The sequence below is a fragment of the Clostridium sp. B9 genome, from assembly GCF_050509515.1.
Taxonomy (GTDB): Bacteria; Bacillota; Clostridia; order Clostridiales; family Clostridiaceae; genus Sarcina.
Genome location: NZ_JBNWKA010000003.1, coordinates 3,337,101 through 3,394,771, shown reverse-complemented (window position 1 = coordinate 3,394,771; position 57,671 = coordinate 3,337,101). Strand labels below are relative to the sequence as shown.

Genomic DNA, 57,671 nt, shown 5'->3' with positions numbered 1-57,671 from the left:
AAATATATCTAGAAATCAACACTGGTTAAAATATAGCCTTTAAATTAAATTGGTAGTTTTAGATATTTCAATAACTTTTTTATATACATCTAAAGTGTTTTCAGCTGTTTTTCTCCAAGTAAATTCTTTACTTCTTTCATAGCAAAGGCTTTCTATTCTATTTCTTAAGTTTTCATCATTAAGTAAATTTTCTATTCTTAAGGCTAATTCACTCTTATTATTAGGATCTACTAAAACTTCTTTAAAAGGAACTACCTCGGGTATAGAAGTGATATTAGATGTTACTACGGCAGTTTTACAGCTAATGGCTTCTAATGGAGGAAGTCCAAAACCTTCATATAGTGAAGGATAAACAAATAAGTCTGTAGCATTATAGAGAGTTGGAAGATATTCATCCTCTATAAATCCAGTAAAGATAACTTTATCGGCAATAGGAAGACTTTCAGTATAAGCTTTTAGTCTAAGACCTTCATCTCTTAGCCCTCCAACTATGAGAAGTTTATAGTAAGGATTAATATTTTTATGGATTTCATTAAAAGCATCAACTAGTCCTTTAACATTTTTTCTTAAGCTAAAACCACCAATATACATAATAAAGTGACCACTAAAGTTAAATCTATTATTTACATCAAATAGGCACTTTTCTTTATCAAGTGGTTTAAAGCTTTCATTAGCAGCTAGTGGAGTTACAAAGATATTTTCGGCAGGAAAATGTGGGAAAAATCTTAAAATATCTTTTTTTGAGTATTCAGATACTGTTACTATGCCTGTTGAATTATCTATTATTTCTGGCATACTCTGTAGAAATTTTTTTAAGTAACCTTTACCAACTGTTTCAGGAAGTATATAAGGAATTAAATCATGAATAGTAACAAGTTTACCATATTTCCCATCAGAATTTAATCCAATTCCGTTTTGAGGAAGATGGAGTAAATCAATATTTTCGTTTATTCCATAAGAGGGAATATAATAATCCTCAAAAAATCTCTGATGTTTTCTAGAAGACATGATAAGTTTTGTATTAGGCAAATCAAACTCTTCTATTTTTTCACCAGAGCAAATTAAATCAAAAAATGAATTTTTATCTATTTCTAATATGTTTTTTAATAAATTATAAGTATAAGTTCCAATTCCAGTTCCTCTGTACCAAGTTGCTCCTCTCGCATCTATTAATGTACGCATAATAAGTCTCCACTCCTTAGAAAATAATCACTATAATTAATAATATTAATAAATAATATAAAATGTGCATGTAACAAGAATAATTTAAGAAACATATACTAATTAAAAAGACAAAATAGGAGGACGTATGAAGCAAGATTATATAGAAAATAATATTTTTCTTAATTATGGTCTGAAATGCAAAGAGGTAATTAAAATAAAAAACACATATAAGATAATAACTGATGATGAGGAATATTGTTTAAAAGTAATTAAATATCAATATCCTCATTTTTATTTTATAGTTTCTGCACAAAAACATTTAATTAACAGAGGATTTAAAGGCATTCCTAAAATAATAAGTACATTACAAGGAAAGGACTATATATCTTTAGAAGATAAGTTTGCTTATTTAACACCCTGGGTTAAGTGTAGGGAATGTGATTATAAAAAAATAGAGGATTTAAAATTAGCTGCTGAAAAGCTTAGTGAACTACATAATTGTAGTGAGGGGTTTGCTATAAGTAAGGAATTAAGACCAAGGATAGGATGGGGAACTTGGTATAGGACATTTGAAACAAGAGGGGAAGAAATATTAGATTTTAAGAAGCGTATTAGTCAAAAGGCGTATAAATCAGAATTCGATAATTTGTATCTTTCCGTAATGGATGAAGAGTTGAATAGAGTATATAAATCTTTAGAAAATATAAAAGAGAGTAAATATTTTTCGTACATGAGAAATGAAGTTAGAAAGCTTGGATTTTGTCATCATGATTTTGCAGATCATAATGTTTTGGTTTTAGAAAATGGAGATCTAAATATAATAGATTTTGATTATTGTATATTGGACTCTCATTTACATGATTTAAGTAGTATTTGTGTAAGGTCTATGAAGGAAGGAATGTGGAGCTTAGAAATATTCCAAAAAATTATTGATAGTTATACAAAAAATAAAGAGGTAATAAATGATGAATTACCGATTATGTCTGCATTTATTGAATTCCCTCAAGCTTATTGGCAATTAGGATTGCAGTATTATTGGGAGCAACAACCTTGGGAGGAGGAACGTTTTTTATCAAAATTAACTAAATATATAAAGGATAGAGAATTGAGACAAGAGTTTGTTGATGAATTAAGCAATTTTACTTTGAGGTGAGTTAAGTTTGAATGAAGAGGTTAAATCCTTTCTAGAAAAAAATAGAATAGAGTTAATTAAAAATAAGCCTATAATAAATGAAAAGATAGATGCAAAATATTATATAGAAAATTTAAGTAGAGTACATGAAATTTTTATAGGTGATAACAATTCTATAAGATTTAAATTTCCAAACAATACATGGCGATTATTTCAGAATTTTAAGCTTTGGAGTAATAGAACTTCTAGAATTGAGTATAACAATGATATTTTTACTCTAATTAGTAGTGAGGCTAAGGAGAGTATAGGGATAATAGAAAATATGGATTACAAGAATTTAATAAGAAGAGCTATGGACAGAAATGAAGTGTGCATAAAAAGAATCTATTTTGGGTTAAAAGAATATGATTATAGAATTAAGATTTTAAAATCAGAAAAGATAGCATTTGGAATGGTTGAAGATGATTATTATGAGTATTTTAAAAGACTTAAGGGAAATAGCGATATAGATTTGAATGAATTAATATTATTTGCATTAGAATGTGAAGGGTTAGGAGAGGAGAGTTACGCTTATATAAAAGCACTACTTATTTATCCTCATAATTCGATGAAGTATTTGCAAAATGTTTATGTAAAAGGAACAGAAATAGACTTTGATAAATTGATAAGATTGGCAAAAAAGGATTTTTTAATATAAAGGGGAGAGGTATATGAGCAAAGTTAGATATAAGGATGAAAAATATTTGTGCAGATATGATTTAGACATAAAGCTTTTTGAGGAATTAGGAATTAATATTGAAGATTTAAGACCGAATAGGAATGTATTCATATTGGATACAAAACAAGGGAAAAAAATATTGAAAATAATAAATTATAATGATGAGAGATTGAGCTTTATTGTAAATGCTACAGAATATTTAAGAAAAAGTTATGATGGTATATTAAATATAAATAAACTTCCTAATGGAGGAAATAAGATTACTTGGAAAGAAAAAGATTATATACTATTAGACTATTTTGAGGGAACAGAATTTAATATCGCAAATCCTGTTGAATTAGATATTATAGCAGAATCAGTAGCTAAATTGCATAATGCTGGAGTTGGAATATGGGATACAGTTTCAGAAGAAGTTGTTGAAAAGAATAGTGAGTTACACAAGCTTAAAAATTATTTTTTTCAAAGTAAGTTGGATTTAGAAGAATTGAAAAGTAGGGTCTTAAGATATAAATATAGAAATGAATTTGACAAGATGTTTTTAAATGAAGTAGATTATCATATAAGCGATGTTGAAATTTGTATAGAAGAGCTTGAAAAGAGTAAATATCATGAGTTATGTAATGATAAAAGCAAAATCACCTTATGTCATAATGATTTAGCATATCATAATATTCTTTTTAATGATGGAAAGGTAAGTTTTATAGATTTTGATTACTGCAATATAAATTTAAGGGTAATAGATTTTTGTAACTTTATGATTAAAAGTATAAAAAGATTTGGTTTTAGCTTAGAAATGTGTGATTCAATAATTTCTAAATATGATTCATTAAATAAATTATCAGATAGTGAAAAGGAGTTTATGTATATTTATCTTAGATTTCCTCATGATTTCTATACTATATCAATGCAATATTATTATAAGTTAAAAGATTGGAAGTACGAATCTTTCTTAAATAAGTTTGAAAAGAAAATTGAGTACACCAAGGAAAAAGAATTACTACTGGAGCATTTAAAAAAATTATATGTGAATTAAATAAAAGGGATAGTTATTTTTTATAACTATCCCTTTTATTATGATGAAATATTTTTATAGGCTTCTAAGGTATTATAGGCTGTCTTTTTCCAGTTAAATTTACTAGAGTGAGTTAAACCTTTATAGCTTAAAAATGAATAATATTTTTCATCATTTAGAAGTAATAATATACTTTCTTTAATTTCATCTATATCCTTTGGATTAGTTAAAATTGCAGCATCTTCACAAACCTCTGGAATAGATGTGATATTAGAAGCTATTACAGGCGTTCCACAAGCCATGCATTCTATTGGAGGTAAACCAAATCCTTCGTAAAATGAAGGGTATACTAGAGCTTTAGAAGCATTATAAAATACAGGCATATCTTCAATTGGTATAAAACCTGTAAATATTACTGAAGAACATAGGTTAAGTTCTTCAACTCTTTTTTTATAAATTTCATAAGAAGGTCCTTTAGTTCCTATTATTACTAAATTTAAAGGCTTATTATATGAAGTTTTTACAAGACTAAATGCATCTATAAGTCCAAGTATATTTTTTCTAGGACTAAATCCGCCTACATATAAAAGAAAATCATTTTCTATATTATATTTAGTTTTTAAGTAAGAAAAACAATATGATTTATCAAGTGGTTTATATATTTCTTCAGCGGCCAAATGCGTCACAAATATTTTTTCTTTTGGATATGAAAAAGTTTTGCTTATATCTTCTTTTGAGTAATTAGAAACTGTTACTATACCATCTGAATTATCTAGAATAGATTTTATGTTTGAGTGGAATATTTTTAAAAAGGTATCACTTACTGTTTCAGGCATTTTCATAGGAATAATATCATGAAGAGTTATTACTGTCTTTATTCCATTAGGTTTAGATAAGCCTATACCATTTTGAGGAATATGATATATATCTCCTAAAATATTTTGGGATGGATTTGGAGTGTTTATAAATTTCCAAAAGTTTTTTTCATCATTTGTATTAGAGGGTAGGTATTTAAAATTATTTTTTTCTGAAAGATTAAGAGCAGAATTTTTAGGAGTAAGTATATTATATTCGTTAAGAAAATCTATTTGATATAAGTTGTTTATTATTTGATAAGTATAGTTTCCAATACCTGTGCCACGATAGAGTGTAGCGGCTCTTCCATCAATACAAATTTTCATAGCTAAATCCTTTCAGTATAAAGATATATTATTATTATATTTCTATGTAGAATAAAGTGTTAATAAAACAAGAGATTACGACATATAAATATGGTAGGGGGTGAATAGATATGATGAGAGAATTTGAAGTTGAAAGGCAATTTAATATAAAAATTGAAAAAATAAAGCCAAACAAAGGCGTATATTATTTGAAGACCAATAAAGGTGAGAGATGTCTAAAAAAAATAAATTATGGAACACAAAAATTGCTTTTTGTTAATGGTGCAAAAGAACACTTAGCTCAAAATGGATTTGAAAATATAGATAGATATTTTTTAAATATAGAAGATGAACCATATGCTTTGGTTAATGAGGATCTATATACTTTATCAAACTGGATAAAAGGAAGAGAGTGTGATTTTACAAATATTGAAGAGGTCAAGCTAGCAGCAAAAAAATTAGCTGAATTACATGAAGCTAGCAAAGGTTATGATCCACCAGAAAACTCAAAACTTAAAACAGATATAGGAAGATGGCCACATTTGATGGAAAAGAGAGGAAAAGCTCTAGAAAAAATGAGAGGAATGGCTAGAAAGAAAAATATAAAAAAGGAATTTGACTTAATTTATATAACAAATGTTGATTTCTACAAAGAATTAGCTATAAGGGCGACAAATGTGCTAAATGATTCTAAATATATGGAGCTTTGTGATGTAGCTGAAGATCAAAAGGTATTTTGTCACCATGATTATACTTATCACAATATAATTATTGGAGAGAATGAAGAAATATATATAATAGATTTTGACTATTGTAAAAGGGAAATAAGAACATATGATATAGCTAATTTCATAAAAAAAGTTTTAAAGAAAGTAGATTGGAATATAGAATTTGCAGAAGCAATAATTGATGCATATAATTCAATATCTCCATTAAAGGATGAAGAGTATAAAGTTTTATTTGCATACCTTTTATTCCCTCAAAGATTTTGGAGATTAGCGAATAGATATTACTATAATGAAGTAATATGGGGACAGAATATTTTTACTAATAAGATAAACAACATAATTAATGAGAAAGAAAGTTATATGAAGTTTATTGAAGATTTTAAAAGTAAATATAATCAAATAGGATAAAAGATTGCTTAGGTGTCTAGAAATAGGCACCATTTTTTATTGTAAGATACTTCTAATCTCACAATTGGCACTAAAAAATCATATGATGATACTACAATTATATAAATTAGGAGAAAACATATGAAAGTTGGAGATTTAGTAGTAAGAAAATCTTATAGTAAAGACATAACCTTTAAAATTATAGATATAAAAGAATATGATGGTAAATTAGTATATATTTTAAAAGGACTTCATATAAGAATTATTGCAGATTCTAAAGAAGAAGATTTAGAAAAAGTTGATGATAGTTTTGCTGGTGATAAGGACAAAACATTTGATTCAAAGGTAAATGAGGTTATACAAAAAGTTCTATTAAATAGAGATAAACAGGGAAATGTTGATATGTTTAGGCATGAAAGCTTTGAACGAAAGGATTCAAGTGATAAAGAATTGATTTTTGGTAGACCTGGAAGGATACTTCATGTAGATGGAGATTCTGTTTATATGGAGACTTGCTTAAAGGTTTATAAGCAGCTACATTTGAATGCAATAGGAGTAGCTATACCAGAAAAAGAGCAGCCACAAAAAATATTAGCTTTAGTAAAGGAATATAATCCAGATATAGTTGTTTTAACTGGTCATGATGGGGTTGTTAAGGATTCAAAAGGTATGCTAGATTTAAATAATTATAGAAATTCAAAATATTTTATAGAGTCAGTAAAAACTTTGAGAAGCTATAATTCTAGTTATGATGAGTTAGTAATATTTGCAGGAGCTTGTCAGTCTTGTTATGAAAATATTTTAGAGGCAGGAGCTAATTTTGCAAGTTCACCTAATAGAGTATTGATACATTGTTTAGATCCTGTTTTAGTATGTGAAAGAATAGCATATACAAGGATTGACGCAATTGTATCTATCAAAGATGTTATAGAAAATACTATAACTGGGATAAAAGGAATAGGAGGCCTTCAAACTAGAGGAAAATATAGAGAAGGATATCCTAAATCACCATATATAAATGAACAAGAATAAATTTTAAGTTTTTTGTTAATAATATATTTGGATGTTTTATTTTTGGTATATTTTTATTGACAAGAACAGGTTTTATATAGTAAAATATTTTGTTTATTGAAAAAACATCCTTTTTAGTGTATAATATATAATAAGAAAGAGGGTGTTAAAATGAGTACCAGACTTACATTGAATTCCATCAGAAAAAACATTGAAGACCACGTAGGTGAAAAAGTTAAGCTAAGAGCTAATGGTGGAAGAAAAAAGATTTTGGAAAATGAAGGAATACTAGAAAGTGTTCACCCAAGTATTTTTGTAGTTAGATTACAAAAAGACACCCAGAGGAAAGTGACATACAGTTATTCAGATGTACTTACAAAAACGGTTCAGCTAGATTTTGTTGGTTAAATAGAAAAGCTAACTAATTAATTTTTTTATTAATTAGTTAGCTTTTTTATTTAAATTATTTTATTGTAAAAAAAAGAAAGATGGTGGGTTTCCATCTTTCAACTATGGTATAAAAGGGTATTGAGAATTTATGAGAGGTTATATGGTCAATAACCATCTTTATAATACGACATATTTTTCATGGTGTCAACACTTTTTATAAAAAAATGTCGAAAAAAATAAGATTTTTTTTAATTTCACTTGAAAATATTATGTAAACGTTTATAAAATAGGTAAAATATTAAATATTTAAATAAATTTAATTAAAGTAATTTATAGAAGAATTATCATAATCATAACGACATACATATATATTATAGTAGTAGATTATCTAGGAGGGATAAAATGGTCAATTTAGATATTATAAAAGAAAGTCTTGGGTTTGAGAAAATATTAAATGAAAACTCATCAGATATACCATTTAAAGAAGAATACTTAATACCAGACACTCAGCCAGATGTTTATGATATTCTTTCAGTAGACTCTAATGTTTATGTTTATAATAGGGAAGTTCAAAATGAAAGAATACTATTAGAATACTTAGTTGAGTGTAATGTTATGTACTTAGCAAGGGAAGAAGAAGGATTAGGTATAAATAGCGTTGTTTATAAAGAAAAAAACTCTAGCTTTATTGATATAGCTGGTGCTGAACATAGTATGATGTGCGATATGGAATGCAATTTAGAACATATCAATGCGAACATAATCAACGAAAGAAAGATAAAAATAGAAGGAAAACTTAAAACTAAATATAAAGTCTATAAAGAAGAAAAGATAGAATTTATAAAAGATTTAGATGGTTTAGGTGATCTTCAAATTAAAAAGAAACCTGAAAATATAGAAAAGACTATAACTAATATGGTTTGCCCTATGAATGGACAGGCAGCTATAAATATAGGTATGGATAAACCTCAAATAGGTAAAATAATAAAATGTGGATATATGATACACAAGCAGGAGATTAAACTTGGTGAAGATAAAATACAAGCATCTTGTTTAGTTAAAATAAATGCTATGTATAGAGCTTATGATTCAAGAGAAGTAATTTGTTTAGAAGAAGATTTATATCTAACATCTGAAGAAGAAGCTATAGGTATAAATTCAGATATGAACTGTAGTGGTTATTTTGAAATAAAGGATCATAGTGCAAGAATTTCACAAAATGATTTAGGCGAAAGTAGAGTAATAGATGTAGAACTTTCAATAAATGCAAATGTTAAAGTATCTAAGGTTGAGGTAATAGAAACTATAGAGGATTTTTATTCTCCAACATTAAACATTAATCCTTTAAGAGGAAATTGTAAAATTAACATGGGTGTTGATGAGAATTCAAATGAGTTTATAGTTAAAGGAAATATAGGATTAGCTAATGATTCAAATGATGCTATACAAGTTGTTGATTGTGCTGGACATTTAGCAGATATGGAAAGTTACTTTGAAAACTCTAAAGTAACGATTAAAGGTAATGTAGAAGTAGAATCAATCTATAAAACTACTGATGAAGAAAAATCATTAGGTAAAACAAATGGAGTAATTCCTTTTGAAGTAACTTTAGACATGCCAGAGGGACAAAATGGTATGGTGTTTGATATTAAAGCTAATATAGAAGAATTAACAGGAAATATAGAAGCAAATACTATAGCAATTAAAGCTATACTTTATTGCCATGCTAAATGCTCAGATATGTTTGACAAAGAGTATGTTGAAGATATAGAGCAAACAGAAGGTGCGGTTGATAAGAAAGCTTCAGTTACTATATATACAGTTCAAGATGGAGATACTCTTTGGAGTTTAGCTAAAAAATATAAAACAACTGTTGATGATTTAGTTAAGTTAAATGATATTGAAGATGGAGAAAATATATATGCAGGAGACAAACTTATGATTCCTGGACGTGCAGTAATATAGTCAAAAAGAGTTTTATAACTTTAGAGTTATAAAACTCTTTTTTTATAATTAATATGAATAAATAAAATATTTGTGGCAAAAATAAGAAATGCATGATTTGAGGTGAGGATTTTTGAAAGATTTTAGTAAAAAGAACTTAATAATAATAGGTGGAGCAGAAGATAAAGAAGGAGATAAGGTAATATTAAATTTTGTTGCGGATAAATTAAAGGAGTTAGATGGAAAATTACTTATAGCTACAATAGCTACGGAATGTCCTAATGTAGTTAGAGAGCAATATAAAAATATATTTTCAAGTTTAGGCATAAGAGATATGGAAGAACTTCATGTTACAGAAAGAGAAGAAGCTTTTAACACTAAAAATTTAAAGTTAGTTGAGGAAGCGTCAGCTATTTTCTTCACTGGAGGGGATCAATTAAGAATTACTAGCTTAATTGGTGGAACGGATTTATATTATAAGTTGCAACAAAGAAGTTGTGAAGGGTGCTATTTTATTGGCACATCAGCTGGAGCATCAGTTATGAGTGATATTATGATAGTCGGTGGAGAAGAAGAAGAATCACCAAAAAAGAGTACTTTAAATATGTCTACAGGACTAGGTATTTTGAAAAATACACTAATAGATCAACATTTTGCTCAAAGGGGTAGAATAGGAAGATTATTAGCAGGAGTATCTCAAAATCCGGAGGTCTTAGGAATAGGTATAGATGAAGATACTGCAATAGTTATAAATGATGATGAATTAACTGTAATAGGTAGTGGAGCAGTTTATTTTGTTGATGGTAGAGAAATAAGCTACACAAATGTTTCAGAAAAACAGCAGGATGAAGTTTTTAGCATATTTAATGTTAAATTACATGTATTAACATCAGGCAAAAAAATGAATTTATTAACAAGGGTGCCTTTTGAGGAGGAAAGAAGTAGAGATGAAGATAAATAATCAGCGTATCTTTGAAGGAAGAAATATCTATTCTCATAAAAGTTGTATAAGACTAGATGTTGATTTAGAAGGATATTGTGAAACACCTACAAAAGATATTGACGGATTTAATAAAAGATTATTAGAGTATGTTCCAGAGCTCTACACACATAGATGTGGTATAGATGAAGATGGAGGATTTGTAATTAGGTTGAATGAGGGAACATATTTAGCTCATGTTTGTGAACATACAATAATAGGATTACATAATAAGCTTGGTATAGATATTAAATATGGTAAAGCAAGAGAGATAGATGGCGATTTTTATTATATAATTTTTGAGTATATTTTAAAGAAAACAGCCCTTTTAATTGCTGAATTAGCTATAGATTTAATGAATACAATAATAAATAAAAAAGAAATTAATTTCGAAGAAAGATTAGAAATTATAAGAAGAGTTATAAGAGAAGAAAGTATAGGACCTTCTACTAAAGCTATTTATGATGCGGCTAAAGAAGAGGGGTTGCCTGTTATGTCTATAGGGAATGGTAGTTTATATCAAATAGGATATGGTAAAGCAGGAAAAAGATTTAGTGCTACTATTGGTAACAAAACTAATGGAATTGCAATAGATATTGCATGCGATAAGATGCTTACAAAGGAACTTTTAGAAATACAAAGTTTACCTGTAGCTAGAGGAGAAAAGGTTCTAAGTACACTACAGCTCTTAGATGTTGTTGGAAGGGTTGGATATCCAGTAGTCTTGAAGCCACAATGGGGAAGTAAGGGAAATGGTGTATATTTAAATATAAACAATGAAAAAGAGCTTTTAAGAGCATATTCTGAACTTATAAAAGAATGTAAGGAAGTAATGATAGAGGAATTTAAGGTTGGAAATGATTATAGAGTGATGCTTGTAGATTATAAAGTAGTGGCTGTATCTTTAAGAAAACCTCCTTTTATAGTTGGAGATGGAGTAAGGACTATAAGAGATTTAATTGAAGCATTAAATGCAGATCCTTTAAGAGGTGAAGGACACGAAAAACCTTTAACTAAAGTTAAAATTGATGAAGAGTTAATGACGAGATTAGAGAAAAATGGGTATGATTTAGATTATGTACTTCAACTAGGGGTGAAATTTGTTTTAAGAGGAAATGCTAATTTATCTACAGGTGGGAGTGCTGAAGACTACACAGATGTGATCTGCAAAGAAAATATAGAAATTTGTGAGAGAGCAGCTAGGACTATAGGGTTAGATATTTGTGGCATAGATATTTGTGCAAAATCAATTTCTGAACCATTAGATAAAACTGGCGGAATAATTTTAGAGATAAATGCTGCTCCTGGAATAAGAATGCATCATTATCCTACTATAGGAAAGAGTAGGAATATTGGTAAAAGAATATTAGACAATATGTTTAATGGCGAGTATAAAAATATACCTATTATATCCGTTACAGGGACTAATGGTAAAACTACCACTGTAAGATTAATATCATATGTATTAAGTATGATGGGGTTGACAGTTGGAAATACAACTACTTCTGGAGTTACAGTTGGAGGAAAGTATATACATATAGGTGATGATACTGGGTATGAGAGTGCTAAGTCAATATTGCTTAATCCAGAGGTGGATGTAGCTGTTCTAGAGAGTGCTAGAGGTGGAATGGTTAAAAAGGGATTAGCATATGATTTGGCCGATGTAGGAGTTATAACTAATATTAGAGAAGATCATTTGGGGATAGATGGAATAGAAGACTTAGAAGACCTGGCTTTTGTAAAATCACTTGTTGGTGAAGCTGTTAAGGATAATGGGTATTCAGTTTTAAATGCTGATGATGAATGGAGTTTAAAAATTTTAAATAGAATTAATAAGCCTAAGATATTATTTTCGATGAATGAGAATAATAAATATCTACAAGAAAATCTTAAAAAGGGAAATCCTATAGTGTTTTATAGAGAGGATTCAATATATGCGAAAAACAGAGGAAAAGAATATAAAATAGCATCCTCTAAAGAGATGAGTTTCACAATGAATGGAATGCTTGCTCATAATATTGAAAATGCTATGGCAGCATGCTCAGCTCTAATAGCTTTAGAAATAGATTATTGTATGATATCAAAAGGATTAAGAGAATTTAAATCTTCAGAAGAGGATAACAGAGGAAGATTTAATATGTTCGATGTCAATGGAATAAATGTAATACTTGATTATGGACACAATATAGATGGATATAGAGTTGTAATAGAGGCATTGAGAAAAATGAAGCTTAAAAATATTACAGGTATTATAGGAGTTCCTGGAGATAGAGATTTGAATACTATGATTAAAGTAGGCGAATTAAGTGGAGAGTTTTTTGATTCAATAATCATAAAAGAAGATAAAGATTTAAGAGGAAAAGCTTCAGGGGAAGTAGCACAAAGGATATTAGAAGGCGTTAATAACACTACAAAAAATTCAAATAGTATATCCATAGTTTTATCAGAAGAAGAGGCATTAAGGGTAGCTATAGAAAAATCTAAAAAAGGTGATACAATAATAATGTTCTTTGAGGAGTATGAACCTCTTTATAGGATAATAAATGATTTTAGAAATAACAATTCAAAAGGATTAAAAAGTGCTGGTTTATAGAATTTTAAAGTTAAAATGAGAAATCTTCTGTTAAAATTAGAAGATTTCTCTTTCTTTTAATTAACTCTTTATGTTTTACAAAGAAAATAATATAATTATATTTAGCTTTAATAATGTGAGAAGGGTGATTATATGAAAATGAAGGCTTATGCTAAGATAAACATAGCTTTAGATGCTATAGGAAAAAGAGAAGATAACTATCATTTATTAAGAATGATAATGCAGACAGTTGATTTATATGATGTTATAGATATAACTAAACGAAATGATAATAGTATAAGTATTTCTTGCAATAAACATTATGTCCCTACAGATGAAAGAAATTTAGCTTATAAAGCAGCAGTTTTATTTAAAGATAAATTTAACATAAAAGATGGTGTAGACATAAACATAAAAAAGAATATTCCAGTAGCGGCTGGAATGGCTGGTGGAAGTACAAATGCAGCAGCTGTATTAGTTATAATGAATAAACTTTTTAATGTTAATGCTAGTATGGATGAATTAAAAGAATTAGGATTAAAAATAGGAGCAGATGTACCTTACTGTATAGAAGGGGGAACAGCTTTATGTGAAGGGATTGGAGAAGTTATAACTCCTTTAAAACCTTTTGAAAATAAGATTTTAGTTATTTTAAAACCTAATTTTGGAGTTTCAACTAAGGAAGTATATACAAGCCTTGATATAAATAGAATCAGAAAACATGTTAATATAGAAGGCTTAATAGATGCTATGGAAAATGATGATTTAAATTATGTAGCAAAGAATATGAAGAATGTATTAGAAAATGTAACTTTAAAGAAGCATACTATTTTAAAAGCTATAAAAGAAGATATGAAAAGAAGTGGAGCTTTAGGAGCTATGATGAGTGGTAGTGGTCCTACTGTTTTTGCTTTTTTTGATAATATGTTAACTGCTCAAAAATCATTTGAGTTTTTAAAAAACAAATATAAATATTCAGATGTTTATATAACAAGAACTATAAATAATTTATAATTTAAAATAAAATTAGAAATAAATGTATATAAAAATGCTCCTTGGTAATAATTAAGGTATCAGGGGGTGTTTGATATGAAAAAAGTATTATCAATTTTATTTTGTGGGATTTTTCTACTAAGTTTCATAGGCGTAACAATAAAAGATAGACAAGCTTTGGGAGCTTCTGAAGAAAGTGTTTTAGAAGATATAAGTGAGAAATTAATAAGATTTCATGTTTTAGCAAATAGTGATACTGATATAGATCAAGAATTGAAAATGAAAGTTAAGGATGAAGTTTTAAAATATATTTCACCTATATTGGAAAAATCCGAAAGCTTAGAAGAATCAAGAGAGATTCTAAAAAAAGAAGATAGTAATATAATTAAGATTGCTGAAGGTTGTATAGAAAAAGAAGGTTTTGATTATAAAGTTGAAACTACATTAACAAGGGAGAACTTTCCAGTAAAAGAATATGGTAACATAGTTTTACCGCAAGGTGAATATGAGGCTTATAGAATTTTGATTGGAGATGGTGAAGGGCAAAATTGGTGGTGTGTGATGTTTCCGCCGTTATGCTTTATAGATGTAACAAAAGGTCAAATTGCTTATGATGAAACTGAAGAGCAAATGAAAGAAGTTTTATCAGAGGATGAGTTTAAAAGTGTAAACAAAAAAGAGAATGAAGTAAACTTTGAATTGAAGGTATTTGATTTATTTAAATAAAAGAATTAACATATGATAGTAAAGTGATTTTTAGGAGGAAAAAAATATGACTAGAGCATTAGCCATGGTTTCAGGTGGTTTAGATAGTATATTAGCTGCAAAGTTAATAAAAGAGCAAGGTATAGAAGTAATAGGAATCTGTTTTAAATCTTATTTCTTTAATGAAGAGAATGCAAAGAGAATGTGCAAACAAATAGATATGCCTTTAGAAGTTATAGACTTCTCAGAAGAGCATTTTGAAATGGTTAAAGATCCAAAGCATGGTAGAGGTAAAAACATGAATCCATGTATAGATTGTCATGCTATGATGATGAGATACTCAGGAGAATTATTAAAGAGATTTGATGCTGATTTTATAATAACAGGAGAGGTGTTAAACCAAAGACCAATGTCTCAGAATAGACAAGCTTTAAATACTGTAAAAAAAGAATCAGGATTTAGTGATAAAATATTAAGACCATTATGTGCTTTAAATTTAGAGCCAACAGAAATGGAGTTAAATGGTCTAGTAGACAGAGAAAGATTATTAAAAATTTCAGGAAGAAGTAGAAAAGCTCAAATGGAGCTTGCTGAAAAGTGGAATATAGTTGATTACCCATCACCAGCAGGTGGATGTAAATTAACAGAGCCTGGATATGCAGTAAGATTAGGTGACTTACTTGATAATCAAAAAGAAGTAAAGAAAGATGAAATAGAAATTCTTAAGTATGGTAGACACATGAGAATATCACCTAAGAATAAAGCTATAATAGCTAGAAATGGTGATGAATGGAATACTATCGTTGAGTTTAAAGTAGATAGCGATGTGCTTGTAACTCCTAAAAATTCAACAGGAGCTCCAGTTATATTAAGAGGAGAGTTCAATGAAGAGGATTTAGAAGTTGCAGCTAGAATTTGTGGAAGATACTGCAAAGAAAAAGATAATGATGCAGTTGAGATAAATTATGAAAAGAATGGAGAAATAAACACAATAACTATAACTCCATTCAAAGATGAAGATCTTAAAAAATATATGATAAACCAATAATTTGGCTGAGAAAGGATCATTGATATGAGAAAGAAAGCTATAATATCAATATGTAGTACTCAAGATATTGATGAACAAGAAAAAATAGAAGTTGTTACTGTTGGAGAATTTTTTGCTGATGGTGATGAGTTTATAGCCACTTATGATGAAACAGAAATCTCTGGCATGGAAGGTACTAAGACTACTTTAAGAATTAAAGGAGAAAAAGTTACTTTACATAGAGAAGGAACAACAAGTACTAAAATGGAGTTTGAAAAGGACAATACAGCAGTAAGTCTTTATAATACACCATATGGGATGCTAGAGCTTCAAACTACAACTAAGGAATTAAATCTAGATATAAATGAAAATGGCGGGGATATAGCTATTAAATATCATATGGTTGCTGGTGGACAAAGCCCTATTAAAACAAATCTAGAAATGAAAATAAAAGTAGAAGAATAGAATAAAGTGTTTAATGTCTTGTATAAAAATAACTTTTTATACAAGACATTTTTATATTAGGAAGTTATATATTAATCTATAAAATAGTAAATAAAAAAGCCAATGATTTAAAATCATCGACTTATAATTCAATATTATTAATTAATTCTGCAAAATATGAGCAAAATACAAATAGTAAACGTTCTACAAATAAAAAAATAAAAAAAACGTAAAAAACACTAGACTTACATAACATTATTTGATAGAATATCTACTATGTTATTAAATCAAGCAATAAAAAACCCATTCTAAATGAGGTAATTATCATTATAAATGAAAAAAAGAACGATGTCAAGCATAAATTTACATTAGGAGGAAGAGATATGAGCAAAAAGACTAAGTACGTATTCGTAACAGGTGGAGTTGTTTCTTCATTAGGAAAAGGAATAACAGCTGCTTCATTAGGAAGATTATTAAAAAACAGAGGTTTAAGCGTAAGCATTCAAAAATTTGACCCATACCTAAACATTGACCCAGGTACAATGAGTCCATACCAACACGGAGAAGTTTTCGTAACTGATGATGGTGCTGAGACAGATTTAGATTTAGGACACTATGAAAGATTTATAGACGAAAACCTAACTCAAAACTCAAACGTTACTTCAGGTAGAGTTTACTGGTCAGTAATATCAAAAGAGAGAAAAGGTGAGTACTTAGGAGGAACTGTACAGGTTATACCTCACATCACTAATGCCATAAAAGATAGAGTACATAGAGTAGGAAAAGAAAGAGATGTAGATGTAGTAATCACTGAGATCGGTGGAACAATTGGTGATATCGAGTCATTACCTTTCTTAGAAGCTATAAGACAAATCAAATATGATGTAGGTCATGAAAATGTTTGTTTCATACATGTTACATTAGTACCTTACTTAGGAAAAGCTGGTGAGTTAAAAACTAAACCAACTCAACACTCTGTTAAAGAGTTAAGAAGTATCGGTATTCAACCAGATATAATTGTTTGTAGATCAGAAAAAGAATTATCAGAAGATATCAAGAAGAAAATCGGATTATTCTGTAACATAAATGCAGATGAAGTTATTCAAAACTTAGATGCAGAACATTTATATGCTGTTCCTCTAATGTTACATAAAGAAGGATTAGATAGATTAGTTTGTGAAAAATTAGGTCTAGGATGCAGAGATATAGACAATGCTGAGTGGATAGATATGGTTCATAGATTAACTCATTTAACTCACACAACTAAGATTGCTTTAGTTGGTAAGTATGTTGAATTACACGATGCATATATATCAGTTGTTGAAGCTTTAAGTCACGGTGGATTAAGCAACGATACTAACGTTGATATAGAGTGGATAAACGCTGAAGACGTAACTAAAGAGAATGTTGATGAATTATTAAAAGGAGTAGATGGAGTTCTAGTTCCTGGTGGATTTGGAGACAGAGGAGTAGAAGGAAAAATAGAAGCTATAAGATGGGCTAGAGAAAACAAGAAACCTTTCTTAGGAATATGTTTAGGAATGCAGTGTGCTGTTATAGAGTATGCTAGAAACGTATTAGGATTAGAAGGAGCTCATTCATCAGAGTTAAATCCAGAAACTCCATTCCCAGTAATCGACTTAATGCCTGAGCAAAAAGACGTTGAAGATTTAGGTGGAACAATGAGATTAGGATTATATCCATGTAAGTTAGAAGATGATACTAACTGTAAAGATGTTTATGCTTCAGACTTAATCTACGAAAGACATAGACATAGATATGAGTTCAACAATGAGTACAGAGCTCAATTAATAGAAAATGGATTAACTATAGCTGGTACTTCACCAGATGGAAGATTAGTTGAATGTGTAGAAGTTAAGGATCACCCATGGTTCGTAGCTGTTCAATACCACCCAGAATTAAAATCAAGACCAAATAGACCACATCCATTATTCGCAGGATTCGTTGGTGCTGCTTTAAACAATAAATAATTATAGTTTAAATATTAGGATATCTAACATTCGTTAGATATCCTTTTTTATGTAAAAAAATAATAGCATTTAAATGATGTATTTGAATATATTATATAAAATTTATTATTTATAAAATTAAATAAAACCTTTTATAAATAATAGTTATTGAAATAAGGATTAAAAAAATATACTATATATATAGGATTAGATTTTATGTGATATGATAATAATATAAATATTTAACATAATTAATTTATATATTTTTAGGATAATATTCAAAGTTTCTATATATTTTAAATTTCTTAAGGCAATCTAAATTTACTTTTCTTTACCTTATTCCATTACTTAAAAAAGCAGGAGGTGCTTAAATTGAATATAGAACAATATGAAAGTATGACTTTAGTCCAATTAAAAGAAAAGGCTAAAGAAATTGGTATAAAAAATATAAGCAAGAAGAAAAAAAGCGAATTAATTGAAGAATTAAAAGCGATTGAAGATAAACAAACTAATAGCAATAAAATAATACATAAAGATGGTGTTGTTTTAAGAGAGAGAATTTCTCAAAAAGATCAAGGTGGAAGTAGAGAAAATAATAACGAGAGACAGGAAAGACCATATAGAAATAATTACAATAATTCTAATAACTATAACAATCATAACTCTAATAATGGAAATAATGATGAAGGTAAAAAAGAGCAATTAAGAGATATGATAAGTTCATCAGATTCAACTAGAGGTATATTAGAGATATTAGATAATAATAACTTTGGATTTTTAAGATGTAGAAATTACTTAACTAGTGAAGATGATATATACGTGTCACCATCACAAATAAGAAGATTCGGATTAAGAACTGGTGATGAGGTTCAAGGTAAAGTTAGAGCGGCAAAGGAAGGCGAAAAGTTTAAAGCGCTTCTTTATGTTGAAAAAGTAAATGGAGAAAGCCCAGAAAAGGCTATTGGAAGAAAGAAGTTTGAAGAGTTAACTCCGATATATCCAACAGAGAGACTAAGACTTGAAACTAACAACGGAAAAGATTTAAGTTCAAGACTTATGGATATAATCTGTCCAATAGGTAAGGGACAAAGAGGTATGATTGTTGCACCTCCTAAAGCTGGTAAGACAACTCTTTTAAAGAGAATAGCACAAAATATATCAAGAAATAATCCAGAGGTTAAACTTATAGTTCTTTTAATAGATGAAAGACCAGAAGAAGTAACTGATATGAAGAGAAGTATAGAAGGTGAAGTTATTTATTCAACTTTTGATGAAGAACCACAAAACCATGCAAAAGTTTCTAGTATAGTTCTAGAAAGAGCTAAAAGAATGGTTGAACAAGGTAGTGATGTTGTTATATTAATGGACTCGTTAACAAGATTATCAAGAGCGTATAACTTAACTGTTACTCCATCAGGAAGAACACTTTCAGGTGGATTAGATCCAGCTGCACTTACTATGCCTAAAAAATTCTTTGGAGCTGCTAGAAAGCTTGAAGAAGGGGGCAGTTTAACTATATTAGCTACTTCTTTAGTTGATACAGGAAGTAGAATGGATGATATGATCTTTGAAGAATTTAAAGGTACTGGTAATATGGAAGTACATTTAGATAGAAAACTTCAAGAAAGAAGAATATTCCCAGCCATAGATATTTATAAATCAGGTACAAGAAAAGAAGATTTATTATTTAACAATGAAGAAAGAGAAGCATCTTATAAAATTAGAAAAGTACTACAAAAAGAAAATAATATAGAAGATGTAGCAGAAAAGCTTATAAATTTATTATCAAAAACAAAAAATAATGAAGAGTTTTTACAAGTTGTATTAAAGAGTAATTTAGAAAATTAAAATTTTTTAATTTTATTCTAATTTTCCTTTCATGATGTTCGTGTGAATATATTATATTATTAACTCATGAAGAACGAGGGAGGAATTTAGAAATGAAAGAAATTTTAATAAAAGTAAGTGAGACATTAAAGAAGTATAAGAAAAAAATAATTATAGCATGTACAGTTATTGTTTTAGGTGGAGTAGGTTTATCACTAGCAGGTGGAGCTTTCCTTTATAATAAAACTAAGGCTAGCATTAAGTATACTGAAAAACAATGTGAAGAAGTTGCGTTAAAGCAAATTCCAGGTGAAGTTGTAAAAGTAGAAAAAGATGTTGATTTAGAAGATAGTACAGTTGAGTATGAGTTTAAAATAAAAGATAAAAATAATATGCTAAAGGAAATAACAGTTGATTCAACTTCAGGAGCTATAGTAGATATTGATTATGATGAATTTCATGAAAATGAGCATATGGATAACCATAAATTCAATGATAATATAAATAATAATGAAAATAAAAATACTAATAATGTAAATAATAAAGAAGTGCAACCAAAAGTTAATAATGCAATATAAATAAGATAATATTAGTACTTAAAAATTTATTGTTAATAAAGAAAATATAAGAAGTTTAAGAAATAGTGAGTTTTATGTACTCACTATTTTTTTTGAAGGGGTGTTAATTGATATGAAGAAAATTTTGATGGTTGAAGATGAAGATAATATATCAGATTTTGTGAAGATGGAACTTGAATATGAGGGGTACTCAGTTACTGTTGAGAGTGATGGTAGGGAAGGCCTTAATAGAGCTTTAGAAAATAACTATGATTTAATAATTTTAGATATAATGCTTCCTAATATGAATGGATTTGAGATATGCAGAAGATTAAAAAGGGAAAAAGATACTCCAGTTATAATGTTAAGTGCAAAAGATTCAGTTATGGATAAAGTAAATGGACTTCAAATAGGAGCTGAGGATTATTTGGCTAAGCCTTTTGCTATAGAAGAACTTCTAGCTAGAATAGAAGTTATATTTAGACGAGAAGAAAGAAAAGAATCTATGATTATAACATTTAAGGACCTTGTTATAAATAAGGAGTCTAGAACCGTAATAAAAGATGGAGAAAATATTGTACTTACTAATAAAGAATACGAGCTTTTGATGTTACTTATTTTAAATAAAGATAAGGTAGTTTCTAGAGATGAAATATTAAACGAGATATGGGGATATGATTATGAGCCAGAAACTAATGTAACGGATGTATATGTTAGATATTTAAGAACAAAATTAGATCCTAATGATAAAGAAAAATATATAAAGACAGTACGTTCAGTTGGGTATATTATTAAATCTTAGATAATTTAGATATAATTTTAGAAGGTGAATTTTATGAAAAAAAGACTACCTGTATTTCAGGAACTTACTTTAGGTTCTCTAGTAATAATAATGATAATTTTAGTTGTATATACTGGGGTTCAGTTGGTTAGTTTTACTTTTTTTAGTAGGGATTATGAAAAAGATTTATTAGAAAATGAATATAGAAAAATAGTAGCTTTAGCTGAAAATAGAAATATTGATATTTCTAAGGAAAATTTAACTACATATTTAGATACATATTACACGGATGATGATGAAGAATTAATAGAGATATATAACATAGAAGATACAGAGAAGTATATAGAATATTATGGTGAATATAAAAATCAAAAAGATTTAAATAAAAAAGATGATATTGAAATAGAAACTGAATTTAAAAGCTTAAAATTCTATGATGTTTTAGTTGCACCTATAAAAATTGAAGATAAAATATATATTATAAAAATGGTTAAGGATATAAATATATTTAAAGATTTTATAGAAAGCTATTTTTATAGTTTTGTTGGAATAGTTATTTTAGCTATAATTTTAAGTGTTTTTGGAGCTATTTATCTTTCAAAAATATTTTTGAAAAGGCTAAATAAGCTTACAGATGCTATGATAGATATACAGAAAAATGGAATAGGAGAGCGAGCAGAAATTTCAGATAAAAATGATGAGTTTGATAGAGTAAATAAAGTCTTCAATTCCATGATGGATGAGGTTGAGGAGAGTTTTGATGAACAAAGAAGGTTTGTCTCAGATGCATCTCATGAACTAAAAACACCATTAACAGCTCTTCAAGGACATTTAAATATGCTTAAGCGTTGGGGAAAGAATGATAAGGAAAGATTAGAAAAATCATTGGATGTTTGTATAAATGAAGTCAATAGATTAAAGAAAATTGTAAATGATATGCTTGTGCTTTCTAGAGTTGAAAAAGACAAAGTAGATTTGAATACGCTAAAATTATATAATCCAGAAAAGATTATAAGTGAGACTTTAGATAGCTACAAGATTTTAAATGATAAAGTTGATTATACTTTAAGTGTTGAAGATGGATTTAAAATTAATATGTTAGAAGAACATTTAAAACAGTTACTTATAATTTTCATTGATAACGCCATAAAATATAATGATAAGGATGCTATAAAAATAAAAATAAGTTTATTTTCAAAGGATAATAAATCGATTATTTCAGTACGAGATAATGGCATTGGAATACCAAAAGAGGATTTAGAGAATGTAACTAATAGATTTTATAAGGTTGATAAATCAAGAGTTAATAATAATTCTTTTGGATTAGGATTGTCTATAGCAAGTAGAATTATAAACTTATATAAAGGCAATATAATTGTAGATAGTCAACTAGATGTGTTTACCGAAATTAAAGTAGTTTTAAATAAATAAAAGAAGAGATTAAAGTTTTGCTTTAATCTCTTCTTTTATTATATGAATCGTTTAGCATAGTATTGCAAAGTTCCATTGTTCCGCTTGGAGAATAAGAACTTAAAACAGATATAATGCTATTTCTCATTTCTTCTAATTTTTTATTATCTTTACTGAATTCATCAATTACTGAGTTTAATTCATTTAAATTATATATAGGAACAGCACAATTACTTTTAGCTAAAAATTCTCTGTTTTCGCTTTCTTGTCCTGGAATTATAAATGGAATTATCATCGGTAAATGACTTAACAATGATTCTGTTGTAGTTAATCCACCAGGTTTAGTAATTATTAGGTCCGAAGCCTTCATTATCTTAGGTATCTCTGTTGTATATCCTAAAATATTTAAAACCTTATTTCCGTTAATATTACTGTATTCTTTAGTCAAATGATTTTTTAACTCTGTATTATTTCCACAAACAATAGTTAAGTTTAATGGATTAGCATTTCTCATTAGATTCTTTAAAACCTCAGATATATTATCTAATCCCATACCGCCTCCCATTAAAAGTATCTTTAATGGTGGTTCATCTATATGTTTTATAGGTTTCAGATAATCAACTTCCAAAAAGTCTTTTTTAGCAGGAATACCAAAAGGTGAAATTCTTTCACTAGGAATTCCTTTTGAAGTTAGATTTTCTTTCGTGAATTCACAGGCAACTATATAATGGTCAATTTGTTTAGAAACATATGTATAATGACATTTAAAATCAGTAACAACAGAAATAACTGGTACCGTAATCTTTCTCTTCTTTTTTAAATAAGAAAGTATACTTATGGATAAAGGGTGTGTTGTTATTATTAAATCAGGATTAAAGCTATCAATAAACTTTAATAATTTTTTAGAAACAGGTAAAAACATAATGCTAGTAAGAAAGTTTATAATTCTTACATTACTAATTTTATATAATAAGCCATAAAGTTTTCCTAGAGAGCTTGCGCATATATCATATCCACTTACTATAGATCTATCAAAGAAACGGTTCTCCTTAAGAAAATCGTATACAAGAATTTCGGTATCCTCATTCTTTATAAGTTCCTTTAAAGAGTCGGCTGCTTGATTATGACCATAACCAGTAGATGTGCTTAAAATAAGAATTTTTTTCATTATATCCACTCACTTTTATCAATAAATTTAAAATTTAATCCATATTTTCAAAATTATGCTTATAAAGAAAAATGGGAAAGATTTGAGTCTTTCCCATAAAGAAATTATTTATTAAGATTAAATCTCTTGTTGAATTTATCAACTCTTCCGCCAACATCAACGATTTTTTGTTTTCCTGTGAAGAATGGGTGGCACTTAGAGCATATTTCAACTTTAAGTTCTGGTTTAACTGAACCAGTTGTGAAAGTGTTTCCACATGCACACTTAACCACTGTATCGTGATGGTATTCTGGATGTATGCCTTGTCTCATGTAATTCACCTCTTTCAAAAATAAAAAAATGTTGCTAAACAACTATTAACAAGTATATCATGGGCGTATTTAATCGTCAATAGTTTAAAACCTTTCTTATTTAAGTTATAATCATATTTAGAATATTATAAGAGGATAAGGAGTTAAAGCTAATATGAGTAAATTATATTTTAGATACGGTGCAATGAATTCTGGTAAGTCTACACATCTTATGCAAGTAGCGCATAACTATGAGGAAAGAGGACTAGAAGTTATCATAGTTAAACCTTCTACTGATAAAAAAGGTGGAGATAAGGTTGTGTCAAGACTAGGGGTAGAAAGAGTTGTAGATATCTTAATAGATAATGAAGATAACATAATAGATTTAATTGAAGAAAGACTAGAAAAAGGAAGAAAAATTGACTGTATTATAGTTGATGAAGTTCAATTCCTAAAAGCACATCATATAGATGAATTATTTGAGATTTCAGTTGTTAAAGATATTCCTGTAATATGTTATGGATTAAGAACTGACTTCCAAATGAACGGATTTGAAGGTAGTGAAAGGCTATTGTTACTAGCACATAGTGTGGAAGAGATGAAAACTATATGTAAGTGTGGAAGAAAGGCTATATTAAATGGAAGAATGATAAATGGAAAATTTACATTTGAAGGAGAGCAAGTTGCTATAGACTTAGTTGATAATGTAGAATATCAATCTTTATGTGGACAATGTTACTTCGAATATAAATATGGCAAAAACACTGATAAGTAATTAGTGAAAGGATAGGGTTTAAATTATGAGAAAATGCCAAGTTGGCGGTCAAGCAGTACTAGAAGGCGTTATGATGAGGGGAGCAAAGGGAACTGCAACAGCAGTAAGAAAGCCAGATGGTGAAATTGAGGTTTCCTTTGAGGAAACAATACCATATACTAAAAAGAATAAAATTTTAGGATTACCATTTATAAGAGGATTTGTTACTCTTGTAGAATCTTTAATTGTAGGATTAAAGTCATTAAATTACTCAGCAAGTTTTTTTGATGACACAGAGCCATCAAAGTTTGAAGAGTGGCTTAATAATAAATTTGGAGAAAAAGCTAATAATGTAATTATGACACTTACAATGATGTTGTCCTTTGTATTTGCTATAGTTTTATTTGTTGCCATACCAACGGGAATAACATTCTTACTTAAGATGTTAGATTTCCCTAAATGGAGTTTGAGTGCCATAGAAGGTGGTATAAGCATAGGAATGCTTTTAGGCTATATGTATCTTATGGGGAAACTTGAAGACATAGAAAGAGTGTTTCAATATCATGGAGCAGAGCATAAAACTATTTTTTGTTATGAAAATGAGGATGAATTAACGGTGGAAAATGTTAGGAAATATCCTAGGTTTCATCCTAGATGTGGAACAAATTTTTTATTCTTAGTTGCCATAGTAAGTATATTTATCTTCTCATTTACAAACTGGGATTCAGTTGCAGAGAGAACGGCTATAAGAATAGCACTATTACCAGTTGTGTCAGGGATAACTTATGAACTTATTAGATGGCTTGGAAAGTCTAATGGGAAATTAGCTAGAATAATAGCAGCGCCAGGGTTACAATTACAAAAGTTGACTACAAGAGAGCCAGATGATTCTCAAATTGAAGTAGCTATTGCTTCTTTAAGGAGGGCTGAAGGATTGAAAGAACCAAATAAAAGAGTCGGAGAATTATTAAATTTAGGAAATGAAATGCTAAAGGAAGCTAATATTGATACATACATATTAGATGTTCAGCTACTTTTAGGAAATGTTATTGAAAAAGATAAGATTTGGCTTATTACAAATAAAAATGAGGAAGTTAAAAAATCTGATGAAATTAGATTTATGACTTTATTAAACAAAAGAAAAAATAAAATGCCTATGCAATATATCTTAGGGACTTGTGAGTTTATGGGATTAGACTTTCATGTTGAAGAAGGTGTTCTTATTCCAAGAGGAGATACTGAGATAATTGTAGAAGAAGTATTAAATAATATAGATGAAGATGCAGAGATTAATCTTTGTGATTTATGTTGTGGAAGTGGAGCTATTGGATTATCTATAGCAACTTATAGAAAAAATATAAATGTTGATTTAATAGATATAGACAGTACTCCTGAAAAAGTAACTAAAAAGAATATGAAGAAATTAGAGCTTTCAGATAGATGTAACTTTATAAAAAGTGACCTTTTAAAGGAAGTAATAGAAAAAGGTAATAAGTATGAAGTTTTAGTTTCAAATCCACCCTATATAAGAACTGAAGTTATAAGTACCTTAATGAATGATGTTAAGGATTATGAACCGCACTTAGCCTTAGATGGGGGAGCAGATGGACTTATATTCTATAGAAGAATTGTTGATGAGTCTTTAGATATATTAAAAGATAATGGTATATTAGCTTTTGAAATTGGACATGATCAAGGTGAAGATGTTAAAGAGCTAATGATTAATAAAGGATATAAAGATGTTAAGGTGATCAAAGATTTAGCAGGCTTAGACAGATGCGTTATAGGTAGAGTAAATCTTGAAAGATAACATAATAGTGTGTTATAATTGTAAAATATGAAAATCTGTATACGGAGTGATAATAGATGATACTTGATAGATTAAATTTTATTGAAAATAAATATGATGAACTTTCAGTTAAAATTAGTGATCCTTCAATAATGGCTAACCAAAAAGAATGGAGAAAGCTTTGTAAGGAACATGCTGACTTAGAAATTATAGTTAATAAGTATAGAGAGTACAAGACAGCAACTGAAGATTTAGAAGCTAACAAAGAGATGCTTTCAGAAGAAAGTGATCAAGAAATGAGAGAAATGATTAACTCTGAAATTAAAGAGTTAACAGAAAGAAAAAAAGAGTTAGAAGACGAAATACAAATTCTTTTATTACCAAAAGATCCTAACGATGAGAAGAACGTATTCGTTGAGATCAGAGGTGGTGCTGGTGGAGATGAGGCAGCACTATTTGCAGCTAACCTTTTCAGAATGTATACTAAGTATGCTGAAAAGAATAGATGGAAAGTTGAATTAATGAGTACAAATGAAACTGATATCGGTGGATTTAAAGAGGTTGTATTCATGATAAAAGGTGCTGGAGCATATTCAAAGCTTAAGTACGAAAGTGGAGCACACAGAGTACAAAGGGTTCCAGACACAGAGAGTTCAGGAAGAATCCATACATCAACAGCTACAGTAGCAGTTTTACCAGAAGTTGATGATGTAGAAGTAGAAATCAATGATAAAGATATAAAGATAGACGTGTTTAGAGCATCTGGTAATGGTGGACAGTGTGTTAATACAACTGACTCAGCTGTAAGATTAACTCACTTACCTTCAGGTATTGTTATTTCATGTCAGGATGAAAAATCACAGCTTAAAAACAAAGAAAAAGCAATGAAAGTTTTAAGAGCTAGATTATTCGAGCAAGCTGAAGCTGAGAGATTAGCTGGTATTGCAGAAGATAGAAAGAGTCAGGTTGGTACTGGAGATAGAAGTGAAAGAATAAGAACTTACAACTATCCTCAAGGAAGAGTAACAGACCATAGAATAAACATGACTTTATATAAATTAGATAGTTTCTTAGATGGTGAAATAGATGAGATATTAAATGCTCTAATCACTGAGGATCAAGCTCAGAAGATGAAAGCAATGGGTAATACTGAATTTTAATATAAAGCCTTACATGAATAATGTAAGGCTTTAAACTTACTTTATTTTAAATATATTAAGTTAAAGAGGAACCTTATTTATGGATATTGATAGAGCTATAAAAAAACAGAGAAAATCATATAAAAGATTTATGTTTCTTATGGTAATACTTTTTATTACGTTACCTCTTTTAGTTTGGTATTTTGAAGTTTATAAAGATTTTCTTATTGTTTATCTGATATTTTTAGAAATTTTTATAGTTATTGTTATGATTAAAAATTTTAATAATATAAGGTTAGAATACACTTGTGATAATGGTGTTTTGAAAATAAAACCATATGTATGCTCTAAATATAAAAACATATATTGTGATAGAGTTGCCTTAGTTCATACAGAAAATACTTTAGAAGATATGAAAATAATAATAGTTTTTTCTAATAAAGGACGTAAGGATAAGTTTGGAAAGCCAGTTGGAGAATATTTTTGTAAGGCGCATCCTGGGTTAAGTAAAGATTATACAAAGATGGTTAGATTAAATAAGGAAAATCAGTTATATTACATAATAGTAAAAAGAGGGGCTTTAAAAAAGTTTAAACTTTTGGATGATATATATAAAAACTGTGTAACAGCAACATATACAAATGATAGTATAGAAAATATAAGAGTTGCTAGAGGACAGACTAAATTATAAAAAATGAAGGTGATTATTGTTTTATGAATACAAAAGTTGGTTTTATAGAAAATATAAATAAAGACATAAAACATTTAGAAGAGGCTGCTGAAATAATAAAATCAGGTGGAATTGGAGCTTTCCCAACAGAAACAGTATATGGGTTAGGTGCTAATGCACTAGATGGAGAAGCAGTAACAAAAATATTTAAAGCAAAGGGAAGACCACAAGATAATCCATTAATAATACACATAGCTGATAAAAATGATATAGAAAAGTATGTTAAAGAGATACCAAGCTTTGCTCAACAATTAATGGATAAGTTTTGGCCAGGTCCATTAACTATAATTTTTAAGAAAAAAGATATAGTTTCAAATATAACATCAGCTGGATTAGATACTGTCGGAGTAAGAATGCCTAATGATGAAGTTGCTTTAAAGCTTATAGAGTTATCAGAAGTTCCGATAGCTGCACCTTCAGCTAATATATCAGGGAGACCAAGTCCAACTGATATTGAAAGATGTGTGCAAGATTTAGATGGAAGAGTAGATTTTATTATAGGTGCTAAAAAAAGTGAAATTGGAGTAGAGTCAACTATAGTAGATGCCACTGGAGAACATTTATGTGTATTAAGACCTGGTGGAATAACATTAGAAATGTTAAAAGAAGTAGATGAGGGAGTTTATATAGATAAAGCAATATTAACTTCTTTAGATGAAAATACTAAGCCAAAAGCGCCTGGAATGAAGTATAAACATTATGCTCCTAAGGCAAAAGTGAAAATGGTTCAAGGTTCAACAAATAAAATGGTTGAAAAAATTAAAGAAATGGTGCATAATTACATAGATGAAGATTTAAAGGTCGGAATCATGGCTACAGATGAAACTATGTCTATGTATAATGAAGGAATAGTGAAATCTTTAGGAACAAGAGAAGACTTAACTTCAGTAACTAAAAATTTATTTGAAATGCTTAGAGCTTTTGATGATTTAGGAGTAGATGTTATAGTAACAGAAGCTTTTGATGAAGAAGGTTTAGGTGTTGCCATAATGAATAGGTTAAAAAAATCCTGTGGATTTGATATAACTATGGTTTAAGAAATATATATGAAAGGAGCTAAATAAGCATGATGCTTTTAAAAGAAAAAAAATATTTCGAATTTACATTTTTAAAAAATTCTATATTTACTTTTTTTGAAGATCCATTATCTTTATTTAGTGTCCTTTCAATTAATGAAACAAAGTGCTTTTTTATTTGACTTACTATTTAAATTTTTATTTTAAGTAGTATTATTGTCATTTGAAAAGTACTTTTTTTTTAGATAATATATTTAATAAAAGATATATGGAGGTTAGTGAAATGAAAATAGCAATTGGATGCGATCATGGTGGATTTAACTTAAAAAACACAGTTATAAAACATTTAGAAGAAAAAGGTATTGAATTAAAAGATTTTGGTACATATAGCACAGATTCTTGTGATTACCCAGACATATCAATACAAGTTGCAGAAGCTGTAGCTTCAAAAGAATTTGATTATGGAATATTAATTTGTGGAACTGGCATAGGAATCTCTATAGCAGCAAATAAAGTTCCAGGAATAAGAGCAGCATTATGTCATAATACATTTAGTGCTCATGCAACAAGACAACATAATAATGCAAATATATTAGCTATGGGCGAAAGAGTAGTAGGTCCAGGATTAGCTTTAGATATAGTTGATACTTTCTTAAGTTCAGAGTTTGAAGGTGGAAGACATCAAAATAGAATAGATAAGATATCAGCAATAGAAGATAAATATTCAAAATAATTAGCAAAACAATATTTTTATATATAGATTTTAGGAGGAAGATAAAATGAGTAAAGTAACAGAAATAACACATCCACTTATATTACATAAGTTAGCGTTCATAAGAGATAAGAAGACAGGATCAAAGGATTTCAGAGAATTAGTAAGTGAAGTTTCTATGCTTATGGCTTATGAGGTAACAAGAAATCTTCCAATGGAGGAAATCGATATAGAGACTCCAGTTTGCAAAACTAAGTGTAAAGTTTTAGCAGGTAAAAAGGTTGCTATAGTACCGATATTAAGAGCTGGATTAGGAATGGTAGATGGAATGCTACAACTTATCCCAGCAGCAAAAGTAGGTCATATAGGTTTATACAGAGATGAAGAAACTCTTCAACCAGTAGAGTACTTCTGTAAATTACCACAAGACATAGCTGAAAGAGATGTTATAGTAGTAGACCCAATGTTAGCTACTGGTGGTTCAGCAGCAGATGCTATCACTTTATTAAAGAAAAGAGGAGCTAAGCAGATAAGACTTATGTGCTTAATCTCTTCACCAGAAGGAATTGAGTTTGTACAAAAAGCTCATCCAGATGTAGATATATATGTTGCATGCATAGATGAGAAATTAAATGAGCATGGATATATAGTTCCAGGATTAGGTGATGCTGGAGATAGACTATTTGGAACAAAATAGTTATAATTTAAATAGCTACTTAAAATTAAGTAGCTATTAATTATTTTTGGAGGTAAATGATTCATGGAAAAGATAAAAGTTTTAACTATCTTTGGAACAAGACCGGAAGCTATAAAAATGGCTCCATTAGTAAAAGAATTAGAGAAAAGACCAGAAATAGAATCAAAGGTTTGTGTAACTGCTCAACATAGAGAGATGTTAGACCAAGTTTTAGCATTATTTGATATAAAGCCTGACTTTGATTTAGACATAATGAAAAATCGTCAAACTCTAACTGGAATAACAAATAGAGTTTTAGAAGGTTTAGAAAAAGTATTTACAGAAGAAAAACCAGATATGATATTAGTACATGGTGATACAACTACTACTTTTGCTGGTGGATTAGCAGCTTTCTATCAACAAATAAGAGTAGGGCATGTTGAGGCTGGACTTAGAACTTTCGATAAATATTTCCCATTCCCAGAGGAAATGAATAGAAAGTTAACAGGAGCTTTAGCAGATTTACACTTTGCGCCTACAAAAGGTTCAAAAGCTAACCTTTTAAGAGAAGGAGTAAATGAGAACGACATAAAAATTACAGGAAATACTGTAATCGATGCTATGGAACATACTGTTGAAGAAAATTATGTATTTGAGAACGAAGAATTAAATAACATAGACTTCGAAAACAAAAAAGTTATAATGATAACTGCTCATAGAAGAGAAAACTGGGGAGAGGGTATAGAAAATATCTGCGAATCACTAAACAAAATAGTTGAAGATAATAAAGATGTTGAATTAGTTTACCTTGTTCACTTAAATCCAGTAGTTAAAGATGTTGTTTATAAAAATCTTGATGGAAAAGAAAGAGTACATCTTTTACCTCCACTAGATACAAAAGAAACTCATAACTTAATGAACAAATGCTTTATGGTTATGACTGATTCAGGTGGATTACAAGAGGAAGCTCCACACTTAGGAAAACCAGTATTAGTTTTAAGAGACGTAACTGAAAGACCGGAGGCGGTTGAATCAGGTACAGTTAAGTTAGTTGGTACTGATGTAGCTAAAATATTAGAAGAAGCAAATACATTAATCAATGATGAAAAAGCTTATGCTGAAATGAGTAAGGCTATAAATCCATATGGTGATGGTAAAGCTTCGGAAAGAATAGTTAAAGCTATATTAAACTATTTTGGAAAAGATGAAGAAGCTGTAGAAGAATTTATAAGTAAATAGACTTTGTTAAAAAGTTTAATAAATATAATTTGAATAATTGGAAAAAACAGACAGATATTTAGAATATTATAGAAATTTTAATGATATATTTCTATAATAGGGCTTAAATATCTGTCTTTTTTTACGAAAAGTAAAAAAATATCAAAAAAGATTGTTTAAAATTTAACAAAATATATTGAAAGTTAGTAATTTTATGGCTATAATTAAATCAGTTAGAAAAAATAAATATTTTTGATAATTTTTTACCTAAATGGGAGGTTTTTGATATGAGAGAGGTAGTTATTGCAAGTGCAGTAAGAACAGCATTAGGAACATTTGGTGGTACATTAAAGGACGTACCAGCAGTAGAATTAGGAGCTTTAGTAATTAAAGAAGCTTTAAACAGAGCAGGGGTTAAACCTGAAAATGTTGATGAAGTTTTAATGGGTAATGTAATCCAAGCTGGTTTAGGTCAAAACCCGGCTAGACAAGCATCAGTAAAAGCTGGTTTACCAGTTGAAATTCCAGCAATGACAATAAATAAAGTTTGTGGTTCTGGATTAAGATGTGTAGCTTTAGCTGCTCAAATGATAAAAGCAGGAGATGCTGATGTAGTAGTAGCTGGTGGTATGGAAAACATGTCACAAGGACCATATGTTTCAAGAACAACAAGATTTGGACAAAGAATGGGCGATGCTAAATTAGTAGATACTATGGTATACGATGCATTAACAGATGCGTTTAATGGATATCACATGGGTATAACTGCTGAAAATATAGCAGAGCAATGGGGATTAACTAGAGAAATGCAAGATGAATTCTCAGCAAATTCTCAAATGAAAGCAGAAGCTGCTATAAAAGCAGGAAAATTCAAAGATGAAATAGTACCAGTTGTAATTCCACAAAGAAAAGGAGAACCAATAGTATTTGATACAGATGAGTTCCCAAGATTCGGAACAACAGTTGAGAAATTAGGAAAATTAAGACCAGCATTTAAAAAAGATGGTACAGTTACAGCAGGTAATGCTTCAGGTATCAATGATGGTGCAGCTGCATTAGTTGTTATGAGTGCTGAAAAAGCAAAAGAATTAGGAGTAACTCCAATCTGTAAAATAGTTTCTTATGGTTCAAAAGGATTAGATCCTTCAATCATGGGATATGGACCATTCTATGCTACTAAAAAAGCTTTAGAAGGAACTAACTTAACTGTAGCTGACTTAGATTTAATCGAAGCTAACGAAGCTTTTGCAGCTCAAAGTTTAGCAGTTGCTAAAGATTTAGAATTCGATATGGATAAAGTTAACGTAAATGGTGGAGCTATAGCTTTAGGACATCCAGTTGGAGCTTCAGGAGCAAGAATATTAGTTACATTAATTCACGAAATGATGAAGAGAGATGCTAAAACAGGTTTAGCTACACTTTGTATAGGTGGAGGAATGGGAACTGCTTTAATAGTAGAAAGATAATAAGTTTACCATTATTATATATACTAAAAGATACTACCAATTAACTTGGTGGTATCTTTTTTGTTTAGAAATAATAAAAAGATTTTCTAAATCATATTTAAAATAAAGAATCCTGGTAATAAATATTCAGTAATATTAGAGTTTTGTATAACACTAAGAGTTTAGTTTTATTAAATTTATATAATGATAAGATTTCTATAAATTTATAATTAGTGCAATTTAAAAAAGTATTAATTATCTTATTAAATATATATAGATAAGTAAAGTTATAAGTAAATGTATTTTGTTGAAAAAAGATGAATAATAGAGTGGATAATAGAAAAAAATAGAGGTAAAGTATACAAAAATATAAAAAAAAGCTTAATTATATAAAAAAAATAAAAAAAAATGTGAATAAATATTAAAAAGGTTATTCAAAACCTTTTAAGTTGTAAACTTTATTCTAAATAATGGTTTGAATTTTTTTTGATGAAAATAGGGGTAAAAGTTATGATTTCATAACAAAAACTTTTAAAAAAGGATTTCAAAATCGAAAATAGTAATCGGAAATTAACTTTATAGTATGGTTAAATGAGTAAAAATTCAGAAAAATGAAATAGCTTGTATTAAAACATTCAAAAAAGGTCAAAAAAAGAGCAAATAAGAGTTTGTTAGAGTAAAAATGAAGGAAGTGCTTAAAAACACTTTAAAATATTAAAATATTAATAAATTCAAGCAAAATTTAAATTTTATTAATATTAAATTCAGGAATATAATTAGTAAAGTAACATTGCGGAACTATGGAGGTTATACGTGAACGCTAAAATCAAGAGTTTAGTTTTTTCAGTTATGAAGACTAATATTTTATTGACAATAATAGCAACCCTAGTAATTAGTTTATTTAATTTGAATTTTGGGGTGGCTTTTTTAGTTGGAAGTATAGTTGCAACAATTAACTTTACGGTTAATGCAATTGTAATCCACAGGGTCATAAAAAAAAGACGTGGAGCATTAAAAATTCAATTGAGCTTTGTACTTAGAATGTTAATGATTCTTGCATTTACTTTAATATTTATGAGAAGTGTTGAAGAATTAGCGTTTTATTTAATAGGGTTCATAGCACATCAGATATCAATATTTATTTACACAAAAAAGAATAAGGCCTTATCAGACGTAAAATAAATATTTATATACATATATAAATTAATACTAAGATAGAAAGGGAGTGATTCCGTGGATATCTTTGCACCAATGTTTACAGTTAAGATTGGTAGTTTTACAATAACTAGTACAATAATTTTTCAATGGGCAGCAATGCTTGTTATAACAATATTTGCTATATTGTCAACTAGAAATCTTAAAAATAAACCAGGCAAGTTACAAGTTGTTTTAGAATCACTTTATCAAACAGTTTATAACTTGGTAAAGAGTAACATGGGGGAAAGTTATATTGGCTTTGTACCTTATATAGGAACACTAGCAATATTTTTACTTGTCTTAAACCTTTATGGATTAATTGGGCTTGCACCTCCTACTCAGGACTTAAGTGTAGCAGTAGCATTAACAATTACTTCCTTTGTTGTTGTTCATGTTAACGCAATACGTAAGTGTCACATTGGAGGATATATCAAAGGATATTTCAAGCCATATCCAGTAATGTTACCTTTAAACATAATGGAGAGAGTTATCTTCCCAGTATCTCTTGCACTACGTTTATTCGGTAATATGTTAGCTGCCACTCTATTAATAGACTTAATGTATTCAGGTCTAGCTCATATAGGATGGATAGCACAAATAGGTGTGCCAATATTAGCACATGGTTTCTTCGATGTATTCGATGGAACAATACAAATGATAGTATTTACAATGTTAACAATGGTAAATATTAAAATGTTAGCAGATCACTAAGAAAAAACAAAATGATAAATCGACTCAATTAGTTTGATTTAAAAGGAGGACTTTCTAATGGATATGAAGTTATTAGCAGCAGGTATCGCTGTATTAGCAGGTATAGGAGCCGGAATTGGTATAGGTATTGCAACAGCAGGAGCAATCGAAGCTACTGCAAGACAACCAGAAGCATCAGATAAAATACAAAGTTTATTCATCATGGGAGCTGGTCTTTCAGAGGCAACAGCTATCTATGGATTAGTAATTTCAATAATCTTATTATTCGTTGTTTAATATCAAGATACGTACAGAATTTACTAAGAACTTGTGTAATTAATACAAAGAGAATAGAGTTAATATAATTGACTCCGAAGGGAGGCTGTGATTGATATATGGAAATAGATTTTATGAGAATATTAGCTACAATCATTAACTTTATCATATTAATTCTTATACTAAAACATTTTTTCTGGGACAAAATCAAAAGAGCTATTGATGCAAGACAAGAGGCTATAGATGAAACAATCTTACAAGCTGATGAAGATGCAGAGAAAGCTAGAAGATTAAGATTAGATAATGAAAGAATTCTTAAGTCTGCCAAAGAAGAAGGTAGAAAATTAAGAGCTGATCAGAAAAAAGAAGCTGATAGAATTTATAACGAGATAGTTGATGATGCTCATAAAGAAGCTGAGGCTATATTAAATAGAGCTAATATTGAAATTCAAAGAGAAGAAGAAAAAGCAAAATACGAATTAAAGCAACAAGCAGTTGAGTTATCTCTAATGCTTGCAGAAAAAGCTCTTGGCGAAAGTATAGATGAGAATAAACATAGAGATTTAATCAATGATTTTATTGAAAAGGTAGGTATCTAATTATGTATGAATATTTAGATCGTAGATATGCCTTAGCTCTATATGAAGTCGCAGAAGAGAAAAACAAAGTTGACGAGTACATGAACGATTTAAAAGAAGTGTGCAATATAATTTATGGAAACAAAGATTTTTATGAAATTATAAAACACCCTCAAATAAGTACTGTCAGAAAGAAAAAAACTTTCAAGAATATATTTGAAGGCAAAATAGATGATGAGTTACTTTCATTCTTAATGATTCTTATAGAGAAAGATAGAATTCTTTATTTAAAAGAAAAGTTAAGCCAAATGGAGAAAATTCATAGAGAAAGAAACAATACTTTATTAGCAGAAGTTAAGAGTGTTGTGCCACTAACAGAAGATGAAATTCAAAGACTTGTAGAAAAGTTAGAGAAAAAATATTCAAAGAAAATAATATTAAAACAAGAATTAGACAGTAGTATCATAGGCGGACTTTTTGTAAGAGTTGGCGATGACGTTATAGATGGTACTATAAGAGCTAAACTTGATGATATGAAACAGATAATGCTTAAGAGAGAATAGAGGTGAGTCTATGCATATTAAACCAGAAGAAATAACTTCTATAATCAAGAATGAAATAAAAAACTATGAAAAAGAGTTAGAAACTGTGGATTCTGGTACTATCATTCAGATAGGTGACGGAGTTGCCAGAGTTTATGGACTAGAAGATTGTATGGAAGGTGAGCTTCTAGAATTCCCTAACCAAGTTTTCGGTATGGCTCTTAACTTAGAGCAAGATAACGTTGGTTGTGTTCTTTTAGGATCTGAAGAAGGTATAAAAGAAGGAGACATCGTTAAAAGAACTGGAAAGATTGTTGAAGTACCAGTAGGAGAAGAATTAATAGGAAGAGTTGTTAACTCATTAGGTCAGCCAATAGACGGAAAAGGCCCTATTAAAAATGATGGATACAGAGCTATAGAAATTCCAGCACCAGGTATATTAGAGAGAAGTTCTGTTAATGAGCCTCTACAAACAGGTATCAAAGCTATCGACTCAATGATACCAATCGGTAGAGGACAAAGGGAGTTAATAATAGGAGATAGACAAACAGGTAAAACTGCTATAGCTATTGATACTATAATTAACCAAAAAGGTAAAGATGTTATTTGTATATATGTTGCTATTGGACAAAAACAATCAACAGTTGCAAATATAGTTAACACTTTAACTGAAGAAGGGGCTATGGATTACTCAATAGTAGTAACTGCCTCAGCATCTGAATCAGCACCATTACAATATATAGCACCATATGCAGGATGTACTATGGGTGAGTACTTCATGAATAAAGGTAAACATGTATTAATAATATATGATGACTTAAGTAAACATGCTGTTGCTTACAGAACAATGTCATTATTAATCAGAAGACCACCAGGAAGAGAAGCTTATCCAGGAGATGTATTCTACATTCACTCAAGATTACTTGAGAGAGCGGCTAAGTTATCAGAGAAAAATGGTGGAGGCTCATTAACAGCACTTCCAATAATTGAAACACTAGCTGGAGACGTAACTGCTTACATCCCAACTAACGTTATATCAATAACAGATGGACAGATATTCTTAGAAACTGAGTTATTCAACGCAGGACAAAGACCAGCTGTTAACCCAGGTATATCAGTTTCAAGGGTTGGAGGAAATGCACAGATAAAAGCAATGAAACAAGTTTCAGGTACATTAAGACTTGAACTTGCTCAATATAGAGAGTTAGCATCATTCGCTCAATTCGGATCAGACCTTGATAAAGATACTCAATCAAGACTTGAAAAAGGAAAGAGACTTATTGAGATATTAAAGCAAGATCAATACAAACCAATGGCAGTTGAAAAACAAATAATGATTATATATGCTGCTGTTAATAATTTCTTACTTGATATACCAGTTCAAGATATTAAGAGATTCGAAAAAGAATTCTTAGAGTATATGGATACTCATCATAGAGAAATTGGTAAAGATATCATAGAAAAGAAAGTATTAAATGATGAAATAAAATCTGCTTTAGAAAGCGCTATAGTAGAATTTAAAAAAATATTCTTAATGTAAAATAAGAGCATAGCTTTTTAATTAAAGCTATGCCCACATTTTTAAGAATGGAGGTGGAGCTTAAATGGCAGGTGCAGGACTTTTAGAAATTAAAAGAAGAATAAAAAGTATTACAAACACTAGAAAAATAACAAAAGCTATGGGACTTGTTGCCACTTCTAAGTTAAGAAGAGCTAGACAAAAATTAAATGAGAATAATCAATATTTTAATAGTCTAGATGAAATTGCTAGAGAATTAATCGGATCATTAAATAGCAATAATAATCCTTTACTTAAATCTAATGATAATCCTAAGAAATTAATAATATTATTAGCTTCTGATTCAGGGTTATGTGGTGGATTTAATGGTAATACTGCTGCTTTTGTAAGAGATACATACGAAAATAATCTAGATAATATAGAAGTTGTAGTAGTAGGAAAAAAAGGTATCCATTATGTTAAGAAAAATAAGATTTCTACTTTAGCAGAATATGTTGATTTAGGAGATACACCAAATGTTGGTGATGCATCAACTGTAGTAAACAGAGCTGTTAAAGAATTTATGGATGGAAACTTTGGGGAAGTAAATTTAGTTTATACTAAATTCTTTTCACCTGTAAAACAAGAAGTTGTTGAAGAGAGATTATTACCTCTTAATTTAACTGGTGATAAAGGAAGCGTTTCTTTTGTAATTGAACCAGATGAAGACGAGATAATAGATTCATTAGTTTCATCATACTTAAAAGGTAAATTCATGAATGCTATGTTTAACTCAAAAGCAAGTGAACAAAGTGCTAGAATGCAGGCAATGGACGGAGCAACTAAAAATGCCAATGATTTATTAAATTCATTAGATGCTAAGTATAATAGAATAAGACAAAGTATCATAACACAAGAGATATCAGAGATCGTTGGTGGAGCAGAAGCACAAAAATAAGGAGGTACTCAAAATGTCTAATAATATAGGTAAAGTAGTTCAAGTTATTGGACCAGTTGTAGATATAAAGTTTGCAAATGATGAACTTCCTAATATATTTAATGCAATACACATAACAATGGACGACGGAAAAATCTTAGTTTGTGAAGTAGAGCAACACGTTGGAGACGACATAGTTAGAGCTATAGCTATGGAAGCTACTGAAGGATTAAGAAGAGGAGTAGAAGCTGTTGACACAGGAGCTCCTATATCAGTACCAGTTGGTGAGTGCGTATTAGGAAGAATATTTAACGTATTAGGAAAACCACTAGATAGTGGAGAAGAAGTTGACAATGGAGAAATGTATCCAATACATAGACCAGCTCCATCATTTGAAGAGCAATCAGTTGTTCCTCAAATGTTTGAAACAGGAATAAAGGTTATAGACCTTTTAGCTCCTTATCAAAGAGGGGGAAAAATCGGTCTATTTGGAGGAGCCGGTGTTGGTAAAACAGTTCTTATCCAAGAGCTTATCAACAATATAGCTAAAGAGCACGGTGGACTTTCTGTATTCACAGGGGTTGGAGAAAGATCAAGAGAAGGTAATGACCTTTACTATGAAATGACTGACTCAGGAGTTATAAAAAATACTGCCTTAGTATTTGGACAAATGAACGAACCACCTGGAGCAAGAATGAGAGTTGCATTAACAGGACTTACAATGGCTGAGTACTTCAGAGATAAGGGTCAAGACGTGTTATTATTCATAGATAATATATTCAGATTCTCACAAGCTGGATCAGAGGTTTCAGCTTTATTAGGAAGAATACCATCTGCAGTTGGTTACCAACCAACACTTGCTACTGAAATGGGTGCTCTTCAAGAGAGAATCACATCAACTACACATGGATCAATCACATCAGTTCAGGCTGTATACGTACCAGCCGATGACTTAACTGACCCAGCTCCAGCTACAACATTCAACCACCTTGATGCTAAAACAGTTTTATCAAGAGGTATCGCTGAGATAGGTATCTATCCAGCAGTTGATCCACTAGATTCTTCATCTAGAATACTAGATCCAAGAGTTGTTGGAGAAGAGCACTATGAAGTTGCTTCAAAAGTTAAGCATATATTAGAAAGATATAAAGAACTTCAAGATATTATAGCTATCCTTGGTGTTGATGAACTTGCTGACGAAGATAAACTTATCGTTACTAGAGCAAGAAGAATACAAAAATTCTTATCACAACCATTCACAGTTGCAGAGCAATTCACTGGAATGCAAGGTAGATATGTTCCAATAAAAGAGACTATAAGAGGATTCAAAGAAATATTAGAAGGTAGACATGATAATGTTCCTGAATCAGCTTTCTTATTTGCTGGAACAATAGAAGAAGTATTAGAAAAAGCTAAAGCTATAGCCCAATAAAAGGGGTGAATTAAATGAGTAAATTCAAATTAACTATAACAACACCAGAAAGAGCAATTTTTTCAGGTGAAGTTGAAAAAATCTTATCTAAGAATGCTCTTGGGGAGTTTGAAGTGTTAGCTGGTCACCAGCCTTACATAACAGCTACGACTCCAACAATTACAAGAATTGATGATGAGAATGGAGATAGTAAATATTTATTTACTGCTACAGGATTAATGAAAGTTCAAGATAATGAGGTTACTTTTTGTGTAAATGCAGCAGAGTGGCCAGAGGAGATTGACCAAGAGAGAGCTATGAGCGCTAAGCAAAGAGCTGAAGAAAGATTAAAAAATAAAAGCGATGAAATAGATGAAAAAAGAGCTAAAATTGCTTTAAGCAGAGCTATATCTAGATTAAAGCTAAAAGAAATGTAATATGATTTCAAAGCATACAGGTAACTGTATGCTTTTTTTATTGTTTAATGAAAACCACTCGCTATGCGAGTGTGTTCAGATGAGCTTTAGCGATGTAATAAAAAACCTCCTTTTGTTAAAATGAAAATAGGTTCGCAGCCAATTTTCGTAACAAAGGGAGGTTTTTAAATGGATACAAACAGTTTAGCACATACAAAATGGAATTGTAAATATCATATAGTATTTGCACCAAAATACAGAAGGAAAGAAATATATGGAGAGAAAAAACAAGAGATAGGTAAGATATTAAGACAGCTTTGTGAATGGAAAGGAGTTAAGATAGTCGAAGCGCACGCTTGCGTAGACCATATACATATGCTTGTTGAAATACCACCAAAAATGAGTGTTTCAAGTTTCGTTGGATTTTTAAAAGGTAAGAGTAGTCTTATGATTTTTGAGAAGTTTTCAAATTTAAAATATAAATATGGAAATAGACATTTCTGGTGCAGAGGATTTTACGTTGATACTGTCGGAAAAAATAAGAAGGCAATTGAAGAATATATAAGAAATCAAGAACAAGAAGATATGATAGCTGATCAAATTAGTATAAAAGAATATATGGACCCTTTTAAGGGTAGCAAGTAAAGAAGTATGCGGCTGGCGGACCAATTTAAGCGTCTTAAGACGCAACGCAAGTAGCATGCCCTTATAGGGCTGAGGAAATACCACCAGCTAAGCTGGTGGATTTTTATTTTTGTAAAAAACTATTTTTTATGTAATTAAAAAGAACTTTTTTTAGCGTTTTTAATATATTGATAATATGAAAGGCAAATATTGTATAAAAAAAACACCCCTGACAATAATTAAAGAAGAAAGGTAGGGGGTAATTATGAATAAATCTTTATTTGCAATAATTTTAATAAGTATTTCTTCAATTTTATTTTCAAATGAAATTTTTCTAGATGCTAAGATTTATGATTTGGTTTCAGAGGAAATATGTGATATTAAGGAATATGGAATTAAGATAGAATATTTAACGAAAAAGAGTAATAAAGAGGAGTTGGAAAAATATAAAGATATATTTTATGATATAAATTCAATTGATTATGATGATAATTTAATTAATTTAGAAAAGGAAGAAAATGATAAATTAATAACTTTAAGAGTTGTTAAAGAGAATAATTCATCAAGAGTATTTTTAGAAATTATATCAAAAACTCATATGGATATTGAAGAAATAAAGAAAAATTTTGATGAAATGGATAATGAAAATAGGGAAGAGATAAAATATTACACTTATATAAAAGGTGATATTAGAGAAAATAAAAATGATGAGGAAGTTGAAAGTAGTTTAATAGATATATTTAGTGAGGAAGGAAAAATAAAAGTACAAAAGATGGTTCTAGATAAGGGAACTACAGGAATAATTAATCTCAAGAGTGATTATCAGTTTAATTACTCCATTATGACATATGAAGAGGATAGGGTTTTAATATTAGGTTCACCTATCATATTCACAACATATTAAAATAATTTTAATGGAGGATAATATGGATAAAATAGTAATACAAGGTGGAAAAAAACTAAGTGGAGAAGTGAATATAAGTACAGCCAAAAATTCTGTTTTACCAATAATTGCAGCATCCATTTTAGCTAATGATTCAGTTTCTATAAATAAGCTACCTATGTTAGAAGATGTCTTTACTATATGTAATGTAATGAAGCAATTAGGTTTTGATTTAAATATAGATAAAAATAAAAATAAACTAATAATACCGCCATTACAAAAGCAACCTTTAATACCAGATGAAGATTTAGTAAAAAAAATGAGAGCATCATTTCTTATTATGGGACCTATGATAGCTAAATATGGTGAATTTAAGCTTGCGAGGCCAGGTGGATGTAATATAGGAACAAGACCTATAGGATTACATTTAAAAGGATTAGAGGCTTTGGGAGCTAATGTATCAAAGTGTGGAAGTGGGTTCGTATGTGTTGAAGCTAAAAAATTAATAGGAAATAAAGTTTATTTAGACTTTCCATCAGTTGGAGCTACTGAAAATACAATCATGGCTGCAACATTAGCTAAGGGAACTACTATAATAGAGAATGCAGCACAAGAACCGGAAATATCAGACTTAATTAATTTTTTGAATTCAATGGGAGCTAAAATATATAGTGAAAAGCCAGGTGAAGTAATAATAGATGGAGTAGATAGTTTGAGTTCAACAGAATATACTCCTATTTATGATAGAATAGAGGCTGGAACCTTCATGGCAGCTGCATCAATTACTGGATCAGAAATAAAAATAAAAGGTGTAAATAAGGATCATTGTTCAGCAATAATATCTAAATTATCAGAAAGCGGAACTAAATTCATAGATATAAAGGGTGAGCCAGATAGTATAATAGTTAAAGGTGGAGATATAATAAAGCCAACTAATGTAAATACTATGCCATACCCAGGATATCCTACTGATATGCAATCACAGATGATGAGTTTGCTTAGTATAGCAAAAGGAAGTAGTATAATAACTGAAACTGTATTTGAGAATAGGTTTATGAATGTTGATGAACTTAGACGCATGGGAGCCGAAATTCAAGTTGAAGGTAGAAGTGCTTTTATTGAAGGCGTTGATGAATTAACAGGATGTGAAGTGAGAGCTACAGACCTAAGAGCTGGTGCAGCACTGATATTAGCAGGTTTAGTTGCTAGAGGGAAAACTACAGTTACAGATATATATCATATAGATAGAGGCTATGTTGAAATAGAAAATAAGTTTAAAGCTTTAGGGGCTGAAATATATAGAGAACATTAATCCATATAGATTCAAATCAACAGTATTATACTGTTGATTTTTTTATTGGAAAAAAATTTAGGTTCTGTTCGAGTTTATGAATAATATGCATATACATAACTGTAGCAAAGTTTTAGGAGGAAATATGAGAAAAAAAAGATTGATAGAACTTATAAGTTTTGTTGGTGTAGTTTTGTTGTGTATATTTATAATACCTATATCTTTTGGTTTTTTGAGTGCCAGTGATGTTGAGCTAAGAAAAGAGAGTGAGGTTGTTAAGAGTAGCAAAAGGCTTGAAGATGTTGTGGATTTAAAGGAAGTTGATGTTTACATATCTAGTGAAGATAAGGTTAAGAGCATACCTTTAGAAGAATATGTTTTGTCAGTTGTATCTAGTGAGATGCCAGCTAGTTTTGATGAAGAGGCATTAAAGGCACAAGCTGTATTAGCTAGGACATATGCAATAAATAAAATGATTGTAGGATGTTCAAATACTGATAAGGGTGATATTTGTGATACCACGCATTGTCAAGTATATACAGATATTAATGAAAAGATTAAAGCTTGGGGTGAAGAGGGGAAGAATAATTTGAAGAAGGTAAAAGAAGCAGTTGATGACACTAAGATGGAAGTACTATCTTATAATGATGAAATAATAAGATATCCTCAATATTTCTCAACAAGTTCAGGCAAAACGGAGGATGCAGTCAGTGTGTTTTCAGAGGATGTTCCGTATTTGAAATCTGTAAATAGTCCTGGAGAAGAGGTATCACCTAAGTATGAAAGCCAGGTTAAGCTTTCAATTAAAGAGTTTGAAAGTAAGCTAAAAGCTGCATTTCCTGATATAAAGTTTAATAGTGAAATTGAGGCAAGCGTAGAAGTTATGAGTAGAAATAATGGTAATACCGTAAATTATATAAAAATCGGAAATAAAGAAGTTAAAGGTACTGATTTTAGAAGGATATTTGGATTGAACTCAGCTAATTTTAGTTTAGAATTCAATTCGGATGAAGTAATTATTAATTGTTTAGGATATGGTCATGGAGTAGGAATGAGTCAGTGGGGAGCAAATGTAATGGCCAAAGAGGGGAGTAAGTATCAGCAAATCTTAGAACATTATTTTATAGGATCAGAGGTTAAAAAAAGTAATAAGACTTTGATGTATAAATAGTATTAGTGAGTAATTTTAAATTACTCACTTTTTTTTATAAAAATAATTATTAAAGTGTATTAATTTAGGATAAATGGACAGAATTAGTAACGGAGGTGTTGAAAATGAATAAAAAAGAACAATTAAAAAGATTTATCAAAAAGGATGGTTTTTATGTAGTTCTATTTGTTTGCTTATGTCTTATAGCTACTGTAGGTGTAGTTGTAGCAAACAAGAGTGCTAACGATACGGTGGAGGAAAGTGTAGCAGAAAATAATATAGATAATCCTAATGAGGATAGTGCTACAAGTGGAAATACATTTGATGATGCAGAATTAGTTGATAATAATACTGATGAAAATGAAGAGGAAACAACAAACGAAGCTGAAAACATTAAGGAAGAGGAAGAAGTTAAGCCAGAAGCTAACAATGAAGGGAATGCTGTGGCAACTTCAAATCAAAGTACTAGCTTTATAGCTCCGGTTAAGGATGGTGTTATAACTAGAGGATACAACTTAGAGCCAAGACTAAATGAATCAGGACAAAGTGCATCTGTTTATAAAGGAATAGATATAGAAGTAGCAGACGGGGCAGAGGTGTTAGCGATTGGCGATGGTAAAGTTGTCGAAGCTGGAAAAGGAAATTCAAAAGAAGGATGTTTCGTTAAAATAGAACATCAAAATGGAGTTGTTGGTTTTTATGCCAATTTAGATTCAGAAATAAAAGTAAAAGAAGGGGATACAGTTAAAAAAGGTACTCCTATAGGAAAAGTTGGAAATACTATTCAAAATAGTCCAAGTGATAGAGTATCTAAGAATTATTTAATGTTCCATATGGAAAATTCTAAAGAACCTGTAGATCCTCAAAAATATTTAAAGGACATTCCAGTTAAGGAATAATAAAAAGTTATAATAATCAGCTGCTAAATTAGCAGCTGATTAAATAATAAGAGATATTTAAGGAGGCGAAGTTCTTGAAAGATTATATCGAGGAAAGAGTTTTAGAAGTAGCTCAATACATTATTTATTCAAGAGCTACTATAAGAAAAACTGCTAAAGTTTTTGGTGTAAGTAAAAGTACTATACATAAGGATATGACTGAGAGATTACCTAAAATAAATCCTGATATTGCAGAAGAAGCAAAGAGTATATTGGATTTAAATAAGGCTGAGAGACATATAAGAGGTGGAAAAGCTACAAAACTAAAGTATAAAGTTATTGAATGATAAAAATATTCCTTATATAATAAAAGTTAGTATTTATGTATAATTATAATTGACAAATAATAATTTTATTATATATTAGGGAGTGTAAATATGTGGTTTTGGAGAAAAGGTACAGATATGGGTATAGACCTTGGAACGGCTACTGTCCTAGTTCATATGAAGGACAAAGGTGTTGTATTAAAAGAGCCGTCAGTTGTAGCCATAGATAAAAATAAAAATAAAGTCTTAGCAGTTGGAGAAGCAGCTAGACAGATGATTGGAAGAACGCCAGGTAACATAGTAGCATTACGTCCAATGAGGAATGGAGTAATCTCTGACTATGAAATGACAGAGGCTATGTTAAAGTATTTTATTCAAAAAGGTATTGGAAATAAAAGAGTTTCAGCACCAAAAGTAATGGTTTGTATACCATGTCAGGCAACTGAGGTTGAAAAAAGAGCAGTAATAGATGCTGCTAGAAGCGCTGGAGCTAGAAATGTTTATTTAATAGAGGAACCATTAGCAGCTGCCATTGGAGCCGGTTTAGATATAGCTAAAGCAAGTGGTCATATGGTTGTTGATATTGGTGGAGGTACTGCAGATATAGCTATAATATCATTAGGTGGAATAGTTATAAGAGAGTCTGTTAAGGTAGCTGGAGATAGGTTCGATGAGGCTATAATAAAGTTTGTTAGAAGTAAATACAAGCTTATGATAGGTGAAAGAACTGCAGAGGAACTAAAAATAAAAGTTGCTACAGTTGTAAAAGGACATAGAAATGAATCTATAGAGGTTAAGGGAAGAAATTTAGTAACAGGTCTACCAGGAATAATTACAGTAGATAGTGAAGAACTTAGACTTGCATTAAAAGATGATGTTAACATAATAGGTGAAGCTGTTCATTCAGTTTTAGAAAAAACACCACCTGAGTTGGCTGCGGATATAATTGAAGAAGGTATTCTGATGACTGGTGGAGGTTCGCTTTTAAATGGATTGGATAAGTTTATAGAAGAGAGAACTGGAGTTACGGTTCGTATAGCAGATGATGCTGTAGATTGTGTTGCTGAAGGTACTGGAAAAGTACTAAAAACATTTGAAAAAATAAATTTAAGTATGGATGACTTAGAGGTTAAATTAATAGATGAATAAAAATAACCATATATCTCTTATATTTAAGAGATATATGGTTATTTTTTTTTCATAGCTAAGTAATAAGCATGAATTAGTGCATCAACTATAACGTTAGACATGTCCATTATAAAGTTAAGTCTAATTGGTCTGCTTGTGAAAGAATCTATATTTTCAGAAGAATCAACAATTGCTATTATTGAAGCATCTCCAACACTTCTTAGAGATTTGCCAACACCCTTTCCAGGATGAATTGGTTCATTTCGTGTATGGATTTCTCCTATTGATTTAGAATCTCCTAAACAGGCATCTATTGCGATTATATGATGATCAGGATATTTTTTTAATATTTCTGTTATTTTCTTATCAAGGTTTAAAGCATGTATTGGTGAATCTAATGTTCCAAGTACCTCAAGTGGAAAAAACTTTTTCTTCAAGAGTGTTCCAACTAAAGGACCTAAGCAATCACCTATACATTTATCTGTTCCTATACACACTATTAATGTTTTTTCATTAATATGATCTTTTAAAAAGTTTGATATTTCATAATAAGCCAAATAATTTTCATAATAGGTTTTAATTTTTTTCAATATCTCACCTCCTGATAAAGTATATGAGAGTAAATGAGTAAATATTAAAGAGGAGTATAAAAAAGATTTTAAAAGGCAATTATTAAGACAGGAGGTGGTCTTAAATGAATAAGAGGTTTTTCACTTTTGTAATCTTATTTTTAACAACAGTAACAGTTGGAATTATGTTTTGGAGTACAAGCGCAAGATTTAATTTAAGTAAAGAAATTAATGATGGAAAATTAAAAAATGAATTTGTAGAACAAGAATTAGACACAGATAGAATAATAAAAGAAATAGAGAAAAATATAATTAGTGAAAATGTTAGAGATATTGATAATGAAACTGAAAATAATGATTTAGAAAAAGATAGTAGTAACAGGAAAGATATAATTGATAAAGAGGAAAGTGGCGATGAGATAAATAATAAATCTAAGGTAAATAAAGATAGAGAATATATTATAAATGATGTGGAAGGAGATTACTCTAATAAAGGTAATTATTCCTTAGAAGAAGAGGAGGAGAGTTTAGAAGTATTTAAGGTAGATAAATTTTCTATACCTTCAAGAATAAAGAGAAGTGATAAATTAAAACTTTTATCAATAGCTAAAAATTTAAGTATTGTAGATTATGGAGTTTTGTTAGAACATGTAAAAAGAAGTGATGAATTAGGTGCTGCAGTAGATATATTTAAGATATTAAAGAATAAATTGGATGATGATGATTATAATCTCATTAAAGAAGTAATGAATCCATATATTAATATTGAGTTAATAGAGAACAATATTTAATATAAATAAAGCAAAATAATAACTAGTGCAAAATGGAGTAAATAATAGAAATTAAAAGTAAATTAAAAATAAGTTAACATAATAGCTTTAAATGGCCTTAAATTAAGTTTGAAATAAACAGCGTAACAATATATACTAAGTCTTGTCGATTGGCGGTGAGCCAAAACGACAGAAAAAAATAAATGCGCTGGTGTGGCTCAATTGGCAGAGCAGCTGACTTGTAATCAGCAGGTTATCGGTTCAAGTCCGATCATCAGCTCCATAAGTGGTGGAATTCCCGAGTGGCCAAAGGGGGCAGACTGTAAATCTGTTGTCGGACGACTTCGAAGGTTCGAATCCTTCTTCCACCACCAATAAGGTCGCATAGCTCAGCTGGGAGAGCACCTGCCTTACAAGCAGGGGGTCACAGGTTCGATCCCTGTTGCGACCACCATTAAATAAATTTAATAAATGTGCTGGTGTGGCTCAATTGGCAGAGCAGCTGACTTGTAATCAGCAGGTTATCGGTTCAAGTCCGATCATCAGCTCCACAAGTGGTGGAATTCCCGAGTGGCCAAAGGGGGCAGACTGTAAATCTGTTGTCGGACGACTTCGAAGGTTCGAATCCTTCTTCCACCACCATTTATAAAATAAAATATTAAACACTATGCTGGTGTGGCTCAATTGGCAGAGCAGCTGACTTGTAATCAGCAGGTTATCGGTTCAAGTCCGATCATCAGCTCCAAATGTGGTGGAATTCCCGAGTGGCCAAAGGGGGCAGACTGTAAATCTGTTGTCGGACGACTTCGAAGGTTCGAATCCTTCTTCCACCACCAGCAAGAGACACTTATCAAAGTGTCTCTTTATTTAAAATAATATCGAATTAAAATAGAATATTTAGTATTTATATACTCTTATCCAGAGAGGTGGAGGGAACAAGGCCCTATGAAACCCGGCAACCAGTGAGCAATCACCACGGTGCCAATTCCGGTAAAGAAAATTCTTTACAAGATGAGAGAAGATAAATTTAGTGTATAACTAGAATCTCTTCTTAAATCTATAAAAGGATTAAGAAGAGATTTTTTTGTTTAATAAAAAAATATTTTTTAACAGCGCGCATTAAATTATGGTTTTTATTAGACAGTTTAATTAGAGATATTGTTTTAAATAATTGGATAGAATAATTTATGAATTAGTAAGAATATTTAGGGTTTTTAAATAAAAGATATATGAAAGGGGTGAATAAGCTATTCTAAAGACGTTAGAATAGCGATATAAACATGAAAAGATTATTTACATCAGAATCAGTTACAGAAGGACATCCAGATAAAATATGTGATCAAATTTCAGATGCAGTTTTAGATGCTATATTTGATAAAGATCCAAATGCAAGAGTTGCTTGTGAGACAGCTGTTACTACAGGATTAGTAATGGTTATGGGAGAAATAACAACTAATTGTTATGTTGATATTCCTAAGATAGCAAGAGAAACAATTAGAGAAATTGGTTATGACAGAGCTAAATATGGATTTGACTGTGAAACTTGTTCAGTTATGACTACAATAGATGAGCAATCTTCAGATATAGCTATGGGGGTTGATGAGGCTCTAGAGTCAAGAGAAGGTGAGAAAATTGACATAGACGCTGTTGGAGCAGGAGACCAAGGTATGATGTTTGGTTTTGCTACAAATGAAACAGAAGAATTTATGCCAGCTCCAATCGCTATGGCTCATAGATTATCAAGAAGATTAACAGAAGTAAGAAAGAACGGAACTTTACCTTACTTAAGACCAGATGGAAAAACTCAAGTTACAGTTGAGTATGAAGATAATAAACCAGTTAGAATAGATGCTATAGTAATATCTACTCAACATGGACCAGAAGTTACTCAAGAGCAAATTCAAGAGGATTTAATGGAGCATGTTATAAAAGCTGTTATACCAGCTGAGTTATTAGATGAAGAAACTAAGTACTACATTAACCCAACAGGAAGATTCGTTATTGGAGGGACCTCAAGGGGATGCTGGATTAACAGGAAGAAAAATTATAGTTGATACTTACGGTGGATATGGAAGACACGGTGGTGGTGCTTTCTCAGGAAAAGACCCAACTAAGGTTGATAGATCAGCAGCTTACGCAGCTAGATGGGTAGCTAAGAACTTAGTTGCTGCAGGTGTTGCAGATAAGTTAGAAGTTCAAGTTGCATATGCAATAGGTGTTGCTAAGCCTGTATCAATAATCGTAGATACTTTTGGAACAGGAAAAATATCAGATGCTGAAATAGTTAATATAATAAACAAAGTATTTGATTTAAGACCAGGAGCTATAATAAGAGACTTAGATTTAAGAAGACCAATCTACAAGCAAACAGCTGCTTATGGACATTTCGGAAGAACAGATGTTGAACTTCCATGGGAAAACTTAAATAAAGTTGAAGAAATAAAGAAAAATCTTTAATATATAGAAGAACCAATTAAGAATTCCTTAGTTGGTTCTTTATATATTATTAATTGAAGTTTATGTGATTTAAAAATAAAGCGAAATAGAAAAATACCTACTAGAAATTAATCTAGTAGGTATTTTTTTCTATGCTTGGTGAACTAGTTTTCCGTTAACTATTACATATTTGATATCTATGTTTTCATCGAAAAGTATTAAGTCAGCGTCGTAGCCTTCTTTGATTAATCCTTTTCTGTCATTTACTTTACAGTGTCTAGCTCCGTTATAAGTAGCCATTTTAATAACTTCGTTTAGTGGATAGTCTGTATTGTTGAATATGTTCTTAACTGCAACATCTAAAGTTAAGATAGAACCTGCTAATGAACCAGTCAATAGTCTCGCAGCTCCATTTTTAACTTCAACATCTTGACCGCCTAGTGAGTACATTCCATCAGGCATACAACAAGCCATCATAGCATCAGTTATTAATAACATCTTATCTGTTCCTTTTTGTTTATAAGCTACTCTTAAACTTGGATATGCTATATGAATACCATCTGATATTGTTTCAGTAGTTATTTCACTATCAAAAACAGCACCTACAACACCAGGTTCTCTATGAGTAAATGGAGTCATAGCATTGAATAAGTGAGTAGCATGTGAGCATCCACACTTGATTCCTTCCATAGCTTCTTCATAATTTGCTTTAGTGTGTCCCATTGAAACTACTATTCCTTTTTCGCTTAAGAATTTAGTAAGTTCTTTAGCACCATCTATTTCTGGAGCAAGAGTTATTGAAACAACATCGTCTTCATGCTCTCCAACTAACTTATAAAAGTTCTCTTTTGTTGGAGGTATTAGGAAATCAGGGTTTTGTGCACCTATAGCACTTGGACTTATGAATGGACCTTCTAAGTGAGCACCTAAAACATTAGCACCGTCAGTTCCTTCAGTTTTTGCTTTGTGTATAGCTTTCATTGATTGGCATACATCTTCAGCAGCAACTGTCATTGTTGTTGGTAAGAATGAAGTAGTACCATGTTTAACTATAACTTTTGAAATTTCGTTTATAGCATCAAAAGTACCATCCATAGTATCGTGTCCACCAGCTCCGTGTATATGAACATCTATAAATCCAGGAGATAGGAATAAACCTTGTCCATCTAATACTTCACAATTAGTTTCTTCTACTGGATTTATAGCTTTTATCTTTCCGTTTTCAATAAGTATATTTCCAGCTTCAATTCTATCCAAATATACTATATTACAATTTTTTATTAACATACGAATCACCTTCCTCAATATTAATATTAAGATTTTCACTTCACCAAGTCAACAAAATAAAGTTTATGATTTAAAATTAACAATTGTGATATAATTAATAGTAATAACAATTTAAGAGAAACCTTTTTGGAGGTAATATGGAAGTATTAAATGGAATAGTTGAAAGTATAGTATTTAAGAGCTCTGATACAGGGTATACAGTAATAAAATTTAGAGAAAATAATAATATTCATACAATAGTAGGAGTTCTTCCACACATAAAGGAAGGACAGAATTTAAAAATAACAGGAAACTGGGTAAATCATTCTCAGTTTGGAAAACAATTTAAGGTAGAAGAGTGTGAGGAAATATTACCAACTTCAGAAGCAGGTATAGAGAAGTATTTATCTTCTGGAATAATACAAGGAATAGGTCCTGTTACTGCAAAAAAAATTGTTAAAAAGTTTGGAGCAGATACATTAAATATTTTAGATAATCATATAGAGAGATTAAAAGAAATAGAGGGAATAGGAAAGAAAAAGCTTGATACTGTTATTGAGTCTTACAGAGAACAGAGTGAACTTAAAAATATAACAATATTCCTTCAAACTCATGGCTTAAGTGTAAATCAGTGTTTAAAAATATATAAGAAATATGGAGCAGGCGCAGTTGAAACTGTTAAAAATAATCCATATGTTTTGTGTGATGAAATATCAGGAATAGGATTCAAAACGTCAGATAAAATAGCTAGGAGTCTAGGGATAGAAGTTGATTCTCCATTTAGAATTCAAAGTGGAATAAGATATGTAATAAATGAATTCTGTGCTAATGGACACACATTTATGCCAAAGGAAGAACTTCTTAAAGAAGCAAGTAATGTTTTAACTGTTGATGAAAAAATAATAGATGAAAATATAAAAAATGCAGCTTTAGATAGAAAGATAAAATTAGAAAAAGTTCATGATAAAGAAGGTGTATTTACAATACCTAATTATTATTGTGAACTTGGAATAACGAATAGGATTTTAACATTAGCAATTAGCAATTTTCAAAGTATAAATGTTGATGTTGATCACTTAATAGTTCAGTTTGAAAAGAAGAATAACATAACTTTTGCTGAGTCACAAAAGGATGCTATAATAAGTGCTTTTCAAAATGGAATCGAGATAATAACTGGAGGTCCAGGAACAGGTAAGACAACTATAATAAAGTGTATAATTGAAATATTTGAAACTTGTGGATTAAAGGTTCTTTTAGGCGCACCAACAGGAAGAGCAGCAAAGAGAATGAGTGAATCAACAGGTAAAGAGGCTACTACAATACATAGAATGCTTGATATGGGTGTCTTTGAAAAAGATGAAAGTCTATTTGTGACTAATACTGAGGAACACTCTTTAGAGGCTGATGTAGTAATAATCGATGAGGCTTCAATGATAGATATAACTCTTATGAATGCTTTATTAAAGTCAATTAAGGTAGGAACAAGGCTTATTATAGTAGGAGATGTTGACCAGTTACCTTCAGTAGGAGCAGGAAATGTGCTAAATGATTTTATAGAAAGTGGATTTACAAAGGTTGTACGTTTAAAGGAAATATTTAGACAAGGGAAAGAAAGTATGATTGTTGTAAATGCACATAAAATAAATAAAGGTGAGATGCCTAAATTAAATGAAAAAGGAACAGATTTCTTTTTTATAAAAAATGATATTCAAGAAGGAATTTTAAATACAATAATAGATTTAATAAATACAAGACTTCCAAAGTTTAATTCTAAGTGGGATAAATTAAAGAGCATACAGGTGCTTGTTCCTATGAAAAAAGGAGTACTTGGAGTAACTAATCTTAATGAAAAGATTCAAAGTGTGTTAAATCCAAAGGCTTCATATAAAAAAGAGAAAGAATTTAGAAGTATGATTTTTAGAGAGGGAGATAAGGTCATGCAAATTAAGAATAACTACTCTCTAAAATCGAACCAGAATAGCAGGGAAAGGTGAACATGAAGGATCAGGGGTCTTTAATGGTGATATGGGATTCATTGATAATATAGATTTAGATGGTAAGAAAATGTCTATAGTATTTGATGATGAGAGAAAAGTTATTTATGACTTTATGTACTTAGATGAATTAGATTTAGCTTATGCAATAACCATACACAAAAGCCAAGGGAGTGAATTCCCAGTAGTAATAATGCCAGCTTATATGGGAGCACCACTTCTTATGAATAGAAATTTACTATATACAGGAATAACAAGAGCTAAGGAAATGGTTGTAGTTGTAGGAATTCCTAAAGCATTAAAATATATGGTTGATAATACTAGAAGTATGGAAAGATATTCTTCATTAAATTGGAGAATAAAAGAAGTAATATCAAATGATATTTTTGAACAAGATTAAAATAGGGGGATTTTAATGTGAGTTTATATGGTGATAATTTTAGGAATACGAATAGATATGGTCATATATTAAGGAAATGGTATATAAGAGAAGATGATAAGTTTATAAATTTAATTTGTGAGCCATATCAAAACTTAGATTTCATTGGTGGATTAATAAAAGATTGTTTAAGAAATGGAGAGCAAATACTTTATGTAGGGAAAAATAGAAAAGCTTGTAGCGATGAATATTTAAATTCAATGAACTTTCAATTCGTTTCTTTTGATAATCTTTTTAAAATAAAAAAGTCTTTTGACTTAATAATATTTGATGATGTAAGTATGTACTCTAATAAAAATAGTATTGAGTGTAGTGAAGATTTAATTTATTTAAAAAATCTATCAAATAAGATAATAGTATGCTCTGTAGATAAAGTTTTTAATAATATAAGGCACCTAGATATCTTAAATGATAAAAGAAAAAAACATTTTTTAGAGCCTAGGCTCATAACTACTAGAGTGAATTTAAATAATGCTATGCCATATACTTTATATGATTATATAGAGTGGTTTATTAGAGAAAAAAGAGTTTTAGTAATATATGTTTCAAATAAAAATAATATTGATATTATTTTTGATTATTATACAAATGATTTAAACTTAGGCGATAAGGTTAAAATAGTAAAGAGTGATAAAGACAACTCCTTAACAAAAGTTATGGGAGAGAGTGTTTTTAAAAAAGAAGCAATTATTTATATAACAGATTCATTACATGAATATTTTGATTCAAAGCCTAATTGTGATCTTGTAGTTTATTTTTTCAATAAAGACATTGTTGATTATAAGAAAATAATATTTGCATGTGGTTCTTTAGGTGAAAATGAATGCAACTGTAGAGAAGTTATTTTATTGAGTAATGAAGAAAATGAACATATAGAAATAGCTAGGAGGTTAGCACGAAGCTTTAATGAGACTTTATGGAAGAGTGCAGAAGTAGAATAAAATATTTGTTAGAATGTTTTTTAGAAGCAATCTATCCAACAGAAGCAAAATGCTATGTATGCAATGAAGAGGGGAACAAGATAATATGTGATAAATGCATGAAAGAAATACCTAAAGTGAATGACTTAGTAAGATTAGAAGAGTTTGAACTAATGGTATGTTCTTATTATTCTTTTATAATTAAAGATTTAGTATTAAGACTTAAATATAAAGGAGATTTTCATGCAGGAGAAATATTAGTTCTTTTATTAGAAGAGCGATTTAGGAGGCAAGGAATAGAGGTTGATTATATAACTTATGTCCCAGTAGCTAAAGATGCACTTAAGAAAAAGGAATTTAATCAGTGTGAATTCTTAGCAAAAGAATTAGGTAAAAGATTAAATATAGAAGTTATACAAGTACTAAAAAAGAAAAATAAAGTCAAAGAGCAAAAATCACTAACAAGAGATGAGAGAGAAAAAAATGTTAGTAAAGCATTTAAGTTGATTAATAATAAAAGTTTAGAAGGAAAAAGAGTATTGCTTTTAGATGATGTTATGACTACAGGTTCAACATTGAAAGTTTGTGCTAAAGAACTTAAAAAAGTTAAAAATATTAAAATATTTTTATTGACTATTGCAAAAAGTAATATATAATATTAATGTAGCTAGGTTTGTGGTTGAAAGTCGATGCCAGTCGCAGGCGAAACGATCCACGTAAGCTAAACAAAGTTTTAGTGAGCATGGTGCGGCTTAGAAGTAAGACCTACCAGCCAATAAAGGCTGAGAGGGTTAGTAGTGAGAGGTTGATTCCGGGTAGCGAAAGCTCCAGTAGGCGAGTGTGGGGTCAAAAACCAGGTCAACTAGCTATAAAAAAGGACTATGATTTTCATAGTCCTTTTTTATTTTTGTCAAGCTTCATTTACTATATATAACTTAAGAAAAGTAAAGATTTAATTAGAACGAAGAATCTCATATGGAAAAATTTTCAGTAAATTGCGATAATTTAACCTTGTATAAGAGTCAATAAAAGAGTACAATTAAAATATAAATTAAAACCTTTACATTAATTTAGGTTACTTGTTTTTTGAAAGGGGCTGACGACATGAAAGTAACAGTACATGCTAAGAATATAGAGTTAACAAATGCTTTAAAGGATTCAGTAGAAAAGAAGATATCCAAGTTAAGCAAGTATTTCGAACCAGGAGTTGAAGCAAAGGCCACTTTAAGCGTAGAAAAAAATAAACAAATCATAGAAGTTATGATTCCTTTTAATGGCATACTATTAAGAGGTGAAGAATCTACAGATGATATGTACAAGTCAATTGACTTAGTAGAGGAAAAAATCGAAAGACAAATAAGAAAGCAAAAAACTAGATTATCAAAGAAAAATAGATATGATTCATTAAGATTTGCTCATATAGACCCATTAGAAGAGGTTAAAGATGAAAAAGAGTCAGCAATTGTTAAGACTAAAAGATTTGATGTTAAACCAATGGGTGCTGAGGAAGCAGTTTTACAAATGGAACTTATAGGCCATGACTTCTTTGTATTCCAAGATGCGGATACAAACCAATTAAACGTAGTTTATAAAAGAAAAGATGG

General features: G+C 29.8%; 53 protein-coding genes, 7 tRNA genes, 2 pseudogenes and 1 riboswitch (1 of these 63 only partly in view). Of the genes and pseudogenes, 56 read left to right on the top strand and 6 right to left on the bottom strand.

The genetic code is table 11. The features are described 5' to 3' along the window. Positions 1-39: 39 nt before the first annotated feature. Positions 40-1,182 carry a glycosyltransferase family 4 protein gene (locus tag ACQZHJ_RS15070; protein WP_430486363.1) on the bottom strand — a complete coding sequence of 381 codons (1,143 nt, stop codon included), beginning with the start codon at positions 1,180-1,182 and terminating at the stop codon, positions 40-42. Between the two features lie 127 nt (positions 1,183-1,309). Here ACQZHJ_RS15070 and ACQZHJ_RS15065 point away from each other — a divergent pair, with 127 nt between their 5' ends. The 3 genes from ACQZHJ_RS15065 to ACQZHJ_RS15055 are packed head-to-tail and all read left to right on the top strand — an operon-like array spanning position 1,310 to position 4,047. Further along, positions 1,310-2,317: a CotS family spore coat protein gene (locus ACQZHJ_RS15065; protein ID WP_430486362.1), complete on the top strand. Its 1,008-nt coding sequence runs from the start codon at positions 1,310-1,312 to the stop codon at positions 2,315-2,317. A gap of 7 nt (positions 2,318-2,324) precedes the next feature. Continuing rightward, positions 2,325-2,993, top strand: a complete 669-nt coding sequence (locus ACQZHJ_RS15060; RefSeq protein WP_430486361.1) for a hypothetical protein — start codon at positions 2,325-2,327, stop codon at positions 2,991-2,993. 13 nt (positions 2,994-3,006) lie between these two features. Next, positions 3,007-4,047 carry a CotS family spore coat protein gene (locus tag ACQZHJ_RS15055; protein ID WP_430486360.1) on the top strand — a complete coding sequence of 347 codons (1,041 nt, stop codon included), beginning with the start codon at positions 3,007-3,009 and terminating at the stop codon, positions 4,045-4,047. A 38-nt stretch (positions 4,048-4,085) separates the two neighbouring features. On the opposite strand, the gene ACQZHJ_RS15050 is transcribed toward ACQZHJ_RS15055, so the two are convergent. Then, positions 4,086-5,207, bottom strand: coding sequence for a glycosyltransferase family 4 protein (locus tag ACQZHJ_RS15050; RefSeq protein WP_430486359.1), 1,122 nt, complete (start codon positions 5,205-5,207; stop codon positions 4,086-4,088). A 110-nt stretch (positions 5,208-5,317) separates the two neighbouring features. Here ACQZHJ_RS15050 and ACQZHJ_RS15045 point away from each other — a divergent pair, with 110 nt between their 5' ends. From ACQZHJ_RS15045 to ACQZHJ_RS14975, 15 genes are all read left to right on the top strand, one after another. Next, positions 5,318-6,322 carry a CotS family spore coat protein gene (locus ACQZHJ_RS15045; protein ID WP_430486358.1) on the top strand — a complete coding sequence of 335 codons (1,005 nt, stop codon included), beginning with the start codon at positions 5,318-5,320 and terminating at the stop codon, positions 6,320-6,322. A 120-nt stretch (positions 6,323-6,442) separates the two neighbouring features. Then, complete coding sequence (gene yabG, locus ACQZHJ_RS15040) at positions 6,443-7,333, top strand: sporulation peptidase YabG (RefSeq protein ID WP_430486357.1); 891 nt, start codon at positions 6,443-6,445, stop codon at positions 7,331-7,333. Positions 7,334-7,483: 150 nt separating this feature from the next. Continuing rightward, positions 7,484-7,720: a Veg family protein gene (locus tag ACQZHJ_RS15035; protein ID WP_430486356.1), complete on the top strand. Its 237-nt coding sequence runs from the start codon at positions 7,484-7,486 to the stop codon at positions 7,718-7,720. A 384-nt stretch (positions 7,721-8,104) separates the two neighbouring features. After that, positions 8,105-9,667, top strand: coding sequence for a DUF3794 and LysM peptidoglycan-binding domain-containing protein (locus ACQZHJ_RS15030; protein WP_430486355.1), 1,563 nt, complete (start codon positions 8,105-8,107; stop codon positions 9,665-9,667). A gap of 112 nt (positions 9,668-9,779) precedes the next feature. Next, positions 9,780-10,607, top strand: a complete 828-nt coding sequence (locus tag ACQZHJ_RS15025) for a cyanophycinase (protein ID WP_430486354.1) — start codon at positions 9,780-9,782, stop codon at positions 10,605-10,607. Continuing rightward, a complete protein-coding gene (gene cphA, locus ACQZHJ_RS15020; protein WP_430486353.1) occupies positions 10,594-13,218 on the top strand; it encodes a cyanophycin synthetase in 2,625 nt (874 codons plus the stop codon). The genes ACQZHJ_RS15025 and cphA overlap by 14 nt, the downstream gene beginning before the upstream one ends. Positions 13,219-13,350: 132 nt before the next feature. Then, positions 13,351-14,211, top strand: a complete 861-nt coding sequence (ispE, locus tag ACQZHJ_RS15015; RefSeq protein ID WP_430486351.1) for a 4-(cytidine 5'-diphospho)-2-C-methyl-D-erythritol kinase — start codon at positions 13,351-13,353, stop codon at positions 14,209-14,211. A 75-nt stretch (positions 14,212-14,286) separates the two neighbouring features. Further along, a complete protein-coding gene (spoIIR, locus tag ACQZHJ_RS15010) occupies positions 14,287-14,916 on the top strand; it encodes a stage II sporulation protein R (RefSeq protein ID WP_430486350.1) in 630 nt (209 codons plus the stop codon). A gap of 46 nt (positions 14,917-14,962) precedes the next feature. Next, a complete protein-coding gene (locus ACQZHJ_RS15005; RefSeq protein WP_430486349.1) occupies positions 14,963-15,943 on the top strand; it encodes a tRNA 4-thiouridine(8) synthase ThiI in 981 nt (326 codons plus the stop codon). A gap of 24 nt (positions 15,944-15,967) precedes the next feature. Beyond that, a complete protein-coding gene (locus ACQZHJ_RS15000; protein WP_430486348.1) occupies positions 15,968-16,387 on the top strand; it encodes a DUF1934 domain-containing protein in 420 nt (139 codons plus the stop codon). Between the two features lie 362 nt (positions 16,388-16,749). Then, positions 16,750-18,357 carry a CTP synthase gene (locus tag ACQZHJ_RS14995; RefSeq protein ID WP_430486347.1) on the top strand — a complete coding sequence of 536 codons (1,608 nt, stop codon included), beginning with the start codon at positions 16,750-16,752 and terminating at the stop codon, positions 18,355-18,357. Between the two features lie 351 nt (positions 18,358-18,708). Then, positions 18,709-20,184, top strand: coding sequence for a transcription termination factor Rho (rho, locus tag ACQZHJ_RS14990; protein WP_430486346.1), 1,476 nt, complete (start codon positions 18,709-18,711; stop codon positions 20,182-20,184). A gap of 92 nt (positions 20,185-20,276) precedes the next feature. Continuing rightward, positions 20,277-20,741: a PepSY domain-containing protein gene (locus ACQZHJ_RS14985; protein WP_430486345.1), complete on the top strand. Its 465-nt coding sequence runs from the start codon at positions 20,277-20,279 to the stop codon at positions 20,739-20,741. 112 nt (positions 20,742-20,853) lie between these two features. Continuing rightward, a complete protein-coding gene (locus ACQZHJ_RS14980; RefSeq protein ID WP_430486344.1) occupies positions 20,854-21,522 on the top strand; it encodes a response regulator transcription factor in 669 nt (222 codons plus the stop codon). 33 nt (positions 21,523-21,555) lie between these two features. Then, positions 21,556-22,932: a sensor histidine kinase gene (locus ACQZHJ_RS14975; protein ID WP_430486343.1), complete on the top strand. Its 1,377-nt coding sequence runs from the start codon at positions 21,556-21,558 to the stop codon at positions 22,930-22,932. Between the two features lie 22 nt (positions 22,933-22,954). Here the strand turns inward: ACQZHJ_RS14975 and ACQZHJ_RS14970 are convergent, their stop codons facing one another. Both ACQZHJ_RS14970 and rpmE read right to left on the bottom strand, forming a co-directional pair. Then, complete coding sequence (locus tag ACQZHJ_RS14970; protein ID WP_430486342.1) at positions 22,955-24,079, bottom strand: MGDG synthase family glycosyltransferase; 1,125 nt, start codon at positions 24,077-24,079, stop codon at positions 22,955-22,957. A gap of 104 nt (positions 24,080-24,183) precedes the next feature. After that, positions 24,184-24,390: a 50S ribosomal protein L31 gene (gene rpmE / locus ACQZHJ_RS14965; RefSeq protein WP_003452406.1), complete on the bottom strand. Its 207-nt coding sequence runs from the start codon at positions 24,388-24,390 to the stop codon at positions 24,184-24,186. Positions 24,391-24,544: 154 nt separating this feature from the next. Here rpmE and ACQZHJ_RS14960 point away from each other — a divergent pair, with 154 nt between their 5' ends. The 25 genes from ACQZHJ_RS14960 (at position 24,545) to mreB (ending at position 47,694) form a co-directional block, all read left to right on the top strand. Beyond that, the gene (locus ACQZHJ_RS14960; RefSeq protein WP_430486341.1) at positions 24,545-25,144 is read left to right on the top strand and encodes a thymidine kinase; all 600 of its coding nucleotides are present in this window, start codon (positions 24,545-24,547) and stop codon (positions 25,142-25,144) included. 25 nt (positions 25,145-25,169) lie between these two features. Continuing rightward, a complete protein-coding gene (prmC, locus tag ACQZHJ_RS14955; protein ID WP_430486340.1) occupies positions 25,170-26,933 on the top strand; it encodes a peptide chain release factor N(5)-glutamine methyltransferase in 1,764 nt (587 codons plus the stop codon). A 56-nt stretch (positions 26,934-26,989) separates the two neighbouring features. Continuing rightward, positions 26,990-28,072, top strand: a complete 1,083-nt coding sequence (gene prfA / locus ACQZHJ_RS14950; RefSeq protein ID WP_430486339.1) for a peptide chain release factor 1 — start codon at positions 26,990-26,992, stop codon at positions 28,070-28,072. 79 nt (positions 28,073-28,151) lie between these two features. Continuing rightward, on the top strand, positions 28,152-28,742 hold the full coding sequence (locus tag ACQZHJ_RS14945) for a hypothetical protein (protein ID WP_430486338.1): 591 nt from the start codon (positions 28,152-28,154) through the stop codon (positions 28,740-28,742). A 23-nt stretch (positions 28,743-28,765) separates the two neighbouring features. Then, a complete protein-coding gene (locus tag ACQZHJ_RS14940; protein ID WP_430486337.1) occupies positions 28,766-29,818 on the top strand; it encodes an L-threonylcarbamoyladenylate synthase in 1,053 nt (350 codons plus the stop codon). A 262-nt stretch (positions 29,819-30,080) separates the two neighbouring features. Beyond that, positions 30,081-30,530 (top strand): ribose 5-phosphate isomerase B, encoded by a 450-nt coding sequence (gene rpiB, locus ACQZHJ_RS14935; protein ID WP_430486336.1) that lies wholly within the window; start codon positions 30,081-30,083, stop codon positions 30,528-30,530. 46 nt (positions 30,531-30,576) lie between these two features. Next, positions 30,577-31,206 carry a uracil phosphoribosyltransferase gene (upp, locus tag ACQZHJ_RS14930; RefSeq protein ID WP_430486335.1) on the top strand — a complete coding sequence of 210 codons (630 nt, stop codon included), beginning with the start codon at positions 30,577-30,579 and terminating at the stop codon, positions 31,204-31,206. Between the two features lie 63 nt (positions 31,207-31,269). Further along, the gene (gene wecB, locus ACQZHJ_RS14925; RefSeq protein WP_430486334.1) at positions 31,270-32,424 is read left to right on the top strand and encodes a non-hydrolyzing UDP-N-acetylglucosamine 2-epimerase; all 1,155 of its coding nucleotides are present in this window, start codon (positions 31,270-31,272) and stop codon (positions 32,422-32,424) included. 266 nt (positions 32,425-32,690) lie between these two features. Continuing rightward, positions 32,691-33,869, top strand: a complete 1,179-nt coding sequence (locus ACQZHJ_RS14920; protein WP_430486333.1) for an acetyl-CoA C-acetyltransferase — start codon at positions 32,691-32,693, stop codon at positions 33,867-33,869. Between the two features lie 792 nt (positions 33,870-34,661). Then, complete coding sequence (locus ACQZHJ_RS14915) at positions 34,662-35,030, top strand: ATP synthase subunit I (RefSeq protein ID WP_430486332.1); 369 nt, start codon at positions 34,662-34,664, stop codon at positions 35,028-35,030. A gap of 51 nt (positions 35,031-35,081) precedes the next feature. Beyond that, on the top strand, positions 35,082-35,756 hold the full coding sequence (locus tag ACQZHJ_RS14910) for a F0F1 ATP synthase subunit A (protein ID WP_430486331.1): 675 nt from the start codon (positions 35,082-35,084) through the stop codon (positions 35,754-35,756). 57 nt (positions 35,757-35,813) lie between these two features. Beyond that, positions 35,814-36,032, top strand: a complete 219-nt coding sequence (gene atpE / locus ACQZHJ_RS14905) for an ATP synthase F0 subunit C (protein WP_011592986.1) — start codon at positions 35,814-35,816, stop codon at positions 36,030-36,032. A gap of 98 nt (positions 36,033-36,130) precedes the next feature. Continuing rightward, the gene (locus tag ACQZHJ_RS14900) at positions 36,131-36,610 is read left to right on the top strand and encodes a F0F1 ATP synthase subunit B (RefSeq protein ID WP_430486330.1); all 480 of its coding nucleotides are present in this window, start codon (positions 36,131-36,133) and stop codon (positions 36,608-36,610) included. 2 nt (positions 36,611-36,612) lie between these two features. Further along, positions 36,613-37,152: a F0F1 ATP synthase subunit delta gene (locus ACQZHJ_RS14895; protein WP_430486329.1), complete on the top strand. Its 540-nt coding sequence runs from the start codon at positions 36,613-36,615 to the stop codon at positions 37,150-37,152. A gap of 10 nt (positions 37,153-37,162) precedes the next feature. Next, positions 37,163-38,671 carry a F0F1 ATP synthase subunit alpha gene (gene atpA / locus ACQZHJ_RS14890; RefSeq protein ID WP_430486328.1) on the top strand — a complete coding sequence of 503 codons (1,509 nt, stop codon included), beginning with the start codon at positions 37,163-37,165 and terminating at the stop codon, positions 38,669-38,671. Positions 38,672-38,735: 64 nt separating this feature from the next. Next, the gene (atpG, locus tag ACQZHJ_RS14885; RefSeq protein WP_430486327.1) at positions 38,736-39,587 is read left to right on the top strand and encodes an ATP synthase F1 subunit gamma; all 852 of its coding nucleotides are present in this window, start codon (positions 38,736-38,738) and stop codon (positions 39,585-39,587) included. Positions 39,588-39,600: 13 nt separating this feature from the next. Next, positions 39,601-40,998 carry a F0F1 ATP synthase subunit beta gene (atpD, locus tag ACQZHJ_RS14880; protein ID WP_430486326.1) on the top strand — a complete coding sequence of 466 codons (1,398 nt, stop codon included), beginning with the start codon at positions 39,601-39,603 and terminating at the stop codon, positions 40,996-40,998. 14 nt (positions 40,999-41,012) lie between these two features. Further along, positions 41,013-41,414, top strand: a complete 402-nt coding sequence (locus ACQZHJ_RS14875; protein WP_430486325.1) for a F0F1 ATP synthase subunit epsilon — start codon at positions 41,013-41,015, stop codon at positions 41,412-41,414. A 168-nt stretch (positions 41,415-41,582) separates the two neighbouring features. Beyond that, entirely contained in the window at positions 41,583-42,038 is a 456-nt protein-coding gene (gene tnpA / locus ACQZHJ_RS14870; RefSeq protein ID WP_124044959.1) for an IS200/IS605 family transposase, read from the top strand. 244 nt (positions 42,039-42,282) lie between these two features. Next, entirely contained in the window at positions 42,283-42,921 is a 639-nt protein-coding gene (locus ACQZHJ_RS14865; RefSeq protein WP_430486324.1) for a hypothetical protein, read from the top strand. 22 nt (positions 42,922-42,943) lie between these two features. After that, complete coding sequence (murA, locus tag ACQZHJ_RS14860; protein ID WP_430486323.1) at positions 42,944-44,212, top strand: UDP-N-acetylglucosamine 1-carboxyvinyltransferase; 1,269 nt, start codon at positions 42,944-42,946, stop codon at positions 44,210-44,212. 124 nt (positions 44,213-44,336) lie between these two features. Then, positions 44,337-45,362 carry a stage II sporulation protein D gene (spoIID, locus tag ACQZHJ_RS14855; protein WP_430486322.1) on the top strand — a complete coding sequence of 342 codons (1,026 nt, stop codon included), beginning with the start codon at positions 44,337-44,339 and terminating at the stop codon, positions 45,360-45,362. Between the two features lie 104 nt (positions 45,363-45,466). Then, a complete protein-coding gene (locus ACQZHJ_RS14850) occupies positions 45,467-46,240 on the top strand; it encodes a peptidoglycan DD-metalloendopeptidase family protein (protein ID WP_430486321.1) in 774 nt (257 codons plus the stop codon). Between the two features lie 74 nt (positions 46,241-46,314). Continuing rightward, positions 46,315-46,566 carry a sporulation transcriptional regulator SpoIIID gene (gene spoIIID / locus ACQZHJ_RS14845; RefSeq protein ID WP_430486320.1) on the top strand — a complete coding sequence of 84 codons (252 nt, stop codon included), beginning with the start codon at positions 46,315-46,317 and terminating at the stop codon, positions 46,564-46,566. A gap of 90 nt (positions 46,567-46,656) precedes the next feature. Next, positions 46,657-47,694 carry a rod shape-determining protein MreB gene (gene mreB / locus ACQZHJ_RS14840; protein ID WP_430486319.1) on the top strand — a complete coding sequence of 346 codons (1,038 nt, stop codon included), beginning with the start codon at positions 46,657-46,659 and terminating at the stop codon, positions 47,692-47,694. 38 nt (positions 47,695-47,732) lie between these two features. Here the strand turns inward: mreB and yyaC are convergent, their stop codons facing one another. Continuing rightward, entirely contained in the window at positions 47,733-48,263 is a 531-nt protein-coding gene (gene yyaC, locus ACQZHJ_RS14835; protein ID WP_430486318.1) for a spore protease YyaC, read from the bottom strand. A gap of 104 nt (positions 48,264-48,367) precedes the next feature. Between yyaC and ACQZHJ_RS14830 the strand changes: the two genes are divergently transcribed. The 9 genes and pseudogenes from ACQZHJ_RS14830 (at position 48,368) to metK (ending at position 51,469) form a co-directional block, all read left to right on the top strand. Next, entirely contained in the window at positions 48,368-49,033 is a 666-nt protein-coding gene (locus tag ACQZHJ_RS14830) for a hypothetical protein (protein WP_430486317.1), read from the top strand. Positions 49,034-49,219: 186 nt separating this feature from the next. After that, positions 49,220-49,295: transfer RNA gene (locus ACQZHJ_RS14825), tRNA-Thr, on the top strand. 5 nt (positions 49,296-49,300) lie between these two features. Further along, positions 49,301-49,386: transfer RNA gene (locus ACQZHJ_RS14820), tRNA-Tyr, on the top strand. Positions 49,387-49,390: 4 nt separating this feature from the next. Then, a tRNA-Val gene (locus tag ACQZHJ_RS14815) sits at positions 49,391-49,466 on the top strand. A 21-nt stretch (positions 49,467-49,487) separates the two neighbouring features. Then, positions 49,488-49,563: transfer RNA gene (locus tag ACQZHJ_RS14810), tRNA-Thr, on the top strand. A 5-nt stretch (positions 49,564-49,568) separates the two neighbouring features. After that, positions 49,569-49,654, top strand: a tRNA-Tyr gene (locus ACQZHJ_RS14805). 27 nt (positions 49,655-49,681) lie between these two features. After that, positions 49,682-49,757, top strand: a tRNA-Thr gene (locus ACQZHJ_RS14800). A 5-nt stretch (positions 49,758-49,762) separates the two neighbouring features. Next, positions 49,763-49,848, top strand: a tRNA-Tyr gene (locus tag ACQZHJ_RS14795). Positions 49,849-49,923: 75 nt separating this feature from the next. Then, a riboswitch (SAM riboswitch) is annotated at positions 49,924-50,030 on the top strand. A 262-nt stretch (positions 50,031-50,292) separates the two neighbouring features. Continuing rightward, positions 50,293-51,469: pseudogene (gene metK, locus ACQZHJ_RS14790) on the top strand (methionine adenosyltransferase). Between the two features lie 129 nt (positions 51,470-51,598). On the opposite strand, the gene nagA reads toward metK, so the two are convergent. Further along, positions 51,599-52,735, bottom strand: a complete 1,137-nt coding sequence (gene nagA / locus ACQZHJ_RS14785; protein WP_430486316.1) for an N-acetylglucosamine-6-phosphate deacetylase — start codon at positions 52,733-52,735, stop codon at positions 51,599-51,601. 137 nt (positions 52,736-52,872) lie between these two features. Here nagA and recD2 point away from each other — a divergent pair. The 4 genes and pseudogenes from recD2 to hpf all read left to right on the top strand — a co-directional run. Next, positions 52,873-55,108 (top strand): annotated as a pseudogene (gene recD2, locus ACQZHJ_RS14780) (SF1B family DNA helicase RecD2). 17 nt (positions 55,109-55,125) lie between these two features. Next, a complete protein-coding gene (locus ACQZHJ_RS14775) occupies positions 55,126-56,088 on the top strand; it encodes a hypothetical protein (protein ID WP_430486315.1) in 963 nt (320 codons plus the stop codon). Next, complete coding sequence (locus ACQZHJ_RS14770) at positions 56,064-56,723, top strand: ComF family protein (RefSeq protein WP_430486314.1); 660 nt, start codon at positions 56,064-56,066, stop codon at positions 56,721-56,723. The genes ACQZHJ_RS14775 and ACQZHJ_RS14770 overlap by 25 nt, the downstream gene beginning before the upstream one ends. Positions 56,724-57,171: 448 nt before the next feature. Then, positions 57,172-57,671 carry the 5' portion of a ribosome hibernation-promoting factor, HPF/YfiA family gene (gene hpf, locus ACQZHJ_RS14765; protein WP_430486313.1) on the top strand. 40 nt of this gene lie beyond the right edge of the window, so only the first 500 of its 540 coding nucleotides appear in the window; its start codon is at positions 57,172-57,174; its stop codon lies beyond the right edge, outside the window.

Bases quoted from the DNA above. Each gene is read 5' to 3' on its own strand.
- ACQZHJ_RS15070 (WP_430486363.1), bottom strand. From the start codon at position 1,182: ATGCGTACATTAATAGATGCGAGAGGAGCAACTTGGTACAGAGGAACT.
- ACQZHJ_RS15065 (WP_430486362.1), top strand. From the start codon at position 1,310: ATGAAGCAAGATTATATAGAAAATAATATTTTTCTTAATTATGGTCTG.
- ACQZHJ_RS15055 (WP_430486360.1), top strand. From the start codon at position 3,007: ATGAGCAAAGTTAGATATAAGGATGAAAAATATTTGTGCAGATATGAT.
- ACQZHJ_RS15050 (WP_430486359.1), bottom strand. From the start codon at position 5,207: ATGAAAATTTGTATTGATGGAAGAGCCGCTACACTCTATCGTGGCACA.
- ACQZHJ_RS15045 (WP_430486358.1), top strand. From the start codon at position 5,318: ATGATGAGAGAATTTGAAGTTGAAAGGCAATTTAATATAAAAATTGAA.
- yabG (WP_430486357.1), top strand. From the start codon at position 6,443: ATGAAAGTTGGAGATTTAGTAGTAAGAAAATCTTATAGTAAAGACATA.
- ACQZHJ_RS15035 (WP_430486356.1), top strand. From the start codon at position 7,484: ATGAGTACCAGACTTACATTGAATTCCATCAGAAAAAACATTGAAGAC.
- ACQZHJ_RS15030 (WP_430486355.1), top strand. From the start codon at position 8,105: ATGGTCAATTTAGATATTATAAAAGAAAGTCTTGGGTTTGAGAAAATA.
- cphA (WP_430486353.1), top strand. From the start codon at position 10,594: ATGAAGATAAATAATCAGCGTATCTTTGAAGGAAGAAATATCTATTCT.
- ispE (WP_430486351.1), top strand. From the start codon at position 13,351: ATGAAAATGAAGGCTTATGCTAAGATAAACATAGCTTTAGATGCTATA.
- spoIIR (WP_430486350.1), top strand. From the start codon at position 14,287: ATGAAAAAAGTATTATCAATTTTATTTTGTGGGATTTTTCTACTAAGT.
- ACQZHJ_RS15005 (WP_430486349.1), top strand. From the start codon at position 14,963: ATGACTAGAGCATTAGCCATGGTTTCAGGTGGTTTAGATAGTATATTA.
- ACQZHJ_RS15000 (WP_430486348.1), top strand. From the start codon at position 15,968: ATGAGAAAGAAAGCTATAATATCAATATGTAGTACTCAAGATATTGAT.
- ACQZHJ_RS14995 (WP_430486347.1), top strand. From the start codon at position 16,750: ATGAGCAAAAAGACTAAGTACGTATTCGTAACAGGTGGAGTTGTTTCT.
- ACQZHJ_RS14985 (WP_430486345.1), top strand. From the start codon at position 20,277: ATGAAAGAAATTTTAATAAAAGTAAGTGAGACATTAAAGAAGTATAAG.
- ACQZHJ_RS14980 (WP_430486344.1), top strand. From the start codon at position 20,854: ATGAAGAAAATTTTGATGGTTGAAGATGAAGATAATATATCAGATTTT.
- ACQZHJ_RS14975 (WP_430486343.1), top strand. From the start codon at position 21,556: ATGAAAAAAAGACTACCTGTATTTCAGGAACTTACTTTAGGTTCTCTA.
- ACQZHJ_RS14970 (WP_430486342.1), bottom strand. From the start codon at position 24,079: ATGAAAAAAATTCTTATTTTAAGCACATCTACTGGTTATGGTCATAAT.
- rpmE (WP_003452406.1), bottom strand. From the start codon at position 24,390: ATGAGACAAGGCATACATCCAGAATACCATCACGATACAGTGGTTAAG.
- ACQZHJ_RS14960 (WP_430486341.1), top strand. From the start codon at position 24,545: ATGAGTAAATTATATTTTAGATACGGTGCAATGAATTCTGGTAAGTCT.
- prmC (WP_430486340.1), top strand. From the start codon at position 25,170: ATGAGAAAATGCCAAGTTGGCGGTCAAGCAGTACTAGAAGGCGTTATG.
- prfA (WP_430486339.1), top strand. From the start codon at position 26,990: ATGATACTTGATAGATTAAATTTTATTGAAAATAAATATGATGAACTT.
- ACQZHJ_RS14945 (WP_430486338.1), top strand. From the start codon at position 28,152: ATGGATATTGATAGAGCTATAAAAAAACAGAGAAAATCATATAAAAGA.
- ACQZHJ_RS14940 (WP_430486337.1), top strand. From the start codon at position 28,766: ATGAATACAAAAGTTGGTTTTATAGAAAATATAAATAAAGACATAAAA.
- rpiB (WP_430486336.1), top strand. From the start codon at position 30,081: ATGAAAATAGCAATTGGATGCGATCATGGTGGATTTAACTTAAAAAAC.
- upp (WP_430486335.1), top strand. From the start codon at position 30,577: ATGAGTAAAGTAACAGAAATAACACATCCACTTATATTACATAAGTTA.
- wecB (WP_430486334.1), top strand. From the start codon at position 31,270: ATGGAAAAGATAAAAGTTTTAACTATCTTTGGAACAAGACCGGAAGCT.
- ACQZHJ_RS14920 (WP_430486333.1), top strand. From the start codon at position 32,691: ATGAGAGAGGTAGTTATTGCAAGTGCAGTAAGAACAGCATTAGGAACA.
- atpE (WP_011592986.1), top strand. From the start codon at position 35,814: ATGGATATGAAGTTATTAGCAGCAGGTATCGCTGTATTAGCAGGTATA.
- ACQZHJ_RS14900 (WP_430486330.1), top strand. From the start codon at position 36,131: ATGGAAATAGATTTTATGAGAATATTAGCTACAATCATTAACTTTATC.
- ACQZHJ_RS14895 (WP_430486329.1), top strand. From the start codon at position 36,613: ATGTATGAATATTTAGATCGTAGATATGCCTTAGCTCTATATGAAGTC.
- atpA (WP_430486328.1), top strand. From the start codon at position 37,163: ATGCATATTAAACCAGAAGAAATAACTTCTATAATCAAGAATGAAATA.
- atpG (WP_430486327.1), top strand. From the start codon at position 38,736: ATGGCAGGTGCAGGACTTTTAGAAATTAAAAGAAGAATAAAAAGTATT.
- atpD (WP_430486326.1), top strand. From the start codon at position 39,601: ATGTCTAATAATATAGGTAAAGTAGTTCAAGTTATTGGACCAGTTGTA.
- ACQZHJ_RS14875 (WP_430486325.1), top strand. From the start codon at position 41,013: ATGAGTAAATTCAAATTAACTATAACAACACCAGAAAGAGCAATTTTT.
- tnpA (WP_124044959.1), top strand. From the start codon at position 41,583: ATGGATACAAACAGTTTAGCACATACAAAATGGAATTGTAAATATCAT.
- ACQZHJ_RS14865 (WP_430486324.1), top strand. From the start codon at position 42,283: ATGAATAAATCTTTATTTGCAATAATTTTAATAAGTATTTCTTCAATT.
- murA (WP_430486323.1), top strand. From the start codon at position 42,944: ATGGATAAAATAGTAATACAAGGTGGAAAAAAACTAAGTGGAGAAGTG.
- spoIID (WP_430486322.1), top strand. From the start codon at position 44,337: ATGAGAAAAAAAAGATTGATAGAACTTATAAGTTTTGTTGGTGTAGTT.
- ACQZHJ_RS14850 (WP_430486321.1), top strand. From the start codon at position 45,467: ATGAATAAAAAAGAACAATTAAAAAGATTTATCAAAAAGGATGGTTTT.
- mreB (WP_430486319.1), top strand. From the start codon at position 46,657: ATGTGGTTTTGGAGAAAAGGTACAGATATGGGTATAGACCTTGGAACG.
- ACQZHJ_RS14830 (WP_430486317.1), top strand. From the start codon at position 48,368: ATGAATAAGAGGTTTTTCACTTTTGTAATCTTATTTTTAACAACAGTA.
- nagA (WP_430486316.1), bottom strand. From the start codon at position 52,735: ATGTTAATAAAAAATTGTAATATAGTATATTTGGATAGAATTGAAGCT.
- ACQZHJ_RS14770 (WP_430486314.1), top strand. From the start codon at position 56,064: ATGGAAGAGTGCAGAAGTAGAATAAAATATTTGTTAGAATGTTTTTTA.